The organism is Streptomyces sp. NBC_01017 (assembly GCF_045162795.1).
Classification (GTDB): Bacteria; Actinomycetota; Actinomycetes; order Streptomycetales; family Streptomycetaceae; genus Streptomyces; species Streptomyces machairae.
Genome location: NZ_CP108683.1, coordinates 2,413,791 through 2,471,461, shown reverse-complemented (window position 1 = coordinate 2,471,461; position 57,671 = coordinate 2,413,791). Strand labels below are relative to the sequence as shown.

The 57,671-nt window shown below is 70.8% G+C and carries 44 protein-coding genes and 1 pseudogene (2 of these 45 cut by a window edge); 19 read left to right on the top strand and 26 right to left on the bottom strand.

The genetic code is table 11. The features are described from left to right. A protein-coding gene (locus OG331_RS11470) for a shikimate dehydrogenase (RefSeq protein WP_406194697.1) crosses the window boundary here: on the top strand, window positions 1-773 show its 3' portion. 115 nt of this gene lie to the left of the window's left edge; the window shows 773 of its 888 coding nt (coding positions 116-888); its start codon lies off the left edge, out of view; it ends in the stop codon at window positions 771-773. Window positions 774-814: 41 nt separating this feature from the next. Then, the gene (locus tag OG331_RS11465) at window positions 815-2,653 is read left to right on the top strand and encodes a bifunctional sugar phosphate isomerase/epimerase/4-hydroxyphenylpyruvate dioxygenase family protein (protein WP_406194695.1); all 1,839 of its coding nucleotides are present in this window, start codon (window positions 815-817) and stop codon (window positions 2,651-2,653) included. A 37-nt stretch (window positions 2,654-2,690) separates the two neighbouring features. Here OG331_RS11465 and OG331_RS11460 read toward each other — a convergent pair whose 3' ends face one another. The 9 genes from OG331_RS11460 to tkt all read right to left on the bottom strand — a co-directional run bounded on the left by OG331_RS11460 (window position 2,691) and on the right by tkt (window position 16,098). Continuing rightward, on the bottom strand, window positions 2,691-4,157 hold the full coding sequence (locus tag OG331_RS11460) for a membrane-associated oxidoreductase (RefSeq protein WP_406194693.1): 1,467 nt from the start codon (window positions 4,155-4,157) through the stop codon (window positions 2,691-2,693). A gap of 85 nt (window positions 4,158-4,242) precedes the next feature. Beyond that, window positions 4,243-7,101, bottom strand: a complete 2,859-nt coding sequence (locus OG331_RS11455; RefSeq protein WP_406194690.1) for a peroxidase family protein — start codon at window positions 7,099-7,101, stop codon at window positions 4,243-4,245. A 122-nt stretch (window positions 7,102-7,223) separates the two neighbouring features. Continuing rightward, on the bottom strand, window positions 7,224-7,811 hold the full coding sequence (locus tag OG331_RS11450) for a histidine phosphatase family protein (RefSeq protein WP_406194687.1): 588 nt from the start codon (window positions 7,809-7,811) through the stop codon (window positions 7,224-7,226). A gap of 6 nt (window positions 7,812-7,817) precedes the next feature. Beyond that, window positions 7,818-8,696: a phosphogluconate dehydrogenase (NAD(+)-dependent, decarboxylating) gene (gene gnd / locus OG331_RS11445; RefSeq protein WP_406194684.1), complete on the bottom strand. Its 879-nt coding sequence runs from the start codon at window positions 8,694-8,696 to the stop codon at window positions 7,818-7,820. A gap of 1 nt (window position 8,697) precedes the next feature. Continuing rightward, window positions 8,698-10,380 (bottom strand): glucose-6-phosphate isomerase, encoded by a 1,683-nt coding sequence (pgi, locus tag OG331_RS11440; protein ID WP_406209948.1) that lies wholly within the window; start codon window positions 10,378-10,380, stop codon window positions 8,698-8,700. Between the two features lie 4 nt (window positions 10,381-10,384). Further along, window positions 10,385-11,320, bottom strand: a complete 936-nt coding sequence (gene opcA, locus OG331_RS11435; RefSeq protein WP_406194682.1) for a glucose-6-phosphate dehydrogenase assembly protein OpcA — start codon at window positions 11,318-11,320, stop codon at window positions 10,385-10,387. Beyond that, window positions 11,317-12,858: a glucose-6-phosphate dehydrogenase gene (zwf, locus tag OG331_RS11430; protein ID WP_406194680.1), complete on the bottom strand. Its 1,542-nt coding sequence runs from the start codon at window positions 12,856-12,858 to the stop codon at window positions 11,317-11,319. The genes opcA and zwf overlap by 4 nt, the downstream gene beginning before the upstream one ends. Continuing rightward, window positions 12,855-14,003: a transaldolase gene (tal, locus tag OG331_RS11425; RefSeq protein ID WP_406194678.1), complete on the bottom strand. Its 1,149-nt coding sequence runs from the start codon at window positions 14,001-14,003 to the stop codon at window positions 12,855-12,857. The genes zwf and tal overlap by 4 nt, the downstream gene beginning before the upstream one ends. Before the next feature lie 19 nt (window positions 14,004-14,022). Then, window positions 14,023-16,098: a transketolase gene (tkt, locus tag OG331_RS11420; protein ID WP_406194676.1), complete on the bottom strand. Its 2,076-nt coding sequence runs from the start codon at window positions 16,096-16,098 to the stop codon at window positions 14,023-14,025. 186 nt (window positions 16,099-16,284) lie between these two features. On the opposite strand from tkt, the gene OG331_RS11415 reads away from it, so the two are divergent. After that, window positions 16,285-17,172 (top strand): AraC family transcriptional regulator, encoded by an 888-nt coding sequence (locus tag OG331_RS11415; protein WP_406209945.1) that lies wholly within the window; start codon window positions 16,285-16,287, stop codon window positions 17,170-17,172. A gap of 227 nt (window positions 17,173-17,399) precedes the next feature. After that, the gene (locus OG331_RS11410; protein ID WP_406194673.1) at window positions 17,400-17,687 is read left to right on the top strand and encodes a DUF1905 domain-containing protein; all 288 of its coding nucleotides are present in this window, start codon (window positions 17,400-17,402) and stop codon (window positions 17,685-17,687) included. Window positions 17,688-17,707: 20 nt separating this feature from the next. On the opposite strand, the pseudogene OG331_RS11405 reads toward OG331_RS11410, so the two are convergent. The 4 genes and pseudogenes from OG331_RS11405 to OG331_RS11390 all read right to left on the bottom strand — a co-directional run. Then, window positions 17,708-18,088 (bottom strand): annotated as a pseudogene (locus OG331_RS11405) (MMPL family transporter); the annotation flags it as partial. Further along, window positions 18,028-18,303, bottom strand: coding sequence for a hypothetical protein (locus tag OG331_RS11400; RefSeq protein WP_406194671.1), 276 nt, complete (start codon window positions 18,301-18,303; stop codon window positions 18,028-18,030). The gene OG331_RS11400 and the pseudogene OG331_RS11405, both read right to left, overlap by 61 nt. Window positions 18,304-18,432: 129 nt before the next feature. Continuing rightward, window positions 18,433-19,272: an IclR family transcriptional regulator gene (locus OG331_RS11395; protein ID WP_406194669.1), complete on the bottom strand. Its 840-nt coding sequence runs from the start codon at window positions 19,270-19,272 to the stop codon at window positions 18,433-18,435. A 37-nt stretch (window positions 19,273-19,309) separates the two neighbouring features. Further along, window positions 19,310-19,735 carry a MarR family winged helix-turn-helix transcriptional regulator gene (locus OG331_RS11390; protein ID WP_406209942.1) on the bottom strand — a complete coding sequence of 142 codons (426 nt, stop codon included), beginning with the start codon at window positions 19,733-19,735 and terminating at the stop codon, window positions 19,310-19,312. A gap of 245 nt (window positions 19,736-19,980) precedes the next feature. Between OG331_RS11390 and OG331_RS11385 the strand changes: the two genes are divergently transcribed. The 8 genes from OG331_RS11385 to fxsT all read left to right on the top strand — a co-directional run bounded on the left by OG331_RS11385 (window position 19,981) and on the right by fxsT (window position 32,503). Beyond that, a complete protein-coding gene (locus OG331_RS11385) occupies window positions 19,981-20,898 on the top strand; it encodes an SDR family oxidoreductase (protein ID WP_406194666.1) in 918 nt (305 codons plus the stop codon). An 11-nt stretch (window positions 20,899-20,909) separates the two neighbouring features. Beyond that, complete coding sequence (locus OG331_RS11380; protein WP_363033039.1) at window positions 20,910-21,785, top strand: amidohydrolase family protein; 876 nt, start codon at window positions 20,910-20,912, stop codon at window positions 21,783-21,785. A gap of 10 nt (window positions 21,786-21,795) precedes the next feature. Beyond that, a complete protein-coding gene (locus tag OG331_RS11375) occupies window positions 21,796-23,310 on the top strand; it encodes an acyl-CoA synthetase (RefSeq protein ID WP_406194663.1) in 1,515 nt (504 codons plus the stop codon). Continuing rightward, window positions 23,307-23,762 (top strand): MaoC family dehydratase, encoded by a 456-nt coding sequence (locus tag OG331_RS11370; RefSeq protein WP_406194660.1) that lies wholly within the window; start codon window positions 23,307-23,309, stop codon window positions 23,760-23,762. Before OG331_RS11375 ends, OG331_RS11370 begins: the two co-directional genes overlap by 4 nt. A gap of 350 nt (window positions 23,763-24,112) precedes the next feature. Then, the gene (locus OG331_RS11365; protein WP_406194657.1) at window positions 24,113-26,245 is read left to right on the top strand and encodes an FxsB family cyclophane-forming radical SAM/SPASM peptide maturase; all 2,133 of its coding nucleotides are present in this window, start codon (window positions 24,113-24,115) and stop codon (window positions 26,243-26,245) included. Beyond that, complete coding sequence (locus OG331_RS11360; RefSeq protein ID WP_406194655.1) at window positions 26,236-27,084, top strand: aminoglycoside N(3)-acetyltransferase; 849 nt, start codon at window positions 26,236-26,238, stop codon at window positions 27,082-27,084. The genes OG331_RS11365 and OG331_RS11360 overlap by 10 nt, the downstream gene beginning before the upstream one ends. Further along, the gene (locus OG331_RS11355) at window positions 27,085-28,437 is read left to right on the top strand and encodes a TIR-like protein FxsC (protein WP_406194653.1); all 1,353 of its coding nucleotides are present in this window, start codon (window positions 27,085-27,087) and stop codon (window positions 28,435-28,437) included. Next, complete coding sequence (gene fxsT, locus OG331_RS11350) at window positions 28,424-32,503, top strand: FxSxx-COOH system tetratricopeptide repeat protein (RefSeq protein WP_406194651.1); 4,080 nt, start codon at window positions 28,424-28,426, stop codon at window positions 32,501-32,503. The genes OG331_RS11355 and fxsT overlap by 14 nt, the downstream gene beginning before the upstream one ends. A gap of 12 nt (window positions 32,504-32,515) precedes the next feature. Here the strand turns inward: fxsT and OG331_RS11345 are convergent, their stop codons facing one another. From OG331_RS11345 to OG331_RS11305, 9 genes are all read right to left on the bottom strand, one after another. Further along, on the bottom strand, window positions 32,516-33,409 hold the full coding sequence (locus tag OG331_RS11345; RefSeq protein ID WP_406194649.1) for an alpha/beta fold hydrolase: 894 nt from the start codon (window positions 33,407-33,409) through the stop codon (window positions 32,516-32,518). A 149-nt stretch (window positions 33,410-33,558) separates the two neighbouring features. Then, complete coding sequence (locus OG331_RS11340) at window positions 33,559-34,404, bottom strand: hypothetical protein (RefSeq protein ID WP_406194646.1); 846 nt, start codon at window positions 34,402-34,404, stop codon at window positions 33,559-33,561. Between the two features lie 7 nt (window positions 34,405-34,411). Further along, a complete protein-coding gene (locus OG331_RS11335) occupies window positions 34,412-36,079 on the bottom strand; it encodes a PHP domain-containing protein (protein ID WP_406194644.1) in 1,668 nt (555 codons plus the stop codon). Between the two features lie 19 nt (window positions 36,080-36,098). Beyond that, a complete protein-coding gene (locus tag OG331_RS11330; protein ID WP_406194642.1) occupies window positions 36,099-37,928 on the bottom strand; it encodes a LamG-like jellyroll fold domain-containing protein in 1,830 nt (609 codons plus the stop codon). 72 nt (window positions 37,929-38,000) lie between these two features. Beyond that, window positions 38,001-40,916, bottom strand: coding sequence for a glycoside hydrolase family 2 TIM barrel-domain containing protein (locus tag OG331_RS11325; RefSeq protein ID WP_406194640.1), 2,916 nt, complete (start codon window positions 40,914-40,916; stop codon window positions 38,001-38,003). Beyond that, window positions 40,916-41,779 (bottom strand): carbohydrate ABC transporter permease, encoded by an 864-nt coding sequence (locus tag OG331_RS11320; RefSeq protein WP_406194637.1) that lies wholly within the window; start codon window positions 41,777-41,779, stop codon window positions 40,916-40,918. The genes OG331_RS11325 and OG331_RS11320 overlap by 1 nt, the downstream gene beginning before the upstream one ends. 15 nt (window positions 41,780-41,794) lie before the next feature. Next, window positions 41,795-42,751 carry a carbohydrate ABC transporter permease gene (locus OG331_RS11315; protein WP_406194635.1) on the bottom strand — a complete coding sequence of 319 codons (957 nt, stop codon included), beginning with the start codon at window positions 42,749-42,751 and terminating at the stop codon, window positions 41,795-41,797. Further along, the gene (locus tag OG331_RS11310) at window positions 42,751-44,037 is read right to left on the bottom strand and encodes an ABC transporter substrate-binding protein (protein WP_406194633.1); all 1,287 of its coding nucleotides are present in this window, start codon (window positions 44,035-44,037) and stop codon (window positions 42,751-42,753) included. The genes OG331_RS11315 and OG331_RS11310 overlap by 1 nt, the downstream gene beginning before the upstream one ends. 90 nt (window positions 44,038-44,127) lie before the next feature. Next, complete coding sequence (locus OG331_RS11305) at window positions 44,128-45,147, bottom strand: carbohydrate kinase family protein (protein WP_406194631.1); 1,020 nt, start codon at window positions 45,145-45,147, stop codon at window positions 44,128-44,130. 167 nt (window positions 45,148-45,314) lie between these two features. Between OG331_RS11305 and OG331_RS11300 the strand changes: the two genes are divergently transcribed. The 4 genes from OG331_RS11300 to OG331_RS11285 all read left to right on the top strand — a co-directional run bounded on the left by OG331_RS11300 (window position 45,315) and on the right by OG331_RS11285 (window position 51,822). Then, on the top strand, window positions 45,315-46,079 hold the full coding sequence (locus tag OG331_RS11300) for a DeoR/GlpR family DNA-binding transcription regulator (RefSeq protein ID WP_406209939.1): 765 nt from the start codon (window positions 45,315-45,317) through the stop codon (window positions 46,077-46,079). After that, window positions 46,076-47,416, top strand: coding sequence for a 6-phospho-beta-glucosidase (locus tag OG331_RS11295; protein ID WP_391396035.1), 1,341 nt, complete (start codon window positions 46,076-46,078; stop codon window positions 47,414-47,416). The genes OG331_RS11300 and OG331_RS11295 overlap by 4 nt, the downstream gene beginning before the upstream one ends. Window positions 47,417-47,512: 96 nt before the next feature. After that, window positions 47,513-50,566 carry an alpha-mannosidase gene (locus OG331_RS11290; protein ID WP_406194629.1) on the top strand — a complete coding sequence of 1,018 codons (3,054 nt, stop codon included), beginning with the start codon at window positions 47,513-47,515 and terminating at the stop codon, window positions 50,564-50,566. A 5-nt stretch (window positions 50,567-50,571) separates the two neighbouring features. After that, the gene (locus OG331_RS11285) at window positions 50,572-51,822 is read left to right on the top strand and encodes an alpha-L-fucosidase (protein ID WP_363032930.1); all 1,251 of its coding nucleotides are present in this window, start codon (window positions 50,572-50,574) and stop codon (window positions 51,820-51,822) included. Between the two features lie 220 nt (window positions 51,823-52,042). On the opposite strand, the gene OG331_RS11280 is transcribed toward OG331_RS11285, so the two are convergent. Then, window positions 52,043-53,179 carry an ATP-grasp domain-containing protein gene (locus OG331_RS11280; protein ID WP_406194627.1) on the bottom strand — a complete coding sequence of 379 codons (1,137 nt, stop codon included), beginning with the start codon at window positions 53,177-53,179 and terminating at the stop codon, window positions 52,043-52,045. Window positions 53,180-53,491: 312 nt separating this feature from the next. Here OG331_RS11280 and OG331_RS11275 point away from each other — a divergent pair, with 312 nt between their 5' ends. Next, window positions 53,492-54,352: a metallophosphoesterase family protein gene (locus OG331_RS11275; protein WP_406194625.1), complete on the top strand. Its 861-nt coding sequence runs from the start codon at window positions 53,492-53,494 to the stop codon at window positions 54,350-54,352. Then, window positions 54,349-55,029, top strand: a complete 681-nt coding sequence (locus tag OG331_RS11270) for a 4'-phosphopantetheinyl transferase (protein ID WP_406194622.1) — start codon at window positions 54,349-54,351, stop codon at window positions 55,027-55,029. Before OG331_RS11275 ends, OG331_RS11270 begins: the two co-directional genes overlap by 4 nt. Window positions 55,030-55,056: 27 nt before the next feature. Here the strand turns inward: OG331_RS11270 and OG331_RS11265 are convergent, their stop codons facing one another. Beyond that, window positions 55,057-55,287 (bottom strand): hypothetical protein, encoded by a 231-nt coding sequence (locus tag OG331_RS11265; protein ID WP_328421058.1) that lies wholly within the window; start codon window positions 55,285-55,287, stop codon window positions 55,057-55,059. A gap of 232 nt (window positions 55,288-55,519) precedes the next feature. Here OG331_RS11265 and OG331_RS11260 point away from each other — a divergent pair, with 232 nt between their 5' ends. Continuing rightward, on the top strand, window positions 55,520-56,563 hold the full coding sequence (locus OG331_RS11260; protein ID WP_406194618.1) for an alpha/beta fold hydrolase: 1,044 nt from the start codon (window positions 55,520-55,522) through the stop codon (window positions 56,561-56,563). Window positions 56,564-56,603: 40 nt separating this feature from the next. On the opposite strand, the gene OG331_RS11255 is transcribed toward OG331_RS11260, so the two are convergent. Both OG331_RS11255 and OG331_RS11250 read right to left on the bottom strand, forming a co-directional pair. Further along, on the bottom strand, window positions 56,604-57,128 hold the full coding sequence (locus OG331_RS11255) for a toxin-antitoxin system, toxin component (protein ID WP_406209936.1): 525 nt from the start codon (window positions 57,126-57,128) through the stop codon (window positions 56,604-56,606). A gap of 53 nt (window positions 57,129-57,181) precedes the next feature. Continuing rightward, window positions 57,182-57,671, bottom strand: partial view of a helix-turn-helix transcriptional regulator gene (locus OG331_RS11250; RefSeq protein ID WP_363032937.1) — the 3' portion only. It continues 161 nt past the right edge of the window; only the last 490 of its 651 coding nucleotides appear in the window; the start codon falls outside the window, past its right edge; it ends in the stop codon at window positions 57,182-57,184.

The window sequence follows — 57,671 nt, the reverse complement described above, 5'->3', positions numbered from 1 at the left end:
TGTACCGGCTCATCGACATCGAAGGGCTCGGCGTCCCGCCGGAGGCGGTGGGCGACCTGCTGCGGGCGGTACGCGACCTGGGCTTCGACGGGCTCAACATCACGCACCCGTGCAAGCAGCTCGTCATCGAGCACCTGGACGCGCTCGCCCCGCAGGCCGAGGCTCTCGGCGCGGTCAACACCGTCGTCTTCGAGGACGGCCGGTCCGTCGGCCACAACACGGACGTCACCGGCTTCGCCGCCTCCTTCGCGCGGGGCCTGCCCGACGTGCCCCTGGAGCGGGTCGTGCAGCTCGGCGCCGGGGGCGCGGGAGCGGCCGTCGCGCACGCCATGCTGACCCTCGGCGCCGAGCGCGTCACCGTGGTCGACGCGCTGGCCGACCGTGCCGCCGATCTCGCCGCCGCCCTGAACCGGCACTTCGGCGCGGACCGCGCGGCCGGCGCCGCCCTCGACGCGCTGCCCGCGCTGCTGGCCCATGCCGGCGGCCTGGTGCACGCCACCCCCACCGGCATGGCCGCCCACCCCGGGCTGCCCCTGCCGGCGGAGCTGCTGCACCCGGAGCTGTGGGTCGCCGAGGTCGTCTACCGCCCGCTGGAGACGGAACTGCTGCGCACGGCACGCTCGCTCGGGTGCGCCACCCTCGACGGCGGCGGCATGGCCGTCTTCCAGGCCGCCGACGCCTTCCGCCTGTTCACCGGACGCGAGCCCGACAGCGCGCGCATGCTCGCGGACATCGCCGAGCTGGCGGACGCCGTGGGAACCCCGAGCCAGTAAGAGCCAGGAGAACAGGAAGAGCCAGGAGAAGAGGTACCGGCATGCGGACGTCCATCGCCACCGTCTCCCTCAGCGGATCCCTCACCGAGAAACTCACGGCCGCCTCCCGGGCCGGCTTCGACGGTGTGGAGATCTTCGAGAACGACCTGCTGGCCAGCCCCCTCACCCCCGAGGAGATCCGCGCCCGCTGCGCCGACCTCGGTCTGACCATCGACCTCTACCAGCCGATGCGGGACATCGAGGCCGTGCCCGTCGACGAGTTCGCCCGCAACCTGCGTCGCGCCCGGCACAAGTTCGAGCTGATGCGGCGGCTGGGCGCCGACACCGTCCTCGTCTGCTCCAGCGTGCACCCGCGCGCGGTGGACGACGACGCGCTCGCCTCCGAACAGTTGGGCCAACTCGCGGCCCTCGCCCAGGACTTCGGCATCCGTGTCGCCTACGAGGCGCTCGCCTGGGGACGGCACGTCAACACGTACGACCACGCCTGGCGCATCGTCGAGGCCGCCGACCACCCCGCGCTCGGCACCTGCCTGGACAGCTTCCACATCCTCTCGCGCACCGCCGACCCCAAGGACCTCGAAGGGATCGCGGACATCCCCGGCGAGAAGATCTTCTTCCTCCAGCTCGCCGACGCCCCGCTGCTCGCCATGGACGTCCTGCAGTGGAGCCGCCACTACCGCTGCTTCCCCGGCCAGGGCGGCTTCGACGTCGCCGGGCTGGTACGCCATGTCCTGCACACGGGATACGACGGCCCGCTGTCCCTGGAGGTCTTCAACGACGTCTTCCGCCAGGCCGAGGCCGGCCCGACCGCCGTGGACGCCCTGCGTTCCCTGCTGGTCCTCCAGGAGGAGGTCGGCCGGACCACGCCGCCCGCGCCCGTCGTCCCCACCGGCGTCGCCTTCGCCGAACTCGTCACGCCGGACGCCGGACCGGTCTCGGCCGTCCTGGGCGCCCTCGGCTTCACCCGCACCGCACGGCACCGCAGCAAACCGGTCGACCTCTGGCAGCAGGGCGAGGCCCGGATCCTGGTCAACACCCAGGGCTCGGCACGCCGGGACGGCACCGGCCTCGCCGCGATCGGCCTGGAGTCCCCGGATCCGACCGGCGCCGCCCACCGCGCCGAGGCCCTCCTGGCCCCGGTCCTGCCCCGCCGCCGCGCTCCGGAAGACGCCACGCTGGACGCGGTCGCGGCCCCCGACGGCACGGAACTCTTCTTCTGCGCGACGGACCGGCCCGAACTGCCCAACTGGCGCGCCGACTTCACCGACACGAGGAAGGCCGAGCAGGGCACGGGGCACGCCGAGCAGGGCACGGCAGTCGCCGAGCAGGGCACGCGGGCCCGGGGAGTGACCCGCATCGACCACCTCGCCCTCGTCCAGCCCTGGCACCACTTCGACGAGGCGACCCTCTTCCACCACAGCGTCCTCGGCCTGCACCCCCAGGAGAGCGTCGACGTCGCCGACCCCTACGGACTGATGCGCAGCCGCGCCGTCACGAACGCCGACGGCAGCGTCCGTATCGCCCTGAGCGTCGGCGCGGCTCCCACGGACGACACCGTCCACGCCCAGCACATCGCGCTCGCCACGGACGACGTGGTCGCCGCGGCCCGCCGTTTCCGGGAGTCCGGCGGCCGACTGCTGCCGATCCCCGCCAACTACTACGACGACCTGGCCGCACGGTACGAGTTCGCGGACGGCGAGCTGGAGACGTATCGCGAGCTGGGCATCCTCTACGACCGCGACGCGCAGGGGGAGTTCCGGCACTGCTACACCGTGACGGTCGGCCGCGTCTTCTTCGAGTTGGTGCAGCGGGACGGCTACCGGGGTTATGGCGCCCGGAACGCGCCTGTGCGGCTGGCCGCGCAGCACATCGCGCAGTGACCGCAGTGACCCGCAGTGACGGCGTGGCCGTGGTGGCCTACTGGCGACTGACGGTCCGTGTCACGCCGGTGATGACCGTCGTGGCGAGGATCCAGCCGGTGAGGACGAGGACGTACGCCAGGGCCTGCTGCCCGCCCTCCGGCGCGAAGGCGGGTTCCTGCCCGAAGGAGATCACCGGCAGCAGCAGGTCGAGCGTGTAGAAGACCGGGTTGAACTGCGGTGCCTCGTCCGCCTTCAGGGGCGGCGGCGTGTGCAGCGCGAACGCGACGGAGCCGACCGCGAGCAGGGACAGCAGCCAGCCCAGCGCGCGCATCGGCCGGAAGCCGTAGCCGACGGTGGCGTCCTGGACATGGCCCCACAGGCGGCCGTACCAGGGGAGCGTGGTGCGGTGGCGGCGCTGTTTGGCCAGCTGGACGAGGCGGGCGCCGTCGTCGTCGCCGGTACGGCGGTACGCGGCGGTCAACTGCTCGTATCCGTGCGGGTCGAACGTGTCCTCGTCCCGCTCCAGCATGGGCAGCCGAAGCTCGGGCGACACGTGCGGTGTCAGGGACGTGTAGGTGAGGTCGAGGAGGCGGACCTGGTCCGGGAGCATCTCCGGATCCAGGTTGAGGTGCTCCACCTGCGAGCGGCGCAGGTTGAGCCTGCCTTCCATCGGAGTGCCCCCGCGCAGCCACACCTCGCCGATGACACAGCTGCTCGCCCGCATCGCGGTGCCGCCGGGATTGGACAGCCTGCTGTACAGCAGGTCGAGTCGACCGGGAATGCGGGCGCCCCGCAGGTCTATGCGGCCTCGCGTGCTCAGGCGCCTGCCCAGGACGTTGGCGCCCACTTCGAGGGCCTCGGCGCTCAGGACGAAGCCCTCGGGGTGACGGAGCTCGGCGTTCTCCAGCCGGAGCGAGCCGCTGATCCTGGCGCCGTTCAGCCGGATCTCACCGCGCGTGCGCAGCCGTGTCGCGCACAGGTCCTCCCCGACGGTCACCTGGTGGAGCTGGAGCACCGGATCCTCGGTCCCCTCCGGCGCGGTGACCTCGGTCCCCTCCAGATACAGCGCCCCGGCGACCTGGGCACCGCCGAGCCGTACCGGCCCCCCGAACCGGCAGCCCATCAGCCGCAGCCCACCGTCGACCCGAACCCGCGCGGACGCCAGACCGGGCAGCTGGGACCCGGTCAGATTGAGGTACTTCAGCTCGGCGCCGGACAGATCGGGCACGTCCTCGAAGTGGCAGTGACTGAGACGCACAATGCTGTCCACCGTCGCGTACCGCAGATCCAGCACACCGGTGATCCGCGCGCCCGCCACCTTGAGGGCGGCCACCTCACCGCTCTCCGTCGGGCCGTCGAGCAGCAGAGCCCGCAACACCGTGGCGCGCACGGTCCGTTGGGGTCCCCAGTCGGCGCCCTCGGCAGCGCTCTCGCCCTGCGCACCACGGAAGTCCACCGCAGCGCCTTTGGGAAAGGCCTCCCATACCGCGCGCTCGGCCGGCGTCAGATCGTTGAGCTCCATCAGCCGGGACTCTGACGCCGGCCGCCGAACCTGTCAACTCACCGCCGTTTCAGCCTGGCTCGTTCAGCATGAGCCACTGCCTCGTTCAAGAGCCACTCGTCGGCCGTACCGCCCGCCAGGGCGCGAACGCGCTCGCCCCGCGCGGCAGCAGCGCCGCAAGCTCCGGGCAGTGCCGCAGGATCACGGAGTTCAGGCCGCCCCGCTCGACCCAGTCGATGCCCAGCGGCGTGTAGACCTCGGGCCGGTAGTCGACGGTGAGGAAGCGGTCGGACTGCAGACGCCGGCTCGCCATCAGGATGAACACCCGGAACGCGGTGTCGCTGAAGCCGAACCCCGTCGGCGGGTTCTCCCCGAACAGCCCTACGACGGTGTCGATCTCGTCGACCGAGCGGTACACGTCCTTCAGCCGCGCCAGCGTCTCGGCGTTCTCCGTCAGCTCCTCGAAGGACCGCAGGCGCGGCTTGTGCAGCCCTTCCCGGAAGTCGTTGTAGCGCGGGACCCCGCGCCGCCGGGTCCGGACCAGGTCCACCACCGACAGGTCGATGATCTCGCCCTCACGCTCGAACTGCTGCAAGGAGCGCGGGAAGTTGTGCAGCGTGATCGCGCCGGGATGGGCGACACCGAACGAGTACAAGGTGTTCGCGAGCCCCGTCTTGCGGATCCGCGCCTCGGCCGCGCCGCCCTGGATGTCCAGGAAGCCCACCGTCTCCAGACGCTGCCCGAGTTGGTGCTCGCGCAGCTCGAAGTCGTCCGGGATCAGTGGGTGCATGCGGTAGACGGTGACGAAGTCCTCGGTGAGGGAGTACGGCGCGGTGTGGTGGTCCGGCAGGGTCTTCGGGATGCCGGTCAGCGAGTGCGACTCGAACAGCCACAGTCCGAGCTGGTTCAGCCAATTCCCGGGCGGGCCATGCCAGTTGGTGTGCAGGGCGATGTCGATCGCCTCGGTGGCGAGGATCGCCGGTGTCCACTCCACGGTGTGGATCTTCGCGATCAGCGCCGAGACCACCAGGCGGGCCCTTTGGTAGATCCGCTCCTCGCTCATCCTCGGATACTCGGCGCGCAGCGCGGCGCACACCGCGTTGTGCTCCCGCGCGAACAGCGTGTGCATGGCGCTGAGTCCCATCCACCAGCTGTCGTTGAAGCCCGTCAGCGGAATCCCGCCGTTGCCACCGTTCGGCAAGTGGCCGTCCTCCAGGCGGAGTTCGGCGCGACCCTCGGCCTCGCGCAGGAAGCGCGCGGTCTGCTCGTCGGCGCCGTACACCTCGGAGCCGTCCCACCAGTGCGAGGCGGTGTTGGCGAACAGGACCGGCGGGCCGCCCGGCGCCTCGATGCCCTGGTTCTCCGCGAACCGCATCACGTCCTCGCCGGGCCCGCCGGGCGTGTTGTGCCACGGTCCGCTGCCGGGCGGCAACGGCACCTCGACACTGCGCTCACCCGGCCGGTGGCGACGGTGGTTGACCCAGTCGTGCACCTGGAACTGGATCCAGGCCGCGGCAAGCACGTTCAGCGAGGTGGCGGGCAGGAAGCTCTCGCGGTACAGGAGTTGGCTGCTGACCGTGACCGGGTTCGGGGTGTCGAAGAGGTCGGGACGGAAGACCGGCTCCAGATTGCGGCCGAAGGCCGCGCCGACGGCGCCCATGCCCGGGTCCGACAGATCGTTGTACGTCCCGTCGTACGACCGCTCGTCGCGCAGCCGTTCCGGGACCGGCTCGGGCACCGGCTGTGCGCGGGGCGGCGCCTCGCGCGGCTCGGTGTCGATCAGGTTCAGCCGGCGCAGCACCTTGCGCAGGAACACGAGGTTCAGCAGGCTCAGTTGCGTCGGCAGCCGGTGCCAGGGCACGTACTGGTTGAGCAGCGCGAAAGCCCCTTCGACGGGACGGCCGAGGACCTTGTTGCGGACCGGCTCCCCGGTGACGAACCGCAGGCCGAGCCGGTGCGCGCTGGATGCCTGGTACGCCGCCTTGCGGGCCCGGTTGATGTTGCCGAGCGGCCTGAACTCCTCGGTCGTGTACCAGGGGTTGAAGCTCAGGTCCTCGATGCGGCGGGCGATCGCACGCGCCTCGGCGGTGTCCAGGTCCTGGCCGGGGATGGTGAGCCGGGCGACCGGAAGCGCGGGCGCCACCCCGTCCTGCCATTCCACCGAGGCGTCCTCGACCGGGGTGTGCCGCTCGTCCACGAACCGCTGCACGCACAGGCCGTACTCGACGTCGCCCCGCGCCAGCCGGCGGGCGAACTCACGGTGCAGGAAGTCCGGGTCCTGACGGTCCGGCGCGGGCCCCGGCGGCGTGCCCGGCGCGGGACGGAACAGGAACCGCACCGGCCCCGCGTCGCCCCACAGCATCGCCCCCCGGCTCCAGTACGTCTCGTGGGCCAGCGAGTCGACGGTGTGCCGGGCAGCGGCCTGCACATTGCGCCGCATCCGGTTGGCGGTGCCGAGCCCCACGGCGAGCGGCAGCTTCACGAACAGTCCGAACGCCTTCCGCACCGGACTGCGGGCGCCCGCCATCGCCTTGGCGAAGGCCACGAACTCCCGGGCGTTGCGGGCGTGCGAGACCGGATGGCTGGTCGCCAGCAGATCGTGGCTCTCCTCCTGCGACACCCGCACGCGCACGGCCGCCCCGCGCAGATCCGGCGTGCCGTCGCCCTGCCGGATGCCGCTCGCGTTGGACAGCCGTACGGTCGCCGGGTACTCGGCGCCCGGCTGGGCGAACCCCACCCGCAGGGCTGCCGGGAGGTCGTCGTGGAAGCGCAGCCGCGCGTTCTCCACGGCCAGCGGCGCCTTGGCGTGGAAGGTGCGGGTGACCTCCCCGCCCCCGGCCCGGCGGTTCCTGACCTGCACGTCCATCAGCTCACGCGCCAGCCGCTCGAACACCTGGCGTTCCGCCTCGGGACTGCCGCCCTCGTACCGTTCGTAGCGCTGCTCGTGCTGCCCGGACTCGGCCATCGGAGGTCTTCCTTCGTACGACTGCGTACGGGGACCCCAGGATCCCAGGAAGCCCACCGGGCCGCATCCGCAGTGAACGCGAGGTTGACGCCCGCTGCGGATGCGGCCCGGCCATGCTCGGCCTAAGGCCTGGTGTTCCAGCCCGCGATCACGGGCCGCCCGTGCTCCGTCGACAGGCGGCTCACCGTGCCCGTCGCCAGCTGGAACAGCCGCCCGTCCGCCGGTGCGAGGCCCAGCCGCCTGGCCGTGACGACACGCAGGAAGTGGCCGTGCGCCACGAGGATGACATCGCCGTCCAGCAGCGCCACGTCCACCCGGGCCAGCACCCGGTCGGCCCGTGCCCCCACCTCGGCCGGTGACTCACCGGCGTGGTCGTCCGGTCCGGGCGGGACGCCGTCCGTCCACAGGGACCAGTCGGGGCGGGAGCGGTGGATGTCGACCGTGGTGACGCCCTCGTAGCCGCCGTAGTCCCACTCGTGCAGATCAGGGTCCGGTACGGCCCCCGACACGCCCGCCAGTTCGGCCGTGCGCACGGCGCGGCGCAGCGGGCTGGTCAGCGCCAGTGAGAAGGTCCGGCCGGACAGCAGCGGCGCCAGGGACTTGGCCTGTTCCTCGCCGTCCTGGGTGAGGGGCAGATCGGTCCAGCTGGTGTGCTGTCCCGACCTGCTCCACCGCGTCTCACCGTGGCGGACCAGAAAGAGATCCCCCACGGCGGGCTACTCCTTCGACTCGACGGCGTGCCCGCCGAACTGGTTGCGCAGCGCCGCGATCATCTTCATCTGCGGGGAGTCGTCCTGGCGGGACGCGAACCGCGCGAACAGCGAGGTGGTGATCGCCGGCAGCGGCACCGCGTGGTCGATGGCCGCCTCGACGGTCCAGCGGCCCTCGCCGGAGTCCTGCGCGAAGCCCTTCAGCTTCTCCAGGTGCTCGTCCTCGTCGAGGGCGTTCACCGCGAGGTCCAGCAGCCACGAGCGGATGACCGTGCCGTCCTGCCAGGAGCGGAAGACCTCCCGGACGTTGTCCACCGACTCGACCTTCTCCAGCAGCTCCCAGCCCTCGGCGTAGGACTGCATCATGGCGTACTCGATGCCGTTGTGAACCATCTTCGCGAAGTGCCCGGCGCCCACCTTGCCCGCGTGGACGTAGCCGTACGGCCCCTCCGGCTTGAGCGCCTCGAAGATCGGCTTGAGCCGGTCGACGTACTCCTTCTCGCCGCCGACCATCAGCGCGTAGCCGTTCTTCAGACCCCACACGCCGCCGGACACGCCGGCGTCGACGAAACCGATGCCGTGCGCGGCCAGCTCCTTGGCGTGCTTCTCGTCGTCCGTCCAGCGGGAGTTGCCCCCGTCGACCACCGTGTCGTACGGCTTGAGGAGGCTCCCCAGCTGGTCGATCACGAGCTGGGTGGGGCGGCCCGCCGGGACCATGACCCAGACCGTGCGCGGCGCGTCGAGCTGGTCGACGAGGTCGGCCAGGCTCGCGACGTCGGACAGTTCGGGGTTGGTGTCGTAGCCGACGACGGTGTGGCCGGCGTTGCGCAGACGCTCGCGCATGTTGCCGCCCATCTTGCCGAGACCAACAAGACCGATCTGCATGTCAGTTCACTTCCTCCTGGACGCCCTGCGCGTCCGATGCGTTCTTGAGCGAGCGGTACGCGGCCACGAGGGCGGCCGTGGACGGATCGAGACCGGGGACCTCGGCCCCTTCGGTGAGGGCGGGCTCGACACGCTTGGCGAGGACCTTGCCCAGCTCGACACCCCACTGGTCGAAGGAGTCGATGTTCCAGACGGCGCCCTGGACGAACACCTTGTGCTCGTAGAGGGCGACCAGCTGGCCGAGGACCGACGGGGTCAGCTCGGGGGCGAGGATCGTGGTGGTGGGGTGGTTGCCGAGGAAGGTGCGGTGCGGGACCTGCTCCTCGGGCACACCCTCGGCGCGCACCTCGTCCGCGGTCTTGCCGAAGGCGAGCGCCTGGCCCTGGGCGAACAGGTTCGCCATCAACAGGTCGTGCTGCGCCTTGAGCTCGTCGCTCAGCTCGGCGACCGGCCGGGCGAACCCGATCAGGTCGGCCGGGATCAGCCGGGTGCCCTGGTGGATCAGCTGGTAGTAGGCGTGCTGTCCGTTGGTGCCGGGCGTGCCCCACACCACCGGACCGGTCGCCCAGCCCACGGTGTGGCCGTCGCGGTCCACCGACTTGCCGTTGGACTCCATGTCGAGCTGCTGGAGATACGCCGTGAACTTCGACAGGTAGTGCGAGTACGGCAGCACCGCATGGGACTCGGCGCCGAAGAAGTTGCCGTACCAGATGCCCAACAGGCCCATGATCAGTGGGGCGTTGGCCTCGGCGGGCGCGCTCTTGAAGTGCTCGTCGACGGTGTGGAAGCCGTCGAGCATCTCCCGGAAGCGGTCCGGGCCGATGGCGATCATCAGGGACAGGCCGATCGCCGAGTCGTAGGAGTAGCGGCCGCCGACCCAGTCCCAGAACTCGAACATGTTGTCCGGGTCGATGCCGAAGTCCGTGACCTTCTCGGCGTTGGTCGACAGCGCGACGAAGTGCTTGGCGACCGCCTTGTCCTCGCCGTCGAGCCCGGCCAGCAGCCAGGAACGGGCCGACGTGGCGTTGGTGATCGTCTCGATCGTGGTGAACGTCTTGGACGCGACGATGAACAGCGTCTCCGCCGGGTCCAGGTCCCGCACCGCCTCATGGAGGTCGGCGCCGTCGATGTTCGACACGAACCGGAACGTCAACTCCCGTGCGGTGAACGGGCGAAGAGCGTCGTACGCCATCGCCGGACCGAGGTCGGAGCCGCCGATGCCGATGTTGACGACGTTGCGGATCCGGCGGCCGGTGTGGCCGGTCCACGCGCCGGAGCGGACGCGCTCGGCGAAGTCGCCCATCCTGTCGAGCACCGCGTGCACCTTGGGCACGACGTTCTCGCCGTCCACCTCGATCACCGCGTCCCGCGGCGCCCGCAGCGCGGTGTGCAGCACCGCCCGGTCCTCGGTGACGTTGATCCTCTCGCCGCGGAACATCGCGTCGCGCAGCCCGAACACGTCGGTGGCGGCGGCCAGTTCCTGGAGCAGGGCGAGCGTCTCGTCGTTGATCAGGTGCTTGGAGTAGTCGATGCGCAGATCACCGACGCGTACGACGTACCGCTCGGCGCGGGAGGGATCGGCCGCGAACAGCTCACGCAGCCGCGGGCGCTGCAGCGCGTCCTCGCGGTGGTCCTCCAGGGCCGCCCATTCGGGGCGCTGGGTGAGACGGGGTGTGTCGGACAGCGGGTCAGACATGGTCAGGGGTCTCCTTGGTGGCCTCGCCCCGCAGGGCGACGGCGTACATCTCGTCCGCGTCGAGGCGCCTGAGCTCCTCGGCGATGAGTTCGGAGGTGGTGCGGACCTTCAGCGCGAGGGTGCGCGGCGGCTGGTCCGGCAGGGTCAGCGTGGCCAGCGGGCCCTCGGGGCGGTCGATGACGATCTCGCCGCTCTCGGTGCCGAGGCGCACGCCGGTGACGACCGGACCGGCGGTGACGACCCGCTCCGCGGTGACGTGGAGGCGGGCCTCCAGCCAGCGGGCCAGCAGTTCGGCGGCCGGGTTGTCGGCCTCTGCCTCCACGGCTGCCGAGATGATCGGTACCCGGGCCTGGTCCAGGGCCGCGGCGAGCATGGAGCGCCACGGGGTGAGCCGGGTCCAGGCGAGGTCGGTGTCGCCGGGCGCGTAGGAGCGAGCGCGGACCTCCAGGTCCGACAGCGGGGTCTCGGATGTGTAAAGGTCGGTGATCCGGCGCTGCGCCAGCGCCCCCAGCGGGTCCTTCGAGGGGTTCTCCGGCGCCTCCACCGGCCACCACACCACGACCGGCGCGTCCGGCAGCAGCAGCGGCAGCACCACCGAGTCGGCGTGGTCGGACACCTCGCCGTACGTGCGCAGCACGACCGTCTCACCGGTGCCGGCGTCGGCGCCCACCCGGACCTCGGCATCCAGGTGCGAGCGGGTGCGGTCGCGCGGGGTGCGGGCGTGCCGCTTGATGACCACCAGGGTGCGTGCCGGGTGCTCGTGGGACGCCTCCTCGGCCGCCTTGATCGAGTCGTAGGCGTTCTCCTCATCCGTGACGATGACCATCGTCAGGACCATGCCCACGGCCGGCGTGCCGATCGCGCGGCGCCCCTTCACCAGCGCCTTGTTGATCTTGCTTGCCGTGGTGTCGCTCAGGTCGATCTTCATGGCCTGCGCCAGCTCCGTCCGTCTCGTGCGAGCATCTCGTCGGCTTCCTCGGGTCCCCAGCTCCCGGACGCGTACTGCGCCGGCTTGCCGTGTGTGTCCCAGTACTCCTCGATCGGGTCGAGGATCTTCCAGGACTCTTCCACTTCCTGGTGACGGGGGAACAAATTGGCGTCACCAAGGAGGACATCCAGGATGAGCCGCTCGTAGGCCTCCGGGCTGGACTCCGTGAACGACTCGCCGTACGCGAAGTCCATCGTCACGTCCCGGATCTCCATCGACGTGCCCGGCACCTTGGAGCCGAACCGCACCGTCACGCCCTCGTCCGGCTGGACGCGGATCACGATCGCGTTCTGGCCGAGTTCCTCGGTGGCGGTCGAGTCGAACGGCGAGTGCGGCGCCCGCTGGAAGACGACCGCGATCTCGGTGACCCGCCGCCCGAGCCGCTTGCCGGTGCGCAGGTAGAACGGCACACCCGCCCAGCGCCGGTTGTCGACGTTCAGCCTGACGGCGGCGTACGTGTCGGTCTTCGACCGCGCGTCGATGCCGTCCTCCTGGAGGTACCCGGCGACCTGCTGGCCGCCCTGCCAGCTCGCCGCGTACTGCCCGCGCACGGTGTGCCTGCCCAGGTCCGCCGGCAGTTTGACGGCCTTGAGCACCTTCAGCTTCTCGGTGAGCAGCGACCCGGCGTCGAAGGCGGCCGGCTCCTCCATCGCGGTCAGCGCCATCAGCTGGAGCAGGTGGTTCTGGATGACGTCACGCGCCGAGCCGATGCCGTCGTAGTAGCCCGCCCGGCCGCCGATGCCGATGTCCTCGGCCATCGTGATCTGCACATGGTCGACATACGACCGGTTCCAGATCGGCTCGAACATCTGGTTGGCGAACCGCAGCGCCAGGATGTTCTGGACGGTCTCCTTGCCCAGGTAGTGGTCGATCCGGAAGACCTGCTCCGGGTCGAACACGTCGTGCACGATCGCGTTCAGCTCGCGGGCGCTCGCGAGGTCGTGGCCGAACGGCTTCTCGATGACCGCCCGCCGCCAGGACCCCTCCGGGGCGTTTGCCAGGCCGTGCTTCTTCAGCTGCTGCACGACCTTCGGGAAGAACTTCGGCGGTACGGAGAGGTAGAAGGCGTAGTTGCCGCTCGTACCGCGGGCCGTGTCCAGCTCGTCGACGGTCTGACGCAGCTGCTTGAAGGCCTCGTCGTCGTCGAAGTCACCCGGGATGAACCGCATGCCCTCGGCGAGCTGCTGCCAGACCTCCTCGCGGAACTCCGTACGGGCGTGCTCGCGCACCGAGTCGTGCACGACCTGCGCGAAGTCCTGGTCCTCCCAGTCCCGGCGGGCGAACCCGACGAGTGAGAAGCCCGGCGGCAGCATGCCGCGGTTGGCGAGGTCGTACACGGCCGGCATCAGCTTCTTGCGGGACAGATCGCCGGTCACACCGAAGATGACGAGCCCGGACGGGCCCGCGATCCGGGGCAGACGGCGGTCGCGCGGGTCGCGCAGGGGGTTGTCCCAGTCCCGGTCCCGGTCGGTGGTCATGCTGCGTCAGCTCCCTTGCTGCCGAGCGACTTCTGCACGGCGTCCAACAGGTCCTGCCACGCCACCTCGAACTTGGCGACGCCCTCGTCCTCCAACCGGGCGACCACCTCGTCGTAGGAGATGCCGAGCGCCTCCACGGCGGCCAGGTCGGCACGGGCCTGTGCGTAGCCGCCGCTCACCGTGTCGCCGGTGATCCCGCCGTGGTCGGCGGTGGCGTTCAGGGTGGCCTCGGGCATGGTGTTGACGGTGCCGGGCGCGACCAGTTCGTCCACGTACAGGGTGTCCTTGTACGCCGGGTCCTTCACGCCGGTCGAGGCCCACAGGGGACGCTGCTTGTTGGCCCGGGCACCGCCGAGGGCGGTCCAGCGGTCACCGGAGAAGACGTGCTCGTAGGCCTCGTAGGCGAGCCGTGCGTTGGCGAGCGCCGCCCGGCCCTTGAGCGCGAGGGCCGGGTCCGTGCCGATCGCCGCCAGCCGCTTGTCGATCTCGGAGTCGACGCGGGAGACGAAGAAGGACGCCACGGAGTGGATGGCGGAAAGGTCGAGGCCCTTCGCGGCGGCCTTCTCCAGACCGGCGATGTAGGCGTCCATGACCTCCCGGTAGCGCTCCAGGGAGAAGATCAGCGTGACGTTGACGCTGATGCCCTGGGCGATGACCTCGGTGATGGCGGGCAGCCCGGCCTCGGTCGCCGGGATCTTGATCATCACGTTGGGGCGGTCGACCAGCCAGGCGAGCTGCCGTGCCTCGGCGATGGTGGCCGTCGTGTCGTGGGCGAGACGCGGGTCGACCTCGATGGAGACCCGGCCGTCCCGGCCCTCCGTCGCGTCGTACACGGGACGCAGGATGTCTGCGGCGGCACGGACGTCGGCGGTCGTCATCATGCGCACGGCCTCGTCGACCGTGACACCCCGCACCGCGAGGTCGGCGAGCTGCTCCTCGTAGCCCTCACCGGAGCCGATGGCGGCCTGGAAGATGGACGGGTTGGTGGTGACGCCCACGACGTTCTTGTTCGCGATCAGCTCGGCGAGGTTGCCCGACTCGATCCGCTTGCGCGACAGGTCGTCCAGCCAGATCGAGACGCCTTCGTCGGAGAGGCGCTTGAGGGCTCCCGCGGTAGCGGTGGCTTCGGTGCTCACAGTGTTCATCTTCTTTCTGGCGGTCGGATCAACCACGCGCGGCGGCCAGCGATTCCCTGGCTGCGGCGGCGACGTTCTCGGGGGTGAAGCCGTACTCGGCGAACAGGGTCTTCGCGTCGGCGGAGGCACCGAAGTGCTCCAGGGAGACGATGCGTCCCGCGTCGCCGACGAACCGGTACCAGGTGAGCCCGATCCCGGCCTCGACGGCGACCCGCGCCTTCACGGCCGGCGGCAGGACACTCTCGCGGTACTCACGGGGCTGCTCCTCGAACCACTCGACGGACGGCATCGAGACGACACGGGTACCGATCCCGTCGGCCTCCAACCGCTCCCGCGCGGCGACGGCGAGCTGGACCTCGGAACCGGTGGCGACGAGGATCACCTCGGGCGTCTCGGCGGAGGACTCCTGAAGGACGTAACCGCCCTTCGCCGCATCGGAGTTGGGTGCGTACGTCGGCACACCCTGGCGGGTGAGCGCCAGCCCGTGCGGGGCCGGGGCGGTGGAGTGCCGCCTGAGGATCTCGGCCCAGGCGATGGCGGTCTCGTTGGCGTCGGCGGGGCGGACGATGTTCAGTCCCGGGATGGCGCGCAGCGACGCCAGGTGCTCGACCGGCTGGTGCGTGGGGCCGTCCTCGCCGAGGCCGATGGAGTCGTGCGTCCAGACGTACGTCACCGGCAGCTGCATCAGGGCCGACATGCGGACGGCGTTGCGCATGTAGTCGGAGAACACCAGGAAGGTGCCGCCGTAGATACGGGTGTTGCCGTGCAGCGCGATGCCGTTCATCTCCGCGGCCATCGAGAACTCGCGGATGCCGAAGTGGACCGTACGGCCGTAGGGGTCGGCCTCGGGCAGGGGGTTGCCCTTCGGCAGGAACGAACTCGTCCTGTCGATGGTCGTGTTGTTGGAGCCGGCCAGGTCGGCCGAGCCGCCCCACAGCTCGGGGACGACGGCGCCGAGGGCCTGGAGCACCTTGCCGGAGGCGGCGCGGGTGGCGACCGGCTTGCCCTCCTCGAAGACCGGGATCGAGGACTCCCAGCCCTCGGGCAGCTGACCGGCGACGATCCGGTCGAACAGCTGGGCGCGCTCGGGGTTGGCGGAGCGCCACGTGCCGAGCTGCTTGTCCCAGGCCGCGTGCGCCTCGGCGCCCCGGTCGAGGGCGCGCCGGGCGTGGGCGAGGACTTCGGCCGCGACCTCGAAGGACTGCTCGGGGTCGAAGCCGAGGATGTGCTTGGTGGCGGCGATCTCGTCCGCGCCCAGCGCCGAGCCGTGGGAGGCCTCGGTGTTCTGCGCGTTCGGGGCGGGCCAGGCGATGACCGTGCGCATCGCGATGATCGAGGGACGCTCGGTCTCGGACTGCGCCGCCCTGAGCGCCGCGTACAGCGCGTGGACGTCGATGTCGCCGCCCAGCTCCGGCTCGATCCGCTGCACGTGCCAGCCGTACGCCTCGTACCGCTTCAGCACGTCCTCGGAGAAGGCGGTCGCCGTGTCGCCCTCGATGGAGATGTGGTTGTCGTCGTAGAGGAAGACCAGGTTGCCGAGCTTCTGGTGGCCGGCGAGGGAGGAGGCCTCGGCGGAGACGCCCTCCTCCAGGTCACCGTCGGAGACGATCGCCCAGATGGTGTGGTCGAAAGGGGACTCGCCCTGTGGCGCCTCCGGGTCGAACAGGCCGCGCTCGTAGCGGGCGGCCATCGCCATGCCGACCGCGTTGGCGACACCCTGACCCAGCGGGCCGGTCGTCGTCTCGACGCCGGCCGTGTGCCCGTACTCGGGGTGACCCGGCGTCTTCGAACCCTGGGTCCGGAAGGCCTTGAGGTCGTCGAGCTCCAGCTCGTACCCGGCGAGGAAGAGCTGGGTGTAGAGGGTCAGCGAGGTGTGGCCGGGGGAGAGGACGAAACGGTCCCGGCCGGTCCACTCGGGGTCGGCGGGGTCGTGACGCATCACCTTCTGAAAGATCGTGTACGCGGCCGGGGCGAGACTCATGGCCGTGCCCGGGTGGCCGTTACCGACTCGCTGCACGGCATCCGCCGCCAAAAGACGCGCGGTGTCGACGGCACGCCGGTCGAGTTCGGTCCATTCGAAGCTGTCCGGTGTCTGCGTGCTCATCTTCAAAAAGTCCTCGATCGGAGCGAAGTGGCTGGTCCAACGCGTTCAAAACTAAAAGTCTGACTTTTACGAGGGAAGGTCGGGGTGTGTCAGGCTGTGGTGAAAGTGGGACACCGCGACGGGCGCCGCGCACGGCTGAGCGAGGGGCCCGCACGGCTGAGACAGCACGAGACGGACATGGCGGGCATGGTGGACACAGGGGTTCAAGGCGGCGACGCGATACGGACGTTTCCGTTCCCCGTCGATCTGAGCGTCCTGGGCGTCGGCATGCAGGTCGGCCCGATGGGCACCGGCCGCACCTGGCATGCCGCCGACGCACCGCTGGAGCGGGTGCACCGCATCGACTTCCACGTCGTGATGCTGTTCGACGAGGGCCCCGTACGTCACATGATCGACTTCGCCGAGTACGAGGCGCAGGCCGGCGATCTGCTGTGGATCCGCCCCGGCCAGGTCCACCGCTTCTCGACGGCCGGCGGCTACCGCGGCACCGTCCTGACCATGCAGCCGGGCTTCCTGCCCCGCGCCACGGTCGAGGCCACCGGCCTGTACCGCTACGACCTCCCGCCCCTGCTCCACCCCGACGAGGCCCAGCTCACCGGCCTCCGCTCGGCCCTCGCCCAACTCCAGCGCGAGTACGAGGACACGACGACCCTCCCCCTGAGCCTGCACACGTCGGTCCTGCGGCACTCCCTCACGGCGTTCCTCCTGCGCCTGGCACACCTCGCCGCGAGCTCGGCGGAGGCCGCGCGCCGACAGGCCGACACGACGTTCACGCTCTTCCGGGACGCGGTGGAGCGGGGCTTCGCCACCAACCACAGCGTCAGCGCCTACGCCGACCAGCTCGGTTACTCCCGCCGCACCCTCGTCCGCGCGGTCCGCGCCGCCACCGGGGAGACGCCCAAGGGCTTCATCGACAAGCGCGTGGTCCTGGAGGCGAAGCGGCTCCTGGCCCACACGGACATGCCGATCGGGCGGATCGGGGCGGCCGTCGGTTTTCCGGACGCCGCGAACTTCTCCAAGTTCTTCCATCAGCACACGGAGATGACGCCGGCGGCGTTTCGGGCAGAGCTGTGACGCTCCGCCGGGTTTCTGCCGGGGGGAGTGCCGCGCTGGGTTGGTGGGCGTCCGCGGGTGCGTTGTGGCTGGTCGCGCGGTTTCCCGCGCCCCTGGGTGGGGAGTGGTGACGGCCCCATGTCGGCCCGTCGCGTGAAGTGGAGAAAACCCTTCCCTCACAGCCGAGTTCACCCTTTGAATACGGGAATGGCCGTCCTCGGCCGCGCAAGAGGAGAGGGACTGACTCCGTGGAACTCGTCTTCACCGGCCGGGTGATCGAATGGCGCGGCCCGGCGCCGTACTACTTCCTGAGGGTGCCGGACGAGGAATCCGCCGACATCCGCGAGGTGGCCGCGATGGCCACGTACGGCTGGGGCGTCATCCCGGTCGAGGCGCGGATCGGCGAGGTCGCCTTCGGGACGTCCCTCTTCCCCAAGGACGGCGGCTATCTGCTGCCGCTCAAGAACGCGGTACGCAAGCCGCAGGGGATCGGGGCCGGTGACGAGGTGAGCGTGGAGATGACCGTCCGCCTGTAGGTCCGGTGCCGCCCCGGGACTCAGGCGTTCGTCGGCACGGACGGCTTGGGTGCCGGCGGCTGCTCCTGCGGGCCGAGCCGTTCGTGCGCCCGTCGCAGCGGCTTCGGCGCCCACCACGCCCGGCGGCCCAGCAGCGCCATGGTGGCCGGGACCAGCAGCATCCGTACGACGGTCGCGTCGATCAGTACCGCGAGGGTGAGCCCGAGTCCGATCTGCAGGATCGGCGCGAAGCCGCCCGTCATGAAGGCGCCGAAGACCACCGCGAGGAGCAGGGCCGCGCAGGTGACCACGCGGCCGGAGCGGCGCAGTCCGGTGCCCACGGCTTCCTGGTCGTCGCCGGTCAGCTGCCGCGCCTCACGCATCCGGGCCAGGATGAACAGCCCGTAGTCCATGGCGAGTCCACCCTGGTGAACTCGCCGACCTTGCCGACCGGGCCCGGCAGGTCGGCCACGCCCGGCTGCGGCAGCCGCCCGGGACCGCCGTTGCCCTGCGGGTCGTTGAGCACGCCGAGGATTCTGTGCAGCTGTGCCATCGCGTCCCGTCCGGCGCCTGCGACGGCGTCGAACGCGGCCTCCGCGCGCGCCGGATCACGAGAGATCCAGGAACAAGCGGACACGGGCGGCTCTTCGGGGCGAGGGCCCTTCCAGTTTCGCGAGCGACCTCACGCCTCGTCCTCACCGGCGAGAGGGATGTCCGCCGCGTCGCCCCGCGACCCCTACGCCCCGCCTCGCCTCGCCCCGCGACCCTACGCCCCCGTCTCGGGCCGCCACCCCAACGCCCGCGAGATCCCCCGCGCCGCCAGCCGTACCGCCGGCACCAGTACCGGAACCTGTGCGTCGGCCTGGGGTACGACCACGGACACGGCTGCGGCGATCGGGCCGCCCGGGCTGCGGATCGGTGCGGCGACCGACAGGGCGTCGTCGGTGACCTGGCGGCTGCTCACGGCCACCCCGGTGCGGCGCACGTCGGCCAGCATGCGGCGCAGACGGGCGGGGTCGGTGATGGTGTACGGCGTGAAGGAGGTCAGCGGCCCGGCCAGGTACTGGTCCTGGAACTCCGGGTCGCTGTGCGCGAGCAGCGCGAGGCCGACCCCCGTTGCGTGCAGCGGCCAGCGGGCCCCGACGCGAATGTGGACGCCGACCGCGGAGCGTCCCGACAGCCACTCGATGTAGACGACCTCGGGCCCGTCCTGGACCGCCAACTGCACGTTCTCGTGCGTGGCTTCGTACAGGTCCTCCAGGTACGGCAGCGCGATCTGCCGCAGCGCCGGGCCGCGCGGCGCGAGTGCCGCGAGCTCCCACAGCCGCAGGCCGACGTGGTAGAGGCCGGACTCGTCCCGCTCCAGGGCGCCCCACTCGCTGAGCGCGGTCACGAGCCGGTGCGCGGTGGTCAGGCTCAGCCCGGCCCGTCGGCTGATGTCCGTCAGACACAGCGCCGGATGTTCGAGGTCGAAGGCCCCGAGCACGGACAGCAGGCGGTCGGGCGCGGAACGCGTCCCTCTGGCCGGCGCGGTCGGCGCGGTCGGCTCGGCCGGTACGGACGGCCCGACCGGTACGGACGGCTCGGCGTCGGCGGTCATCGGCACCCCCTCACCCCATCACCTCATCACCTCGTCGAACCGGTCACCCCAGGCCGGACTCGGTGACCCTCTGCAGCAATGCGTGCAGCTGCTCACGCTCGGCTGGGTCGAGGGGCTGGAGCAGCTCGTTGGTGACGCGCTGCCCGGCCTCGTCGGTGTCGCGCAGGAACGCCCGGCCGCCTTCGCTCAGCACGATGATCCGGCTGCGGCGGTCGGCGGGGGAAGGGCGCCGCTCGGCGAAGCCCAGCTTCTCCAGGTCGTCGACCAGGCCGACGATCGCGCTCGGGTCGTAGCCGAGCGACGCGCTCAGCTCGCGCTGGAGCGCCCCCGGCGTGGTGGCGAGGAACCGCAGGACCGCGTAGTGGCGCAGGCGCAGGCCCGACTCCTGGAGGAAGGAGTTGAAGAGCTGACCGGAGCGCAGGCCGAGGCGGTACAGCAGATAGCCCGTGTCGGCGTGCAGTCCGCGCATCCACGGCTCGTCGGCGTCGATCGGTGCGGGGTTCGTGGTCGGCCGGCTGGCGATGGCGGGCTCCCTGGTCGAGGCCCCGGGTGAGGGGCGGGCGTACGTACTGCCACCAGCATGACGCAAGGACGGGTCGCCAACAACTATTGACGTCGACAACTATTGTTCTTACCTTCGATCTCGCACCGCCTTCGACATGCCTTCGACATCGAAGTCCGCACCCCACTCGAACCCCCCGAAGGGACCCGCCCGTGCCCAGCATCGATCTCACCGGCAAGGCCGCCGTCGTCACCGGCAGCGGCCGGGGCCTCGGCCTCGCCTACGCCCACGCCCTGGCCGCCCACGGCGCCTCCGTGGTCGTCAACGACGTCGACGAGGACGTGGCCGAGGCGGCCGTGAAGTCCATCACCGAGGCCGGCGGCACCGCCGTCGCCGAGGTCGTCCCGGTCGGCACGACCGAGGCAGCCCAGCGGCTGGTGAACCGTGCCGTCGAGGAGTTCGGGCGGCTCGACGTCCTGGTGACCAACGCGGGCATCCTGCGCGACAAGGTCCTGTGGAAGATGACCGACGACGACTTCGACGCGGTGGTCACCACCCACCTCAAGGGCACCTTCACCTGCGCCCGCGCAGCCGCCGTCCGCATGCGCGAGCAGGGCGAGGGCGGCACCCTGATCCTGGTCGGCTCACCGGCCGGGCAGCGCGGCAACTTCGGGCAGACGAACTACGCCGCCGCCAAGGCCGGCATCGCCGCCATGGCCCGCACCTGGTCGATGGAGCTGGGCCGCGCGAACATCACCGTCAACGCGATCGTGCCGGTCGCCGCGACCGCCATGACCGAGACCATCCCCGCCTTCACCCCGTACATCGAGGCGATGAGGAACGGCGAGCCGTTCCCCGACTTCCTGCGCAAGGGCGAGGGTTTCGGCACCCCCGAGGACTGCGCCGCCCTCGTCCCGTTCCTCGCCTCCGAGGCCGCTCGCGGCATCACGGGCCAGGCCATCGGCATCGGCGGTGACAAGGTGGCACTCTGGTCGCATCCGCAGGAGATCGCCGCGGCGTACGCGGACGGCGGCTGGACCCCCGACACCCTGGCCGACGCCTGGCCCGGCTCGGTCGGCGCCGAACTCCAGTCGGTCGGTATTCCGGCGCCCAAGTTCCCGGAGGCGTGATGGCCCCCTCCATGAATCCCGACGAGCTGGTCGCGATCGACGTCCACACCCACGCGGAGGTCTCCTCCAAGGGCCACTCCTCCCTGGACGACGACCTGCACGACGCCTCCTCGGCCTACTTCAAGGTCGAGGGCAAGCGGAAGCCGACCCTGGAGGAGACGGCCGCCTACTACCGCGAGCGGAAGATGGCCGCCGTGATCTTCACGGTCGACGCCGAGTCCGCGACGGGCACGCCGCCCGTCCCGAACGAGGAGGTCGCCGAGGCGGCCGCCGCCAACGCCGACGTCCTCATCCCCTTCGCGTCCATCGACCCCTTCCGTGGCAAGGCGGGCGTCAAGCAGGCCCGCCGCCTGGTCGAGGAGTACGGGGTGAAGGGCTTCAAGTTCCACCCGAGCATCCAGGGCTTCTTCCCCAACGACCGCTCGGTGGCGTACGACCTCTACGAGGTGATCGAGGAGACCGGCACGATCGCCCTCTTCCACACCGGCCAGACGGGCATCGGCGCCGGAGTCCCCGGCGGGGGCGGCATCCGCCTCAAGTACTCCAACCCCCTCCACGTGGACGACGTGGCGGCCGACTTCCCCCACCTGAAGATCATCCTCGCCCACCCGTCCTTCCCCTGGCAGGACGAGGCCCTCGCGGTGGCCACCCACAAGCCGGGCGTGCACATCGACCTGTCCGGCTGGTCGCCGAAGTACTTCCCGCCGCAGCTGGTGCAGTACGCCAACACGCTGCTGAAGGACAAGGTCCTCTTCGGCTCCGACTTCCCCGTCCTCACCCCCGACCGCTGGCTCGCCGACTTCGAGAAGCTGTCGATCAAGGACGAGGTCAAGCCGAGGATCCTCAAGGAGAACGCCGCCCGGCTGCTCGGGCTGACGAAACCGTAAGGGGCGTGACATGCGCAACGAGGGACTGGGGTCATGGCCCGCACGCCGGGCCCGCAAGACCCCGCACCGCACCGCCCTGATCCACGGCGGGACGTCCATGGACTACCGCACCCTGCACACGCGCACGACCCGCCTCGCCCACGCGCTGCGCGACCGTGGCATCCGCCGCGGCGACCGCATCGCCTACCTCGGCCCGAACCACCCCTCCTATCTGGAGACCCTGTTCGCGGCGGGCACGCTGGGCGCGGTCTTCGTCCCCCTCAACACCCGCCTGGCAGGCCCCGAGATCGCCTACCAGCTCGCCGATTCCGGCGCCAAGGCCCTTGTCCACGGCCCGTCACACACCGGTCTGGTCGCAGGACTCCCGGGCAGCACCGACGTCCGCACCTACGTCGAACTGGGCCCCGAATACGAGGAGGCACTCGCGTCGGCGTCCGAGGAACCGATCGACGCCCCCGTCACCTCCGACGACACCTGCATCATCATGTACACCTCGGGGACCACCGGCCGCCCCAAGGGCGCGATGCTCACCCACGGCAACATCACCTGGAACGCGCTCAACGTCCTCGTCGACACCGATCTGATCGCCGACGAACGCGCCCTGGTCTGTGCCCCGTTGTTCCACACGGCGGGTCTGAACATGCTGACCCTGCCCGTGCTCCTCAAGGGCGGCGCCTGCGTCCTGGTCGAGGCCTTCGACCCGGACGTCACCTTCGACCTGATCGAACGGCACCGGATCACCTTCATGTTCGGCGTGCCGACCATGTTCGACCAGGTGGCCAGGCACCCGCGCTGGCCCGACGCGGACCTGTCGTCCCTGCGCATCCTGACCTGCGGCGGCTCCCCCGTGCCGACCCCGCTCATCGCCGCGTACCAGGAACGCGGCCTGACCTTCCTCCAGGGCTACGGCATGACGGAGGCCGCGCCCGGAACCCTGTTCCTGGACGCCGAACACGCCGTCACGAAGGCCGGTTCGGCGGGCGTGCCGCACTTCTTCAGCGACGTACGCGTCGTAGGGCCGGACCTCGCCCCCGTCGACGTGGGCGAGACCGGCGAGGTCGTGGTCCGCGGGCCCCATGTCATGCCCGGCTACTGGGGGTTGCCCGAGGAGACGGCCGCCTCCTTCGCGGACGGCTGGTTCCGCAGCGGGGACGCGGCCCGCATCGACGAGGACGGCTACGTCTTCATCGTCGACCGCATCAAGGACATGATCATCTCCGGCGGTGAGAACATCTACCCCGCCGAGATCGAGGACCTGCTCCTCGCCCACCCCGACATCGTCGAGTGCGCGGTGATCGGGGTGCCGGACGACAAGTGGGGCGAGGTACCGCGCGCGGTCGTCGTGCCCCGCGAGGGCGCCACCGTCGACCCCGACGCGGTACTGGCCTCCCTGTCCGGCCGGCTCGCCAAGTACAAGATCCCGAAGTCGGTGGTCCTCGCGGCCGAACTCCCGCGCACCGCCTCCGGAAAGCTCCTCAAGTCCCGCGTCCGTACCAGGTACGGCAAGAGTGAAGGAACCGCATGACCCTCACCGTGAACGGCCTCGACGAACTGAAGAAGCTGGCCGGCAGCGACCTCGGCACCAGCGAGTGGATCGAGATCACCCAGGACCGCATCAACACCTTCGCCGACGCCACGGGCGACCACCAGTGGATTCACGTCGACCCGGAGAGGGCGGCGGAGGGGCCCTTCGGCGCGCCCATCGCGCACGGCTATCTGACGCTGTCCCTCTTCATCCCCTTGTTCACCGGGCTGTTGGACGTCCAGGGGGTGACGACGAAGGTCAACTACGGGCTGGACAAGGTGCGTTTCCCGTCTCCGGTGAAAGCCGGGTCGCGGATCCGACTCGTCGGTAAACTGGCGGAGGTGCAGGAGGTACCGGGCGGTGTACAGATCGCCGTGGACGGCACGATAGAGATCGAGGGCGGGACCAAGCCGGCGGCGGTACTGACGAGTCTGTCCCGGTTCTACAGCTGAGGTGTTTCGTTACCCCGAAGCGGTACCGATATCCCCCAGTCGGGTGCATAGTTTGGTCATCAGCGGGGTACTGGCGACCCCGCGGCTGTAACGTGCTGCCAGAGTGTCCACTCACTCACCCACCTTCCCCTCCTGATCAGGGAATACCGTGACCGTTCCAACCAGAGCCACTGTCGGCACCAAGGCTCGTCCGTCGGCTGCCCAAGCTCACACCACCGCGCCGGGTCTCGACGCTCCGCACGACCCGAAGAGCGTCCGAGGCGTACGTCGCGCTCGCTCGTCGGAGCAGACGCGCAGGGGGGGAACGGTTACCTTCCAGTCGTCCATCTGAGGACACCGCATACTCCGTCATGACCGGTCCGACCGTCCCGCTGCGGCAGCTCGTGCTGAAAGTGCACAGCAGATGCGACCTCGCCTGCCGGCACTGCTACATCTACGAGCACGCCGACCAGAGCTGGAGTTCGCGACCCAGGGTGATCTCACAGGAAACGATCTCCTGGACCGCCCTTCGGCTGGCGGAGCATGCCAAGAAGCACCGGCTCGCCTCCGTACAGGTCATCCTGCACGGAGGCGAGCCGCTGCTTGCAGGGCCTGCACGCTTACGCGCCGTCTGTGAGGCGCTGACCACCGCACTGCACGGCATCTGCGCCCTCGATCTGCGCATCCACACCAACGCCGTTCAGCTGGGCAAGCGCCACCTCGACCTCTTCGCCGAGTACGGCGTCCGGGTCGGTGTCTCCCTCGACGGCGACCGAGCCGCAAACGACCGCCACCGGCTCTTCGCCAACGGCCGCAGCAGCCACGACAAGGTCCTCCGCGCACTCGCCCTGCTCGACCAGGACCGCTATCGCCACCTCTACGCGGGCATCCTGTGCACCATCGACGTGCGCAACGACCCCGTCGCCGTCTACGACGCCCTGGCCGCACTGCGTCCCCCGCGCATCGACTTCCTCCTGCCGCACGCCACCTGGGACGAACCTCCCCTGCGACCCGCCGGCGCCGACACCCCGTACGCCGACTGGCTCCTCACCATCCACGACCGCTGGAGCGAGCAGGGACGTCCGATGCCGGTGCGGCTGTTCGACTCGGTCGTCAGCACCCTCGGCGGCGGCCCCGGCCTGACCGAGGCGATGGGCCTGGAGGCCGCCGACGTCGTCGTGGTCGAGACCGACGGCACCTACGAGCAGGCGGACTCGCTGAAGACCGCGTACGACGGGGCACCGGTGACCGGCAAGGACGTCCACCGGCACACCCTCGACGAGGTGGCCGGCCATCCCGGCATCGCTGCCCGGCAGCACGGCCTCGACGACCTGAGCGACCAGTGCCGCGCCTGCCCCGTGGTGCGCTCCTGCGGCGGCGGGCTGTTCGCCCATCGCTACCGGTCCGACGGCACCGGATTCGGCAACCCGTCCGTCTTCTGCGCGGACCTGAAAGAGCTGATCCTCTCCATCGACGCCCGGACCGGCGCGAGCGCGACCCGCCCGATCGAAAGCCTCGACGCCTTGGCCGACGGCAGCGACGAGGGCGCCGGCGTACGGGAGTTGGCTCGGGTACGGCAGGACGTCACCCGGGGGCTGCTGACCGCCGTGCATGAGGAGGTCGGGCCGCGGGCGGGCGAGCTGTGGGCCCGGTCCTGGCAGCTCGCCCTCGATCTGGGGCGGCGCGACGGCGCTCTGCTCGAGCCGCTCCTGTCCCACCCGTACACCCGCACCTGGGCCGTACGCTGCCTCGACGATGCCGCCTCGCCCGACGAGCTGGCCTCGCTCGTGGCCGCCGTGGCGCTGCCCGCCCGGGCCGTCGAGCAGGTGAAGGTGCCGGTGCATGACGGCTTCGCCCATCTTCCCGGGCTGGGCAGCGTGCGCACCCGACTCGGCGCACAGCGGATCGAGTTGACGAGGCAGCGCCTCGCCGGTCCGGACTGGGAGCCGCTGCCCCGGGTCCGGGCCGACGGGCTCGACGTAGCCCTGGACGACGTCGATCCCCATCGCGATTGCTACGCCACTCTGGTCGGTGGACGGCTGACGGACGCGGAGACCGAGCTCTGGCGTCATGTGCTGCCGCAGGCCTGGGCGTTGATCCGCAAAGCCGTGCCGGCCGTCGCCGCCGGCATGGCCGAGGGCCTCCGCGTGATCACTCCGCTCGCCGCCCCGCCGGATCCCGAACACTTCGTGCCCGGCGGAGGGTTCAGCGCGCTGGCCGTCCATCTCGACCCGGACCCGGAGCGTGTCGCCGTGGACCTGGTACGTGGATTCCGGCTCGGTCTGCTCGACGCGCTGCTCGACGCGTGCGACCTGTACGACGAGTCCGACGCCCGCACCGGCGTGCTGCTCGCCGACACCTACGCGCGCGCCGCGACCGACGCCCTGCGCCAGGACGCCGAGGAGGCCCGCCGTACGCACGCCCAGTGGGCGGAGCTCACGGCCGCCCCGTCGCTGACCGGGCTCGGCCGGCGGTTCGTCGACGGCATCGGGCGGTGCCTGTGAACGCCGGCGCCGGCGGGCAGATCGCTGAGGACCTCGCGGTACTGGGCGTGGAGCCCGGGGCCGCCCTGCTGGTCCACGCCTCCCTGCGCCGGGTCGAGGCCGGACCCGGTGCCGTCCTGGCCGCACTGCGTACCGTCCTCGGCCCCGAGGGCACGCTCGTCGTGCCGACCTTCACCGCAGGCAACTCCGACACCTCACCGGCGTACCGCGACCGCACCCGGAACATGACGACCGATCAAATCCGGGCACTGAGAAGGAAGATGCCACCCTTCGATCCCGAAGGTACGCCCTCCGAGGGCATGGGGCGGCTGGCCGAGGCCGTGCGGTGCGCCGAGGGACGGGTGCGCAGCGCGCATCCGCAGACCTCCTTCGCCGCCGTGGGCGCCCGGGCCGGGGAACTGCTGGCCGTGCACGACGAGAACTGCCACCTGGGCGAACGCTCGCCGCTGGGCCGGCTGTACGCCGCCGGTGCCCAAGTGCTGCTGCTGGGCGTCGGGTTCGAGGTGTGCAGCGCCTTCCACCTCGGCGAGTACCGGGTCCCCGAGCCGCCCCGGCGGACCTACCGCTGCGTGGTCCGGCGCGACGGAGGACACCGATGGACCGAGTACGAGGACATCGACCTGGACGACAGCGACTTCGGTGCGCTGGGTGCCGACTTCGAGAAGGCGGACGCGGCACGGCCCGACCCGGTCGTGCGCGGCGGTCGCGTCGGGGCCACCCAGGCCCGGCTGTTCCCGCTCGGCGCGGCGGTGGACTTCGCCACGGCCTGGCTGGCCGGAAAACGATCCCGCCACGTTTTCACAGACCCGTCACAAATCGCTGCGAGGTTCCTACACTGAGTGTCCACCCCCGCCGGGCGGGGGGAACGGGGGACGGGATCGGGGGATCGCGTGGAGCCGACGGAACCACTGGGGGATGCCACCGCCCCCTATTTCTTTCTCAGTTACGCCCGCATGCCACAGGACGGCTCCGGTTCGGTCAACCCGGATCTGTGGGTCCACCGTCTCTTCCAGGAACTGTGCGAGCACATCAAGCACATGACGGCACATCCGGGCGCGCCGGGATTCATGGACGGGTCGATTCGGACCGGGCAGATCTGGAGCAGTCAACTCGGCGACTCGCTGGCCCGCTGCCGGGTGTTCGTACCGCTCTACTCGCCGCGCTACTTCATCAGTTCGTGGTGCGGCAGGGAGTGGGGGGCCTTCAGCAGCCGCCCGGCGCGCCACGTCGACGCCGAGCAACCCGGTGATCCCAGCGGGGTGGTGCCCGCTCTGTGGTCGCCCGTGCCCGACCGCCGGCTCCCCGAATCCGTCAGGGAAGTGCAGTACATCCACCCCGAACTCGGCCAGCGTTACCGCACGTTGGGGCTGTACGGGCTCGCCAAACTGAGAGCCTTCCGCAGCGACTACGAGAAGGCGGTCCTGCATCTGGCCCGGCGCATCGTCGACGTGGGCGACAGCGTCGTCGTCGAGCACGGCGACCGCGCCGGGCTGAGCACGGCACCCGACGTCTTCGCGGCCACCCCCACGACGACCTCGACCACCGGGCGCACCCTGCGTATCAGCGTGGCGGCGGCCTCCTTGAACCGGCTCCCCGAGGGCCGCACGCCCGACTACTACGGCCCCTCGGCCGTCGACTGGAACCCCTACCACCCGGCGTCCGGCCGGCCCCTCGCCCGGATCGCCGCCGACATCGCCGAGAGCCTCGAATTCCGCCCCGACGTCCGCGAGTTCGACCACACCGCGGGTCCCGCCGAAGGGCCCGAGGTCGTGCTCCTCGACCGCTGGGTGCTGCGCGATCCCGAACACCGCTCCGCCCTGGGCGAGTTCGACAGCAGTGATCTGCCGCCGACCGGCCTGGTGGTGCCGTGGAACGAGAACGACCCCGACAGCGACGAGGCCGAGTACGAACTCGCCGCCCAGGCCGAGGCCACCCTGCCGCGCCGCATCCGGCTGGGCCGGCAGGCGTGCAGACCCGCGGTCCGGGGCGTGCCGGACCACAAGACCTTCGACCAGGTCCTCCCCGACGTCGTGCAGTGGGCGGAGGGCGAGTACCGCAAGCGGGCCCAGCCCCGGCCACCGGCCGGACAGGGCACCGAGCGATTCCGGCTGTGCGGGAAGGACAGCCAGGACAGCCGACCCCAGGGACACCGCCGGAACGCCGAGGAGGAAGACCGCGATGAGCAGCCTTGACGAACAGGACGGCCGGGCCGGCCGCATCGTCACGTTCTATTCGTACAAGGGCGGCACCGGCCGGACCATGGCCCTCGCCAACACGGCATGGATCCTGGCCGCCAACGGCAAACGCGTCCTCGCCGTCGACTGGGACCTGGAGGCACCTGGCCTGCACCGCTTCTTCCACCCGTTCCTCGACCCGGCCACCGTCGGCGCCACCACCGGCGTCATCGACATGCTCAAGGAGTACGCCTGGGCGGCCACCGGCGACGGCGACGACGGCACCGACGAGCGGCCGCCGGACTGGCATCTGGACTACGCCCGCATCCAGCGCCACGCCGTCTCCCTGGACTGGCCCTTCCCCGAGCCCGGCACCCTGGACCTGGTGTCCGCGGGGCGGCAGGACCGCGACTACTCGGCGCTCGTGAGCACCTTCGACTGGGACCACTTCTACGACGACCTCGGCGGCGGACTCTTCTTCGACGCGCTGCGCGAGGACATGCGCCACAACTACGACTACGTCCTCGTCGACAGCCGCACCGGACTGTCCGACATCGCCGACGTCTGCACCGCCCACCTGCCCGACACCCTGGTCGACTGTTTCACCCTCAGCGACCAGAGCATCGACGGCGCCGCGGCGGTCGCCCACGACATCCGCGACCGGTACCGCCGTCGCCGTATCCGCATCCTGCCCGTGCCCATGCGCATAGACGAGGGCGAGAAGGAGAAAGCGGACGCCGGGCGCGCCTTTGCCCGCGCCAAGTTCGACGGGTTCCCCACCGGCATGGCCGAGGAGGAACTCACCGGCTACTGGGGGTCGGTGGAGGTTCCCTACCGCCCCTACTACGCCTACGAGGAGACGCTGGCCACGTTCGGCGACGAGGCCGGCAACGCCACGTCCCTGCTGGCCGCCTTCGAGCGGCTCACCGGCGTGATCAGCGATCAGGCCGTCATGGCTCTGCCGCGGATGGCTGAGGAGGTGCGCGAGGCCGTCGCGTCGAAGTTCACCCGCCCCCGGCTCGCGCTCCCGGCCGACCTGCACCTCAGCTATGTGTCCGAGGACCGCATGTGGGCCGACTGGATCGCCTCCCAGCTGTCCAGGGCCGGGTTCAAGGTGTCGCGCAGATATGTCGGCTGCGAGGGGGACGGCGCGGAGAAGCCCGCCGACCGCACCGTCTTCGTCCTGTCCCCGGCGTTCCAGCGCTCCGCGCGGGCCCGTCAGGTGTGGGACGCGGCCGCCGGAGGTGATCTCTCGGGTCGCCGGCAGGTGGTCGCCGTCCGGGTCGGCGACCTGCGCCCTGCGCCCACGTTCAGCGAACGGCCCTCGGTCGACCTGGTGCGCACCAGCGAGCGGAACGCGGCCTCCGGGCTGCTGCGGGCCCTCGGCAAGCCGCCGCTGCCCGCCGAGCTGACCGACGAGTCGGCGTTCCGGGACGCCCGATTCCCGGACACGGTGCCCAAGTTCTGGAACGTCTCGCCGCGCAACTCCTCCTTCACCGGCCGCAGCGCACTGCTGGAGAGGCTCCGCGACGGGCTCGGCAGCAGCAATTCGGGCGCCTCCCCGGCGCCGTACGCCCTCTACGGGCTGGGCGGCGTCGGCAAGACGCAGATCGCGCTGGAGTACGTGCACCGCTTCGCCGCCGACTACGACCTGGTGTGGTGGATCCCCTCCGAGCAGAACGAGCTCGTGGTGTCCTCCCTCACCGAGCTCGCGCGCCGGCTGGGGCTGCGGATCGGCGACGACGCCGCGCAGGCCGCCCAGGAGGTCTGTGACCATCTGCGCCAGTCGTCCGCGACGCTGCGCTGGCTGCTGGTGTTCGACAACGCCGACGAGCCGCAGGAGGTGAGCAAACACTTCCCCGGCGGTGCCGGCCATGTGCTGGTCACCTCCCGCAACCAGACCTGGCTGCAGTTCGGCGAGGCCCTGGAGATCGACCCGTTCCTGCGCGAGGAGAGCATCGAGCATCTGCTGCGCCGAGCCGCCGACCTCAGCACGGAGGACGCCGACCGGGTCGCCGCCGCCGTGGGCGACCTGCCCCTCGCCCTCGACCAGGCCGGCGCCTGGCTGGCCGAGACCGGCACGCCCGTCGACACCTACCTCACCGAACTGGAGCACCAGGCGGAGCGGGTGCTGTCGCTCAGCCAGCCCGCGAACTACCCCGAACCGGTCGGCGCCACCTGGAACGTCTCCATCGACCGCCTGAAGGAACGTTCCCCGGCGGCGGTGCGCCTGCTCCAGCTGTGCGCCTTCTTCGCCGCCGAACCCATCTCGATGGAGCTGCTCTACGGCGACGAGATGACGAGCGTCCTGGCCGAGCTGGACCCGTCGCTCCAGGAGAGGATGGTCCTCGGCCGGGTGATCCGGGAGATAGGCCGGTTCGCCCTCGCCAAGGTGGACCGGGCCACCGAGTCGATCCAGGTGCACCGGCTGGTGCAGGCGGTGATCCGCTCCCAGCTCACGCCCCGGGAGCAGGAGGACGCCCAGCACGTCGTGCACCGCATCCTGGCCGGTGCCCGCCCGTCGGGCGAGGAGCCGATCGACGACCCGAAGAACCAGCCCATCTTCGCCGCGATCTGGCCGCACCTGGAGGCCTCCGAGGCCAGCATCTGCGACGAGCCGAAGACCCGGCAACTGCTCATCGACCGCGTCCGCTACCTGTGGAAGCGCGGCGACCTGAACGCCGCGCTGTCCTTCGCCCACGGCCTGCGGCAGCTGTGGGAAAGCCAGTTGACGGTCAGCCGCGGCAGGATCGCCGACCTCGAGAAGCGGGAGCCGGCCGGGCAGGCACCGGCGCCGCAGCCGGCCGGCTTACGGGACCCGCGGGACCCGCGGGCCCCGCGCACCCTCGCCGAGGAGCGGCGTTACGCGACGGAACTCCGGACCCAGCTGCTGCACCTGCGGTTCCACATCGCCAACGTGCTGCGCTCGCTCGGCAAGTACGTGGAGGCGGAGGAGCTGGGCTCCGACACCCTCACCCAGCAGCGCGCCCTGCTGACGCCCGGCCATCCGCACATCCTGATGACGGCCAGCGGCCTCGCCACCGACCTGGGCAGCATCGGCCGGTTCGAGGACGCCCTGGAGCTGGCGAAGGAGGCCTACAACGGCTTCAAGGAGAACTTCGGCGAGGATCACCCGCGTACCCTCAGCGCCAACAACAACCGTGCCGTGTGCCTGAGACTGCTCGGCCACTACACCAAGGCCCGCGACGTCGACCAGGAGATCTACGACCTGCGCCGCAACGACCTCGGTGCCGCGCATCCGCACACCCTGATCAGCATCACCAACCTGGGCCGCGACCTGCGCGAGACCGGCGAGTACGAGCCGTCCATCTCCCTGCTGAGCAGCAGCTACGAGTCGTACAAGCGGCTGTTCGGCGAGACCTACCCGGAGACTCTGCGCAATGCGAAGAGCCTCGCGGTGTCGCTGCGCAAGGCCGGCCGGGTGGACGAGGCGCGGGTGCTCACCCAGCAGACCCGCGAGCATTACCGGCTGCGGGACACACCCGCGTCCACCCCCGATGTGCTGGACTGCACCCTGAACTACGCGACCGACCTGTACGCCACCGGGGCGCGCGAGGAGGCCCTGGCACTGGCGCAGGACATCGTGCGGCAGTACCGCACGGCGCCCGGCGAGCGGCATCCGGCGACGCTCGCCGCCGTCAACAACCTCGGGATCTTCCTGCGCGGTTCCGGCGAGGCGAACAGGGCGCGGACGCTGCTGGAGAAGAACCTCGACACCCTGAAGGAGGCGCTCGGCGACCGTCACCCCTACACGCTCGCCTGTGCCGTCAACCTCGCCAATGTGCTGGCGGAACTGAACGAGCTGCGCCAGGCGGAGGACCTGGAGCGGACGGCGGTCGCCGGTTTCCAGCCCACCCTCGGCCACGAGCACCCGGACACCATCGTCTCGCGCGCCAACCTGGGCGTGACCCTGCGCGCGCTGGGCCGCATCCCCGAGTCCGACCAGCTCCAGGAGAGCACCCACGCCGAGTTCGTACGGCTGCTCGGCGAGAACCATCCGCACACGGTGAGCGTCCGCGAGGGCAAGCGCATCCACCGGGACCTGGAGCCGCCGGCCGTGTGATCGGTACGGGACTCAGGCGGGCTCGGCCGTCAGCCGCGAGCGTCCGCCCAGCAGCCAGGTGAAGACGTCGGGCAGCACCCGCAGCGACGCGAAGTGCGCCTCGTCGGGCTGCAGGACGGCCCGGCCGCCCGGAATGCGCGCGGCCAGCCAGCGGGTGTGGCTGGCCGGCGAGAACCCGTCCCGTTCGCCGTGCCACAGCAGGACGGGTACGGAGATGTCCGCGAGGGAGAAGCCCCACGGGCTGCAGAACGACAGGGCGTCGTCCACCCAGCCGTCGGCGGACACGCTGAGCGCCTCCCGGTAGTTGCGCAGCAGCATCGCGCGGATCCCCGCGTCCGAGACGACCCGCAGATCGGACTCGGTCAGCTCCCAGCGCAGTTGCGCCAGCAGCTTGCGAGGGTCCGACCGGATGTCGACGGACCGCTTTCGCAGGCTGTCCTCCAGCTGGTCGGGCCCGTCCAGCGCCTTGGTGTACTCGTTGACGTTGGATGCCGTCATGCCCGCGAACCAGTCCAGCCCGTCGGCGTCCCGCGGGGCGAGACTGACCAGCACGGCGGCCCGGGTCACCCGGTCCGGCAGCAGTGCGGCGCAGGCGAGGGCGTGCGGGCCGCCGCCGGAGCGGCCGACGACGGCGAAGCGCTCGATGCCGAGGGCGTCCGCGATGGCGGCGACGTCGGCGGAGACATGGGCGACCCGGCGCCCGGAGAGCCGGTCGGAGGGACCGTAGCCGGGGCGGTCGTACGTGATGAGCCGGACTCGCTGGTGGTAGATCAGCATCGGCCGGGGCGCGGGGCCGAGCCGGCTGCCGGGCGTGCCGTGCAGCAGGAACACCGGAGAGCCGCCGGGATCTCCGCTGATCTCGACGGCTAATCGGCGTCCGTCCCCCGTGAACACGTCTTTGAGCATGCGCGGCCCCCTCTCGAAGCCCCCGCCCGCTGCGGCATGCTGTGTGGCCGTGCAACGGCCATTCCCCATCGTGCCCCAGATCATCCCGGTGTGCGGGTGTTTCCGGCTGCCGGCAGGTCAATGGCCGAGAGGTGTCCAGGACTTGGCGTTCAGGTCCCCTGCTTGTACGCGTACACGGCCGTGGCCACCGCACACACCCCCGGCGGAATCATCTGAGCCCGCAACGTGCCGCTGTTCACGTCGTAGTCGACGCCCTCCGTCTCGAACGTGCCCGTGCACACACTGCGCTGCGGCAGTGCGAACAGGCTCTTCACCGCGCCCGTCATCGGCTGGCCGTCCACCTTGCGCGGCAGGTCGACCTGGAGGAGGGGGCGGATCTCCGGGAAGAGGGTGCCCGAGGCGTCGTTCGAGGCGCAGATGAGGCGGGTGTCGGTGACGAAGTCGCAGCCCTGGATGTCGCGTACGGGCTTGTCCAGGCCGATCTGCCAGGCCTCCTTCAGGTCTCCGCCGGTCGGTGGTGTGGCGGGGTTGAGCAGGGGAGCGGGGAAGACCTGGAGTCTTCGCTGGTCGCCCCACTCGCCCGACACCAGCCACTGCCCGTCGGGGGAGACGGCGGCGAAGGAGTTGTTCAGCTTCTCGCCCGGGTTGAGCTGGTGGACGTACTCGTAGCGCTTCCCGGCCGGGGTCGTCACCGCGAACATCTTGGACGTGGCCGTGTCCGGGCCCTGGTAGGCGTCGAAGACGTGGCCCTGGGCGATGTCCGGGTCGCCCACGTGGTTCCAGCCCTTGATCCTCAGGTCCAGCGGGATGTCGGTCATGCCCCGGTAGAGGAGCGAGCCGTCCGCCCGGGCGGCGAGACCCTGCCCGCCGCCCAGCGTGTCGGTGTACGCCGTGCCTGACTCGGCCCACTGCGGGTCACCGGCCGCGGAGGCGGTACCCGCGCCGAGCCCGAGAGCGGCCAATAAGCAGACGGGGGCGAGAAGTTGACGCTTCATCAGATCCTCAGGCTCCTGCCACGTCGACGAATACGGGATTCGAATAGAACCACGTATCCGCCCACGGGTCACCGTCTCCGGGCGCGTGCGGGATCGGGCCGTGCGGGTCGACCGACGCGCCGAGGCAGCCCGTGCCGTTGCGGTTGCCGTCGCTGCCGCGCAGACGGACGTAGAAGGACTCCCTGCCCGCGGTCAGCGGGATGCGCAGGGTGTACGTCCCCTTGCGACCGCTCACGTCCTTCGTCGCCACGACCTTGGTGTCCGGTGCCTTCCAGGCGTCCCGGTCGGCCACCGGGCCGCGCACCGCACCCCGGACGACGTCGACGTGCGCCAACTCCGGCAGGATGCCCTGCGGGTTGGGCCGGGAGGCCGTCGTGACCGTGATGTTCAGCGTGAGCTTCTCGCCCTCGCGCACGCGTAGCCGGCCGCCCAGGGTGACGCCGCGGCCGTGGTCGCAGTCCCGCTTGAGGCGGACATCGAGGCCGTCGAGCAGATGCCCGTGGTCGAGCCAGACACGGCCCGCGCGCAGGCCCGCCATCACCGCGCGGTAGCCGTAGCGGGTCACACCGACGTGGGTGCGGCTGAACTGGCCCGGCCAGAAGTCGCTGCCCGGCTGCGGGGTGTCGGTGTTCACCGGGTCCGGGAGCTTGCCGGTGTTGTCGAAGTTCCGGCCCGCCGGCCAGTCGCCGTTGCGCCAGGTGTCGAAGACGATGCGGTGGGCGTCGGAGTTCGTGGTGATCGAGAACAGCCGGCCCTCCGCCAGCATCGAGTCCCACAGCCCGCCGACCGTCGCGGTCGCCCAGTCGAAGCCGCCGTAGGTCAGATACGCCTCCGCCGGGTAGCCCGGCCAGGACTGTGCCGAGGGCTTGTTCTCGTACTCGCCGCGCATGGACGTGCTTCCGCGCCGGCCGGGGATGGCCGCGCCCTGCGCGCCCGGCGCACCCTCCATGCCGATCATGATCTCGGGGGCCGCGTCCCGCCAGCCCCGCATCTCGTGCGGGGAGTCGATGCCCAGGCGCAGCGGGTGGTTGGCGAGGACGAGGACGTCGTCGACGTAACCCTTGCGGCGCTGCTCCGCCAGCCACTTGATGGCCTTGACGGCGTGGGCCTCGTTGCGGGCGGTGTCCGCGTCGGCGGGGCCGCCCTTGTCGTAGCCGAGCAGCTTGCCGTCGTAGGCGCTCTCGAACTGTGTGAGCAGGTCGACCTCGTGCCGGCCGGGCGCCGCGAAGACCGTGCAGTGCTCGGCGGCCGGGATGTACCACTCCAGGCCCTGGAAGATGAGCTGGCGCGGGTTCTCGGCGCGCGCCTTGAGGATCTCCTCGTGCTCCAGCGCGGCACCGTACTTGGCGTGCCCGAAGTTGGAGTGCTCGGTGAACACCATCCAGTCCAGCCCGTACTTGGCGCCCGCGGCGGCCAGTTGGGAGAACGTGTACTTGGCGTCGTGGCTGTAGACCGTGTGGATGTGGTGGTCGCCGACGAGGTACGCGAGGCGCGGGTCGTCGCCGCCCCACCCCCGCGGGGACGCCGCAGCGGGCACGGCCGCGGATCCGAGCGCGAACGCGGCGCCGAACAGGCCCGCGCGGCGCAGGAGTCCCCGTCGGGAGACGCCCTGCGGGTCGAGGTCGGCGGGGGCGACGGACGGGTCGGCCCAGACGGGCAGCTGTTGCTCAGTCATCTTCATCCTCGGCGGTGCGTCAGTGGTTCATGAAGGACGTGACGGGCAGCGCCCGCGCGACGATACGGACGTCGCCGAGGCGGCCGTACAGGATCTGGTCGATCTTGCCGCCGTACTCGTAGCCGCCCAGCAGCCACGGCAGCCCCACCGAGGTGAGGCCGATCGCGGTGGCGTGCGGGTTGCGGGCCACCGGGCAGCCCTGGACGTACAGCGTGGTGTGTCCGCCGTCGTTGACGACGGCGACGTGCCACCAGGTCTCGCGTGCGGTCTCGTCGCCCCAATTGGTGGCGATGTCCTGCTGGTTGAGCGGGCGGACCGCCCACTGCGGGCCGGGCCCGTCGGAGAGGGACAGCGTGGCCAGCGGCTCGTCGGGGTCGCCCTCCGTCTTGCCTGCCGCACCGCCCGTGCCGGTACGGCTGACCAGGCCCGCCCAGGCGTTGTGCGAGGCGTCCCAGTCGGCGGGGAGCCGGTAGAAGGCCTCGACGGTGTAACCGTTGCGATACGTGGCCGAGTTGATCGGGGCGCCCTCTACCGTGCGCAGATACGCCCCCTTCAGCGGGGACTTGAAGCCCTGGAACTCCAGGCTGCCGTGGCCGGGCTGGTCCGGGTGGTGGTCGGCCGACCAGCCGAGCTTGCCGCCGCCCACCGAGACCACGGTGAGGTCGTTGCCGCGGCCGGACAGGTCACGGACGGTGCCGGCGACGGGCGACTCGAAGCGCCAGTACGCGGCCGTGTCCCGGATCAGCATCTTCGACGCGGGACGCGCCGGGCGGGCGGGTACCGGGGCGAAGCCGGAGAAGCGGTCCTCGAAGTCGATGCCGACGGAGAAACGGTCGGCGTCGCCGCTGAGTTCGATCTCCTGCCGCTCCAGCTCGTTGAGTCCCTTCGCGGCCCGGCCCAGGATCCACGGGGAGACCGTCTCGACGTCGATGACGTTCCGGTCGAGGTCGAAGCGGTAGAGGCGGATCATCGCCGCGCCGCCGAAGTAGCGGTTCTGGTAGTTCGTCAGGTGCAGGTGGACGTCGTTGCCCGCCGCGTTCCGGCGCGTGACACGGCCCGCGGGCCAGTAGTGCCCGTTGAGGGTCAGGAAGATCTGGTCGTGGTCCTTGACCAGCCGGTCCCACAGCTGCTGACCGTACGACGACAACGCGTCGTCCTGGAGGACGAGTTCGTGGGTGGTGAGGATGACGGGTGTCTTCGGGTGCCGGGCCAGCACGTCCTTCGCCCAGGCGTAGCCCTTCTCCGACAGCCGCCAGTCCAGGGCGAGCACCATCCACTCGCGGCCGGCCGCGCGGAACAGGTGGTAGGTGTTGTAGCCGTCCGAAGACGCGCCCCTGAAGGTGCGCTTGCCCTCGAAGCGCCGCGGACCGAACGTGTCCAGGTACGGCGTCGAGCCGCGCTGGTCGTCCGTGGAGGACTTCACGTCGTGGTTGCCGGCGAGGACGCTGTAGCCGACGCCCCCGCGGTCGAGAAGCTCGAACGCCTTGCCGATCGCGGCGCATTCCTCCTTCGCGCCGTTCTCGGTGAGGTCGCCGAGGTGGGACAGGAAGACGATGTTCTCCTCCCGCCCGTGCTCCAGGAGGTGGCGCAGGGACGCCTCGACGGGCGCCGCGTTGATGCTCGGTCCGTCGAAGAGGTACTGGGTGTCGGGCATCACGGCCAGCGTGAAGCGGCGGCTGTCGGCGTCCGGACGCCGGCCGGCCGAGGCCGGGGACGCCTCGGCCACGGCCGGCAGTGAGACCCCCGCAGTGGCGGCGGCGCCGAGCAGCGCGGTCGCGCGCAGGAAACCGCGTCTTCCGGCACCGGCCTGCTCGGCCTCGCCCTGGGCATGGTCATGCGAAGTACACACGTGTGCTCCGTAAGAAGATCCGTGAGATCGGTGAGATCCGTGGGAGGTGACAGCGAAGGGCGTGGGGGGAGTTCAGAGAACGCGCAGGGTCCAGCTCCAGCGATGGATGCCCGGCGCGACGAGGTACGACGGTGAGGTGTCGGGCCCGCAGGAGGCTGTGCCCAGGCCCCGGTGCGCGGCGTCGATGTGCACCACGCAGCCGGGCCGCGGGACCAGCTCGTCGTGGTGGCGTGCGGAGGTGAGGTCCTCGGCGCGGTAGCGGGTCACGGAGACCTGGCGGGGTTCGTCAAGGCCGACCAAGAGTCCGGTGGCGTCCGGCGCCGACAGCGTGAACCGCCGTACACCGTGTCGGCCTCCGCTCTCCTGCGGACGCAGATACGGGGTGAACAACTCGTCGACGGGCACCGAGTGATGGCCCACGGGCGCGCCCGTACCGCGGTCGGGATACGACTCCCACGGGCCCTGCCCGAACCACTCCAGCAGATCGAGCCCCGCGCCCGTTTCAAAGACCGTGCCGACCCGTGCCACGTCGTCGAACGTCTCCGGCAGCTCGGCCTCCTCGTCGACGCGGACGCCGCCCTCGACGGGCGTGAGCACCTGCCGGTGCCGCACGACACCCGTGGTGCCCGCGTACTCGGCCTCCACCGTCACACGGCCGGCGTCCTGCCGGACGGACACGACCTTGCGCACCAGCGCGTCGAGCCCCCAGTTGCGCCAGCGCCCGGCCATGCCGCCCAGCTCATCGTTGTCGGTGGGCGCCCGCCACAGCGAGAGCGTGGGGGCCGCCGTCAGCAGCGGATGGACGAGGAGTCCCTCGCCGTCGACCTCGACCTGCCCGTCCACCGGAACGTCCGAGGCCACGGCGGGCCCGCGCAGCCGGATCTGCGGCACGCACACCTCGGTGCCGCGCGGCGCCCACGGCCGGCCCTCGGCCACCGTCACACGCAGCGTCAGCCAGGCCTCGCCGCCGTCCTGCGGCACCTCGAAGGGCAGCGGCACGGCGGCCGTCTCGCCGGGGCACAGGTTCGGCAGCTCGGCCGGTCCGGTGAGCGTCGTGCCGTCGGCGAGGTCCAGCCGCCACTCGCCGGCCAGCCAGTCCAGGTCCCGGAAGTGCTGGTGATTGCCGAGCACGATGCCCTCGTGCTTGTAGCACTCGATGCGCACCGGCGCCGCGATCTCCCGGTGCTCGTACATCGCCGGCTTGGGCGTGCGGTCGGGAAACACCATGCCGTCCGCGATGAACGCGCCGTCGTGGAGGGACTCGCCGAAGTCACCGCCGTACGCCCAGCGGTACCCGGGCGCGGTGACACCGTTGTCGTAGAGCCCGGCGCCCGCGCGCCCGGCAGGTCTGCCATCGCTCACGCGTTGCAGAATTCCGTGGTCCCAGAACTCCCAGATGAACCCGCCCTGAAGACCTGGGGTGGCCTCGATGGCAGCCCAGTGGTCGGCCAGCGTGCCGTTGCTGTTGCCCATCGCGTGCGAGTACTCGCACTGGATGAGCGGCCTGGTCTGGCGGCCCGACAGGGCGTGGGCGACACAGTCCTCGACCGGCGCGTACATGGGGCAGGCGATGTCGGAGGCGTCGTCCGTCGCCGCCCAGTCGAGCTTGGCCGCGCCCTCGTACTGGACCGGCCGCGACGGGTCGTGGCGGCGCACCCAGCCGGCCGCCGCGTCGTGGTTCGCGCCGTAGTCGGACTCGTTGCCCAGCGACCAGATGATGATCGACGGATGGTTCTTGTCGCGCAGCACCATGCGCGAGACCCGGTCCACGAAGGCGTTCAGATAGCGCGGGTCGTCGGCGATCTCGTGGGCGTGGTCGTGGGACTCGATGTCCGCCTCGTCGACGACGTAGAAGCCGAGCTCGTCCGCGAGGTCGTACAGCGCCGGGTCGTTCGGGTAGTGGGCGGTGCGGATCGCGTTGAACCCGAACCGCTTCAGCAGGACGAGGTCGGCGCGCATGTCGTCGTACGACACCGTCCGCCCCGTCAGCGGATGGAAGTCGTGCCGGTTCACGCCCCGGATGAAGACCCGCTCGCCGTTGACCAGCAGGTCCCGGCCGACGATCTCGACGTCGCGGAAGCCGACGCGGTGGTGGGAGGTGTCGGCGACCGTGGCGTCGGCGCGGTGCAGCCGGACGGTCAGGCCGTACAGCTCGGGCGTCTCCGCGTTCCAGGTGCGCACGTCCTCGACGGTCGTCCGCATCCGGGCCTCGCCGAAGAAGTCGGAGACGCGCTCGTCCTCGGCATTGAAACGGTCGAACTCCCGGTCCTGCACGAGGAGTTGACCGTCCAGTTCCCCGCTGACGTACCACCCGGAGGGGAGCGCACCGCGAGCGTCCCGCACTCGGCAGTCCACACGCAGCTCCCCGCTGAAGGCAGCCCGCACGGTCACGTCCGCGAGATACAGCGGGTCCGTCGCGTACAGCAGCACCGAGCGGGTGATCCCGCCGTGCCACCACTGGTCCTGGTCCTCGATGTGCGAGGCGTCCGACCACTTCACGACCGTCAGGCGTACGGTCGCCCGCTCCCCGGCGCGCACCACTCCCGTCAGATCGAACTCGGCCGCCAGGTGCGAGTCCTTGGAGATGCCGACGGGCCGCCCGTCCACATGCACCAGCAGCACGCTCTCGGCGGCCCCGACCCGGAGCACGATCCGGCGTCCGGCCCACTCGGCGGGGACGTCCACGTCACGCTCGTACACACCCGTCGGGTTGGCGGCCGGGGAGTGGGGCGGGAACTCGGCAAACGGCATCCGGACGTTGGTGTACTGCGGCAGGTCGTCGGTGCCCTGCACGGTCCAGGCACCGGGGACGTACGCCGTGGACCAGGGACCGCCGACCTGCGCGTCCGGAGTCGGCAGCAACGCGAAGCGCCAGTCGCCGTCCAAGGGGAGTCCTCCGGAGCGCCGGTCGACGGCGTTCATGGGCAGTCGCCCCCAGGAGGTCACCTCGGGTGCCTCCCAGGGGCGGAGCCCCAGCAGCGGGTCCATCAGCGGATGGCCCCCTTGCCGAGGTCGCCGATGATCTGCTTGGCGCCGATCGCGAAGACGATGAGCAGGGGGATGAGGGCGAGCAGCGCGCCGGTCATCACCATGCCGTAGTCCGTGGTGCCGTGGACGCCGTTGAGCTGGGACAGCGCGACCTGGAGGGTGACGTTGTCCGGGTTGGTGAGGGCGATCAGGGGCCAGGCGTAGTCGTTCCACTGGGCCATGAACGTGAAGATGCCGAGGAAGGCCAGGCCCGGCCGGACGACCGGGAGGGCCACGTGCCAGTACTGGCGCAGGAAGTGCGCTCCGTCGATCTTCGAGGCGTCCAGCAGCTCGTCGTGGATCGCGCTCTTCATGTACTGGCGCATCCAGAAGATGCCGAAGGCGTTGGCCGCCGCCGGCACGATGAGCGCCGTCATCGAGCCGATCCAGCCGATGTTCGCCATCATCACGAACTGCGGGATGATCGCCAGCTGCGTCGGCACCATGAAGATGATCATCAGCAGCGTGAAGAGCAGCCTGCGGCCGGGGAAGTCGAACTTGGCGAAGACGAACGCGGCCAGCGAGTCGAAGAGCAGGACGAGGAAGGTCACCGCCACTGCCACCAGCAGCGAGTTGAGCATCGAGCCGAAGAAGTCGATGTTGTCGAAGAGGCTGCGGGCGTTCTCAAGGAAGTGCGAGCCGGGCAGCAGCTTCGGCGGGTAGGAGAAGATCTCGGTCGACGTGTGGGTCGACATGATGACGGCCCAGTAGAACGGGAAGGCCGACAGCAGCAGGCCGATGACGAGTACGGCGTGCAGCGCGATGCCCCGGCTGCGGGTTCCCCGAATGGCCTTCGGCCGCCGTGTTCCTTGAATGGATGCCATGGTGGTCAGGCCTCCCTAGTCTTCGCCCCGGCGCTGCACCAGCCGCCAGTTGATGATCGAGAAGATGACGACGACGAGGAAGATCCCCCACGCCACGGCGGCGCCGTAGCCGAAGTCGTTGTTGTCGAAGGTCTGCTGGAAGAAGTACAGGACCATCGTCCGGCCCGCGTGGTCCGGGCCGCCGGAGAACGTCGAGTCGTTCGAGGTGTTCTGCAGCAGCACCTGCGCCTCGGTGAAGCTCTGCAGTCCGGTGACCGTCGAGACCACCAGCACGAAGAGCAGCGTCGGCCGCAGCATCGGCAGTGTGATCCGGAAGAAGGTCTGCACGGGACCGGCGCCGTCCACCCGCGCCGCTTCGTACAGCTCGCTCGGGACGGTTTGCAGGCCCGCGAGGAAGATGATCGCGTTGTAGCCGGTCCACTGCCAGGTCATCAGCGTCGCGATGGCGACCTTGATGCCCCACGGGGTGTTCAGCCACGCCACCTGGTCCAGCCCCACGGCCTGCAACAGGGCGTTCATCAGGCCGAAGTTGGTGGAGAAGACCGAGCCGAAGACGATGGCGATGGCGACGACCGAGGTGACGTTCGGCAGGAAGTACGCGAAGCGGTAGACGTTCTTGAAGCGCACCGCGGAGTTGAGCATCACGGCCGTGATCATCGCCAGGAAGATCATGGGGAAGGTGGCCAGCGCCCAGATGATCAGCGTGGTCCCGATCGAGCTCCAGAAGTCGCTGTCGCTCAGCAGGTACTGGTACTGCGAGAGCCCTGCCCACTCCATCGAGCCGAGGCCGTCCCAGCGGTGGAAGGAGAGGTAGAGCGAGAAGCCGACGGGGATCAGGCCGAAGGCGAGGAAGAGGAGGTAGAAGGGGGAGATCGCGGCGTACAGGTGCCAGTACTTACGGAAACCCGAGCGGGGTCCGGCAGTCGGCGTCTGCTCCGCCATGACGGGCGGCTTGTCCAGCGCGGTGGCCATCAGTAGCTCACCCCCAGGTGCTTCGCGATCCGCCGGCACTTGCCCATGGCGTCACTCCAGGCCTTCTTCGGGTCCTTGCCGAGGACGCCGACGTTCTTGATCTCGTCCTTGATCGGCTGCCCGAGCGCCACGTCGAACGGGCTGTTGTAGGCGACCACGATCTTCTGCGCGGCGGGCCCGAAGACGTCCGTCGTCACCTGGCCCCCGAAGAAGGGGTCGGGGTCGCGAAGCCGCTTCAGGTCGTACGCGGCGGGCGTCGAGGGGAACAGGCCCGCGTCGACGTAACCGGAGGCCTGGTTGGACGCGTTGAGCATCCAGGCGATGATCTCGAAGGCCCGCTCGGGCTCCCGGCACGCCTTGGTGATCGACAGGAACGAACCGCCGTTGTTGGACGGCCGCACCGGCATGTCGGCGATCCGCCACCTGCCCTTGGTCTTCGGGTTGCCGTTCTTGATGTCGTACGTCGCCCAGGAGGCGCCGAGCTGGCTCGGGAGCTTGCCGGAGTCGACCGCGGAGATCTGGTCCGGGGTGCCGGTGACGAGGTTCGAGACGATCCCGCGCCGCTTGGCCTCCACCGCGAGCGCCCAGGCGTTGCGCACATGCTCCTGGTCGCCGATGAAGTGCCGGTCCTTGTCGACGTACCGCTTGCTGCCCTGCTGCACGACGTTCTCGAAGACGCTGTTGACGTCCGTGAGCAGCGAGGTCCCCGGGATCCGCTGCTTGAGCCGCTCACCGGCCGCGAAGAACTTCTCCCAGGTGTTCAGTTCCTTGGAGACGTCGGCGGGCTCGTACGCCAGTCCCGCCTTGCGGAACACCTCGTACTGGTAGAAGTGCGCGACCGGCCCGCAGTCGATCGGGAAGCCGATCATCGTGCCGTCGTCGGCGATGCCCTGGTCCCACTTCCAGTCCAGGTACTGGCTCTTGTACTTGTCCGCGCCCAGTGTCCTGAGGTCCACGAACTGGTCCGCGTTGGGCAGGTAGGACGCCATGTCCTCGCCCTTGAGGCCGGCGATGTCGGGGACGTGGGCGTTGCCGGCCATGGTGGTGATCAGCTTGGACCGGTAGTAGCCGCCGATCTTGATGGCCTGGAGGTCCACGCTGCTCGCGTAGCGGGCCTTGGCCTTGTCGACGGCGGTGTCACCGAGGCCGCCGTCCCAGTACCACAGGACCATGTTCCGGCCGGTCGAGCCGGTCGGAACGGCACAGCCGGACGCCAGGCCGCCCAGCGCCGTGGCGGCCGTGCCGGCCAGGCCCGCGCGGAGCAGGCCTCTTCGTGAGAGCCGCACAGCTCCCACCGCCTTTCGGATGTTTTCGGGACTTCGCATGAGAGGGGCACGTGGGGGAGAGAGCACGTGGGGGGAGCTCGCTCGGTGAAGTCAGTTCTGCCGTGCGGGAGGGGTCACGGGGGCGTACGCGACGGGCGGTCCCGGATCGTCCGGGAGCCGGTCCGCCAGGAAGCCGTACGCCCGCTTCAGTTCGGGATCGGTCAGGGAGCGCCACCAGCGGTCGACGCCGTACCAGCCGGGCGCGGCCAGGGCCCCGCCGGGCCGCCGGACCGAGAGACCGGCGGCGAGGACGGCGAACCTCAGCCGTTCCGCCAACGGCCAGCCGCCCAGCGAGGCCGCGACGAAGCTCGCCCCGAACACGTCGCCCGCGCCCGTCGCGTCGAGGACGTCGATGTCCAGGGCGGGCACGTCCGCGTACTCGCCGGTCGTCTGGTCGACGGCGACGGCGCCGTCCCCGCCGCGCGTCACCACAGCCACCGGCACCAGCTCGCTGAGGGTGCCGAGGGCCGCGACCGCGGTGTCGGTGCGGGTGTAGGCCATCGCCTCGGTCTCGTTGGGGAGGAAGGCGTGGCACAGGGAGAGCTGGTCGAGGAGGGCGGTGGACCACTGCTGGGTGGGGTCCCAGCCGACGTCGGCATAGATGTGGGTGCCGTTCGCGGCGGCCTTGGCCAGCCACTCGCGGGGCTCGGCCTCGATGTGCACGAGGGCGGTGCGCGCCTCGGGCGGGTCGCCCATCAGCGCGTCCTGCGAGTACGGCGGTTCCTGGCCGTGGGTGACCAGGGCCCGGTCGTGGCCGTAGGCGAGGGAGACGGTGACGGGGGTGGGCCAGCCGTCCGCCGTGCGGGAGAGCGAGAGGTCGATGTCCTCCTGGTCGCACAGGACGTCCCGGCAGTACTCGCCGTAGAGGTCGTCGCCGAACACCGTGGCCAGGGAGGTGCGCAGGCCGAAGCGGGCGGCGGCCACCGCCAGGTTGGCGATGCCGCCGGGGCCGCAGCCCATGCCGCCCGTCCAGATCTCCTCGCCCGGCGTCGGCGGCTTCCCGAGCCCCGTGAGGACGAGGTCGTAGAAGAGCAGCCCGGTCAGCAGCACATCGGGCCGGTCGTCGTCCACGGAAGGGTCCTCTCGCTCGGGCTCTCGTCCGGGGACCCCCGTTGGGGAGAGCTCGTCAAAACTCTTCATTTCGGTGACCGGAATCGTGCGCCGCTCCGCGGGATTGGTCAATACCCGAGCAGAAATGAGCATGGCGATGATTGAAGATGACGAGTAGTGTTCACACCGTGCTGGCAGAACGACGACACCAACTCATCCTGCGGGCCCTGCGCTCCGGTGGCCCCGCGGCCGTGACCGATCTCTCCGAGCGGCTGGGTGTGAGCCCCGCCACGATCCGGCGTGACCTGGTCAAACTCGAGGAGGACGGCCTGCTCACACGGGTGCACGGCGGCGCGGTCGTGGAGGAGGGCGACCAGCCCTTCGCCGAGGTCGCCGAGATGCGCGTGCCCGAGAAGGACGCCATAGCCGCGCATGCCGCCGCGATGATCGAAGATGGTCAGTCGGTGCTGCTCGACATCGGCACCACCGCCTTCCGGCTGGCCCGCCAGCTGCACGGCCGCCGCCTCACCGTGATCACCAGCAACCTGGTGGTCTACGAGGAGCTCGCCGACGACGAGGGCATCGAGCTGGTGCTGCTCGGCGGCATGGTCCGCCGCGAGTACCGCTCCCTGGTCGGATTCCTCACCGAGGACAACCTGCGCCAGCTGCACGCCGACTGGCTGTTCCTCGGCACCAGCGGGGTGCGGCCCGGCGGACAGGTCATGGACACCACCGTCGTCGAGGTGCCGGTCAAGCGGGCCATGATCAAGGCCGGCGACAAGGTCGTCCTGCTCGCCGACGCGGCGAAGTTCCCGGGAACGGGCATGGCGAAGGTATGCGGTCCCGAGGACCTGGACATGGTGGTGACGAACGCTCCCGTGAACACGGCGACCCGGTCCGCCCTGGAGGAGGCCGGCGTCAACGTGCTCGTGGCAGGAAAGGTGCAGGCGTGAAGCTGACGATTCTGGGCGGCGGCGGATTTCGCGTACCGCTCGTGTACGGGGCGCTCCTGACGGACCGCGCGGAGGGCCGGGTCACCCGGGTCGTGCTGCACGACCTGGACGCCGGCCGCCTGAACGCCGTGACCCGTGTGCTCGCCGAGCAGGCCGCCGCGGTGCCCGACGCGCCCGAGGTGACCGCCACCACCGACCTCGACGAGGCCCTGCGCGGCGCCGACTTCGTCTTCTCGGCGATCCGCGTCGGCGGCCTCGAAGGCCGGGCGGACGACGAGCGGGTCGCCCTCGCCGAGGGCGTCCTCGGCCAGGAGACGGTCGGTGCGGGCGGCATCGCCTACGGCCTGCGGACCGTCCCGGTCGCCGTGGACATCGCCCAGCGGGTGGCCCGCCTGGCGCCGGACGCCTGGGTCATCAACTTCACCAACCCCGCAGGACTGGTCACCGAGGCCATGTCCCGCCACCTCGGCGACCGCGTCATCGGCATCTGCGACTCGCCGGTCGGCCTCGGCCGCCGTATCGCCCGCGTGCTCGGCGTCAAGAACCCCGGCGAGGCATGGATCGACTACGTCGGTCTCAACCACCTCGGCTGGGTGCGCGGCCTGCGCGTCGCCGGCCGCGACGAACTGCCGCGCCTGCTCGCCGACCCCGACCTGCTCGGCTCCTTCGAGGAGGGCAAGCTCTTCGGCGTCGACTGGCTCCGCTCGCTCGGCGCCATCCCGAACGAATACCTGCACTACTACTACTTCAACCGCGAGGCCGTCCGCGCCTACCAGCAGGCCGACAAGACCCGCGGCGCCTTCCTGCGCGACCAGCAGGCCGGCTTCTACGAGCAGATGCGCAACCCGGACGTCTCCGCGCTTCAGGCCTGGGACCGCACCCGCGCCGAGCGCGAGGCCACCTACATGTCCGAGAACCGGGAGACGGCCGGCGCCGGTGAGCGCGACGCCGACGACCTCTCCGGCGGGTACGAGAAGGTGGCGCTCGCGCTGATGCGGGCCATCGCCCGCGACGAACGCACGACCCTGATCCTCAACGTCCGCAACCAGAACACCCTCTCGGTGCTCGACTCCGACGCCGTCATCGAGGTGCCCTGCCTCGTCGACGCCAACGGCGCCCACCCGGTCGCCGTCGCCCCGCTGCCCGACCACGCCACCGGCCTCGTCTGCTCGGTCAAGGCGGTCGAGCGGGAGGTGCTCGCCGCCGCCGAGTCCGGCTCCCGGACGACGGCGGTGAAGGCCTTCGCGCTGCACCCGCTGGTCGACTCGGTGGGCGTCGCCCGCAGACTGGTCGAGGGCTACGCCGGGGTGCATCCCGGCCTCGCGTACCTTAAGTAGCGCCCACCCCAGAAAGCGCTTCCTCCCCTCGCCCTACTGGCCTCCACCCGGCCCCCTCGCTTCCCACCTCCGTTCTCTCCCTCCCTGGAGACCCTGATGCACGACGAACGCCGCCGGATCGAGGAACGCGTCGAGCGCGTCCACAACCAGCGCATCAAGCCCGCGATCTACTCGGCCACCGTCCCCTTCGAGGTCGAGGCCTGGCATGCGCCGGGGGAGCCGGTCTCCTTCGAGGAGGCCGCGGCCGCCCGGTACACGCCCTTCGCGATGGACACCCCGTGGGGCCCGCCCTGGGGCACGACCTGGTTCCGGATGCGCGGCCGGGTACCCGCCGAGTGGGCCGGACGGCGCGTCGAGGCGGTCATCGACCTCGGCTTCGTGGGCGACTGGCCCGGCAACCAGGCCGAGGCCCTGGTCCACCTGCCCGACGGCAGGCCCCTGAAGGCGGTCAACCCGCTCAACCAGTACGTGCCGATCGGCAACCCGGTTTCGGGCGGCGAGGAGATCGACTACCTGGTCGAGGCCGCCTCCAACCCGGACATCCTCGCCAACGACTTCGCCGCGCCCACCCCGCTCGGTGACGTCCTCACGGCGGGCGACAAGCCGCTCTACACCTTCCAGCGCGCCGACATCGCCGTCCTGGACGAGGAGGTCTGGCACCTCGATCTCGACCTCCAGGTGCTGCGCGAACTCATGGTGCACCTCGGTGAGCACGAGCCGCGTCGCCACGAGATCATGCACGCCCTCGACCGGGCGATGGACGTCCTGGACCTGGACGACATCTCCGGGAGCGCGGCGGCGGTCCGCGAGTCGCTCGCGCCCGTCCTGGCCCGCCCCGCCCACGCCAGCGCACACACCGTCTCCGGCGTCGGCCACGCGCACATCGACTCCGCGTGGCTGTGGCCCATCCGCGAGACCAAGCGCAAGACGTCCCGCACCTTCTCCAACGTCACGTCCCTCGCGGACGAGTACGACGACTTCATCTTCGCCTGCTCGCAGGCCCAGCAGTACGAGTGGGTGCGCGACAACTACCCGCACGTGTGGGCCCGCATCCAGGAGTCCGTGAAGAAGGGCCAGTGGGCGCCGGTCGGCGGCATGTGGGTCGAGGCCGACGGCAACCTGCCCGGCGGCGAGGCCATCGCCCGCCAGCTGATCCACGGCAAGCGGTTCTTCATCGAGCACTTCGGCGTCGAGACCAAGGGCGTCTGGCTGCCGGACTCCTTCGGGTACACCGCCGCCTACCCGCAGCTGGCCAAGCTCGCCGGAAACGACTGGTTCCTGACCCAGAAGATCTCCTGGAACCAGACCAACAAGTTCCCCCACCACACCTTCTGGTGGGAGGGCATCGACGGCACCCGCATCTTCACCCACTTCCCGCCGGTCGACACCTACAACGCCCGTTTCAGCGGTGAGGAGATGGACCGCGCGGTCCGCAACTACTCGGAGAAGGGCGGCGGTTCGCGCTCCCTCGCGCCCTTCGGATGGGGCGACGGCGGTGGCGGCCCCACCCGCGAGATCATGGAGCGGGCGCGCCGGCTGGCGGACCTGGAGGGCTCCCCGAAGGTCGTCGTGGAGCACCCCGACGAGTTCTTCGCCAAGGCCCGCGAGGAGTACCCGGACGCCCCGGTGTGGGTCGGCGAGCTCTACCTGGAACTGCACCGGGCGACGTACACCTCCCAGGCCCGCACCAAGCAGGGCAACCGTCGCAGTGAACACCGGCTCCGTGAGGCCGAGTTGTGGGCGACGACGGCCGCGCTGCACGCGCCGGGATACTCCTACCCGTACGAGAAGCTGGACCGGCTGTGGAAGACGGTGCTGCTGCACCAGTTCCACGACATCCTGCCGGGGTCGTCGATCGCGTGGGTGCACCGCGAGGCGGAGGCCGAATACGCCCGTGTGGCCGAGGAGTTGGAGGCGCTGACCGCCGAGGCGGTGGCCGCGCTGGGCGCCGACGGCACGCGGGTGTTCAACACCAGCCCCTTCGACCGGGCCGAGGTCGTCCGCACACCCGAGGGCGCACCGGCATACGTCGAGGTGCCCGCGAGCGGCAGCGCGCCGCTGACCGACGCCGAGCCCGCACAGCCGGTGAAGGTCGAGGGCCTGGTCCTCGACAACGGCCTGGTCCGTGTCGAGGTGGCGCAGGACGGCACGCTCGCCTCCGTACGGGATCTGCGGGCCGGCCGCGAAGTCCTCGCCGACCAGGGCAACCTGCTGCGTCTGCACACCGACCTCCCGAACTACTGGGACGCCTGGGACATCGACAAGCACTACAGGAACCGCTACACGGATCTGCTGGACGCGGACGCGGTCACCGTCGTCGAGGAAGACGCCCTCCTCGGGGCGATCCGGGTCACGCGGTCGTTCGGCAAGGGATCGAAGGTCACCCAGACGATCACCCTGCGCGCCGGCAGCCCCCGCATCGACTTCGAGACCGAGATCGACTGGCACGAGGCCGAGAAGATCCTCAAGGCGGGCTTCCCGGTGGACATCCGCGCCCCGCACTCCTCCGCCGAGATCCAGTTCGGCCACATCCAGCGGCCCACCCACACCAACACCAGCTGGGAGGCGGCCCGCTTCGAGGTCTCCGGCCACCGCTGGGTGCACATCGCCGAGCCCGGCTACGGCGTCGCGGTCATCAACGACTCGACGTACGGCCACGACGTCTCCCGCACGGTCCGCGAGGACGGCGGTACGACGACCAGGGTCAGCCTCAGCCTGGTCCGCGCCCCGCGCGTGCCGGACCCCGAGGCCGACCAGGGCAAGCACCGCTTCACCTACTCCCTGCTCCCCGGCGCGACCATCGAGGACGCCGTCGCCGCGGGCTACGCCCTCAACCTCCCCCTGCGCGTGGCGGACGCGGCAGGCGCGCCCGAGCCTGTCGTCTCCGTGGCCGGCGACGGCGTGACGGTGGAGGCGGTCAAGCTGGCCGACGACCGGTCCGGCGATGTCGTCGTACGCCTCTACGAGTCCCGCGGCGGCCGCGCGAGCGGCGTCCTGCGCACCGGCTTCCCGCTCGCGGGCGCCCGGGTGACCGACCTGCTGGAGCGCCCGCTTCAGGACGCGGACGTCACCGGCGACGGCGGGGTCGCAGTCGCCCTGCGCCCCTTCCAGGTCCTCACGCTCCGCCTGCGGCGCGCGGAAGGGAGCTGAACGGGGTGCCCATGCAACCCTGGTTCACCGACGCCAAGTTGGGGATCTTCATCCACTGGGGCATCTACGCCGTCGACGGCGTCCAGGAGTCCTGGTCGTTCTACGACGACATCGTCCCCTACGACCGGTACATGTCCCAGTTCGACCGCTTCACCGCCTCCCGCTACGAACCGCGCGACTGGGCGAAGCTCTTCGCGCGGGCCGGCGCCAAGTACGCCGTCCTGACCAGCCGCCACCACGACGGCGTGGCCCTCTGGGACACGGCCCACGGCGACCTGAACGTGGGCCGCGACCTGATCGGCGGCTACGCGGACGCCCTGCGCGAGCAGGGCCTGAAGGTCGGGCTCTACTACTCGCACTCGGACTGGAGCCACCCCGACTACGCCTCCACGCGCAAGCCCGGCCGCCCGCCGGAGCTGGAGGACAACCGGTACTCCGAAGTCGCCGCGGAATTCGAGGACCTGGACGCCTGGGAACGCTTCCTCGCCTACCGGGACGGCCAGATCCGCGAACTGTCCTCCCGCTACAGGCCGGACCTGATGTGGTTCGACGGCGAGTGGGACCGCAGCGAGGAGCAGTGGCGCATCCCCGAGCTCGCCGCGCTGATCCGCTCCGAGGTGCCGGACGTCGTCTTCAACGCCCGCATGCTCAGCGAGGGCGACTACGCGACCCCGGAACAGGGCGCCCCGGTGATACCGCCTCAGGGCCCGTGGGAGCTGTGCCTGACGATCAACGACTCCTGGGGCCACCAGCACCACGACCACAACCACAAGTCGGTCGACCAGCTGATCCGCTACTTCGCCGAGACGATCGGCGGAGGCGGCAATCTGCTCCTGAGCGTCGGACCCCGCGAGGACGGCACGATCCCGGCGGAGCAGGCCGAGCGGCTGGAGGGTCTCGGCGACTGGATCGCGCGGCATGCCGAGGCGGTGTACGGCACCGGCCGCGGCCTCCCGGCCGGCCACCACTACGGCCCGAGTACCTTGTCCAAGGACCGCCGCACCCTGTACCTGATCCTCTTCGACGCCCCGCGCGCCGAGATCAACGTACGCGGGCTGCTCGGTTCGGTACGCCGGGTCACGGTCGTCGGTACCGGCACGGAACTGGCCCACCGCATCACCGGCGGTCTCCACGAGACGCCGGGTGTGCTGTGGATCCAACCGCCCGCGGCGGCCGACCTCGACCCGCATGCCACGGTGCTCGCCGTGGAGCTGGACGGGGAGTTGGAGCTGTACCGGGGCTCGGGCCGCTTCTGACCCGGGAAACGCCTTCGGGCCGGCCGGCGCTGCCCCCGTGACAGCGCCGGCCGGCCCGAAGCCCCCGTACTTCCCCCGTGGTGGTGCTTCCCCCGTGGATCCCCCGTGTTACCCGGTTCCCCCGTTGCCTTTCACTCTTATGAGCGCGCGGCCGGCGCCGTGATACACCCCTGCCGGGAAAAACTTTCGAACTCTGCTCTCGTGCGCGCCCGGTGGGCAGCTAGAGCGGCAGAACCTGAGCCGCCGCCCCACTCCCGACGGAGTCGACCCGCGCCGGGGCGGGCACCGCCGGCAGCAGCGGCTCCTCGACGTCCGACCGCTGGTGCGGAATGGACACCGGCCGCAGTGGCCGCGGCCCGGACACCACCGTGTAGTCCTGTCCGAGGAACGGCGGAACCACCTTGCCGGGATCCTCGCCGAGCGCCAGCTGAACGGCCAGCCACGGCACGTTGACCCCGCAGAGCGACAGCTGGTGCAGTCCGCCGGCCGGCCGCGTGTTGACGTCCATCAGCACCGGCGTGTCCCCGAACATCCGGAACTGGATGTTGGACAGATAGTGCAGCCCGAACCCCTCCGCGATCAGCCGCGCCGGCTCCAGCCACGGCTCCTGGACGGTGAACCCACGTCGGCGGCCGTTCTTGATCCGGCCGATCGCCAGCCGCACCCGGTTGTCCGGACCGGTCAGGCAGTCCACCGACACCTCCGGCTGCTCCAGGCGCGGCATCACCAGCCAGTCCACCGGCTCTTCGGTCCGCTGCAACGCGTCAAGCACCAGATCCAGTTGCACATACGGCGTCGGGAACCCGTCGAGGTGCATGAGCGAGAAGGGGGCGCGTGTGATGACGCGGAAGCCCACTCCGCCCGCACCGGACGCCGGCTTGAAGCAGGCCTTGTGACCGGCCTCCTCCAACTCCTCGACGGCGGCGAGCAGTTCGTCGGCGTTGCGCACCCGCCACCACGGCGGCACCGGCACCCCGACCGCCTGCACGGCCTCGTACGCGATCACCTTGTCGTGGAAGACCGCGACGGCCTCCGGCGGCGGCGCGAGCAGCGCCGTACCGACCGCCTCGAAGTCCGCCCGGTGGGCCACGATCGCCGACTGGTGCAGCCGGGGCACGAACACGTCGATGCCGCGGCGCCGGCACTGGGCGAGGGCGTACTCGACGTACCCGGCCGGGGACAGGCCCTCGGGCTCCAGTTCGGCGGTGTCGGCGGCGGCCAGCACGGGGGAGTCGGCGTCCCCGTGCGTCGCATGGATCTCGACGGCCCGATCGCTGGGATTTCGTCGCAGCTGATCCATGAAGAACACGTTCTCCGCGTACGTGCGGTTGAGCCAGACGCGTACGCGAGAGACCATGCAGGGCCGTCCTTTCGGGTTCGCGGGCAGGGCGAAGCAGGCCCGTGCCCGGGCAGGGTGGTTGGAGGTACACCAAACCGCCCCGTGCGAAGGGACGTTCATGGCGGTGGTGTTGCGGCGATCATACGGCTTTCAAGGGGTGCCCCGTGCAACGTACGTGTTACGGAATTGAGGATGGTTGCTGACCGTCCCGGTCACCCGCCCCCGGCCGGCGGACAGGGCCCTCGGAACGCGACGACGTGACCCGGCCTTGTGCCCCGAACGCGGCTTGTGTTCTCGTAAGGTCATTCGTGTGATCGAAAGGGGCGAGGGGTGACGTCGACGGCCGGCGGTGCCGGACAGTTGCTGGCCATCAGTGACCTGCACATCGGATACGAGGAGAACCGAGCGCTCGTCGAGCGGATGCGCCCGGATTCCGACGACGACTGGCTGCTCGTCGCCGGTGACGTGGCGGAGACCGTGGCCGACATCGGCTGGGCGCTCAAGACCCTCGCCGGCCGCTTCCGCAAGGTCGTCTGGGCCCCCGGCAACCACGAGCTGTGGACCCACCCGAAGGACTCCGTCACCCTGCGCGGCGTCGCCCGCTACGAGCATTTGGTCGACCTGTGCCGTGAGATCGGCGTGACGACCCCCGAGGACCCGTATCCCGTCTGGGACGGCCCCGGCGGCCCGGTGGCGGTGGCGCCGCTGTTCCTGCTGTACGACTACTCCTTCCTGCCCTCCGGCTGCACGACGAAGGAGGAGGGGCTGGCGTACGCGCACGGCACCGGGATCGTGTGCAACGACGAGTACCTGCTGCACCCCGACCCCTACCCGTCGCGCGAGGCCTGGTGCGAGGCCAGGGTCGCCGAGACCGAGCGCAGACTCGCCGCACTGCCCGAGGACCTGCCCACCGTCCTCGTCAACCACTACCCGCTGGACCGGCATCCCACGGACGTGCTGTGGTACCCCGAGTTCGCCATGTGGTGCGGCACCCGGCGGACCGCGGACTGGCACCGCAGGTTCCGGGTCGAGACGATGGTCTACGGCCACCTCCACATCCCGCGGACCACCTGGCACGAGGGCGTCCGCTTCGAGGAGGTCTCTGTGGGATACCCCCGCGAGTGGCGCAAGCGACCGGACCCGCCGGGACGGCTGCGCACGATTCTGCCCAGGGAGGACCGGGCCCGTTGATCGAAGAACTGCTGCCGCCCTCGGTGGCCACCGTCGAGGCGTACGGCGACGAGGAGCCCGCGCACCCGGCCCTGTACCCCGAGGAGGAGGCGGTCGTGGCGAAGGCGGTCTTCAAGCGCCGCCGGGAGTTCGCCGTCGTACGCTCCTGCGCGCGCAGCGCCATGGAGAAGCTCGGCGTGCCCGCCCAGCCGATCCTGCCCGGCGAGCGCGGCGCCCCGGGCTGGCCGGCCGGCCTGGTCGGCAGCATGACCCACTGCGACGGCTACGGCGCCGCCGCGCTGGCCCGCGTGGCCGACCTGGCCTCCCTCGGCATCGACGCCGAACCCCATCAGACGCTCCCGGAGGGCGTCCTGCCCGCCGTCGCCCTGCCCGCAGAGGTGGACCGGCTGGGCCGGCTGGCCGGCGACCATCCCGGCATCCACTGGGACCGGCTGCTCTTCAGCGCCAAGGAGTCCGTCTACAAGGCGTGGTTCCCCCTCACCGCGAAGTGGCTGGACTTCACCGAGGCCGACATCGACGTCTTCGCCGACCCCGGTGAGCAGCACAGCGGAGGCTTCCGCGCCCGGCTCCTCGTGCCGGGTCCGCTGGTGGGCGACCGGCGTGTCGACCGGTTCGAGGGCCGTTGGACGGTCCGGCGGGGGCTGGTGGCGACAGCGGTGAGCGTGCCGCACAACTGAGCCCCCGCGGCCCCGCTGCGGGATCAGCTACGGCTCCGCCGGGCACCAGCTCTGCAGCAGCCGGAAGAACTCCTCCTCGTTGCCCGTCAGGCCGGCGTCCGCCAGCGCCTGTTCCGCCTCGGCGAGGACGGCGGGCGGGACGACGGGTGGTCGGCGGGAGCCGGGAGGACCGTCGAACGCGGCTCGTACGGTGTGCAACAGCCGCAGGTAGGCCTGTACGGCGGTGCGCTCGCGGTCGGTCAGTACGGCGGTGGGCATCGGTCGGCTCTCCCCGGTTCGGCGTCATCGCGTCACGCCCGCAGATGAGGGCGCACCACCAGCTTGCCGTCCACCACTGACAATGGGCTTCCGCTACGCACCCGTTCGTCCGCTTAGCGGAGGCGAAACCTCCCCGAAATCCCTTGTGGGAAAGCCGTCCTACGCTGGAAGCAAGGCTGCCGGCCGCGCTCTCGCTCGACCGGCGAACGCGTACAGGAACGGAGGCGAGTGCGTGGTCGACGTCCCGGGACGGCGCCCTGCGCGCGCCGTACGGCTGCGCCCGGTGGGCGATGGGGAGCTTGGGCTGCAGTACCGCGTCGTGCACGGCTATCGGCGCGCCTTCCGGATGGCGGGCGAGGGGCCGGCGCTGGTGCTGATCCACGGCATAGGGGACACCTCCGAGACTTGGGCCGAACTCATCCCCGACCTCGCTCGCACGCACACCGTGATCGCCCCCGACCTGCTCGGCCACGGCGCCTCGGACAAGCCGCGCGCGGACTACTCGGTGGCCGCGTACGCGAACGGCGTGCGCGATCTGCTCACCACACTGGGCATCGAGTCGGCGACGCTGCTCGGGCACTCGCTGGGCGGGGGAGTGGCGATGCAGTTCGCCTACCAGTTCCCTGAGCGCACGGAACGGCTGATCCTGGTCAGCGCCGGTGGGGTGGGCCGCGAGGTCAATCCCGTACTGCGGCTGGTCTCGCTGCCGGGCGCCCATCTGATGCTGTCGACGCTGCGGCTGCCGGGTATGCGGCTTCAAGTCGAGCTGGCAGTGGGCCTGATGAGGCTCCTGGGCACCGATCTCGGCCAGGACGCGCGGGAACTGCTCACCCTCGTTGACGCCCTCCCCGATGCGACCTCGCGCAACGCCTTCATCCGTACCTTGCGGGCGGTCGTCGACTGGCGCGGGCAGGTGGTCACCATGCTGGACCGCTGCTATCTGACCGAGGGCATGCCGACCATGCTGCTGTGGGGCGACCGGGACAGCGTGGTGCCGGTGCGGCACGCGTACGGCGCGCACGAGACCATGCCCGGCAGCCGACTGGAGATCTTCGAAGGGGCGGGCCACTTCCCGTTCCACGCCGACGCCGCTCGCTTCGTCGCCCTGGTCGAGGAGTTCACCAGCACCACGGACCCCGCCGACTGGAGCCGCGAGAACTGGCGTGAGCTGCTGCGGGCAGGTCGGCCCGGTACGGCGGCCGGTCAGCCGGACACGGCCAGGACGCGCGCGGTGGAACGGGATCTGCGGGAGGCGAGCGAACGCAGCGCGACCTAGCTCGACCCGAGGAGGCGCCGAGGTGCTGACGTGCCCTGGGTCAGCCCTGCGGCCCGAGATAACCGAGTGACGCCTCGATCCGCCCCGCCAGATGGTCCCGCTGCCCGCGCACCGAGGAAACCGCCAGCCACGTACGGCACTTGCTGGCCAGCAGCAGCCCGAAGCTCTCGGCCTCCTGCTCCTCGGCCTGGTCGAAGTGGCTGCGGGCGGCGACCTTCAGGATCGTCGAGTGCAGATCGGCGTCGTCGTCGAGGAGACGGGCCGCCACGCTGGCGCCCTCGACGCTGTGGCTGCAGTGCCCGGCCTTCATGTGCCACAGCTCGTGGCCGAGGATGACCAGCTGGTGGTCGGGCGCGGTGCGTTCCTCGATCACGACGAGGTCCTGGTCGGCCATGTCCAGCCACAGTCCGCTGGCGGTGCCGGGCGGGAAGGCGGCCGTACGGAAGTGGACGGGCCGGCCGCGGCGTCTGCTCATCGCGCCGCACAGGGCGCCGTACAGCTTCGTGGGCGGCGAGGGTGCGGGGAGCGTCAGCTCCGCGACCAACTCGCCGCACAGGCGGCGCATTTCCCTACCGATGCCCACAGTTCTCCCGTTCTCCCCCCGGCTTTCCCCCCGGATCACGACTCGGGCCGCTTGACGCTTTCCAAGAGCATGTCCAGCCACTCCGCGACCTTGTCGCGATGCTGGTCGGTGGGCAGTTGGGCGGCCCGCCAGGCGATGCCGCGCACCCCGTGGTCCTGCAGCAGTCTCTCCAGCGGGTCCTCGGCCGCCTGGGCCGCCTCGCGCTCCGCGAGCTTCTGCAGCAGGTCCTGCTCGGTGCGCTGGAGTGCGCCCGCGAGCGCCTCGGGGTCCTCGGCCGTGAGGAATCCGGCGTGGACGCGGAAGAAGCGCTGGATGGCATCGCAGTGCTCCATGGTGGGGCGCCGGTCGCCGTTGATGAGGGCTCCCGCCTGCTGCCGTGACATGCCCGCGCCGTCGGCGATCTCCTGCTGGGTGTACCTGCGGCCGTTCGGCTTGACGCGGGTGCGGCGCAGGAGGTCGAGTCGTTGCAGGAACCGGGCCTGTACGTCGGGCTCTCCCGCGGGGCGGCCGCTGAGCAGCGCCTTG

Excerpts from the sequence above, each read along its gene's own strand:
- OG331_RS11460 (WP_406194693.1), bottom strand. The coding sequence starts at position 4,157 with ATGGAGCTCAACGATCTGACGCCGGCCGAGCGCGCGGTATGGGAGGCC.
- OG331_RS11415 (WP_406209945.1), top strand. The coding sequence starts at position 16,285 with ATGGTGGACACAGGGGTTCAAGGCGGCGACGCGATACGGACGTTTCCG.
- OG331_RS11365 (WP_406194657.1), top strand. The coding sequence starts at position 24,113 with ATGACCGGTCCGACCGTCCCGCTGCGGCAGCTCGTGCTGAAAGTGCAC.
- tkt (WP_406194676.1), bottom strand. The coding sequence starts at position 16,098 with ATGAGCACGCAGACACCGGACAGCTTCGAATGGACCGAACTCGACCGG.
- OG331_RS11390 (WP_406209942.1), bottom strand. The coding sequence starts at position 19,735 with ATGCGCGGACTGCACGCCGACACGGGCTATCTGCTGTACCGCCTCGGC.
- tal (WP_406194678.1), bottom strand. The coding sequence starts at position 14,003 with ATGAACACTGTGAGCACCGAAGCCACCGCTACCGCGGGAGCCCTCAAG.
- zwf (WP_406194680.1), bottom strand. The coding sequence starts at position 12,858 with ATGACCACCGACCGGGACCGGGACTGGGACAACCCCCTGCGCGACCCG.
- OG331_RS11370 (WP_406194660.1), top strand. The coding sequence starts at position 23,307 with ATGACCCTCACCGTGAACGGCCTCGACGAACTGAAGAAGCTGGCCGGC.
- OG331_RS11465 (WP_406194695.1), top strand. The coding sequence starts at position 815 with ATGCGGACGTCCATCGCCACCGTCTCCCTCAGCGGATCCCTCACCGAG.
- OG331_RS11315 (WP_406194635.1), bottom strand. The coding sequence starts at position 42,751 with ATGGCCACCGCGCTGGACAAGCCGCCCGTCATGGCGGAGCAGACGCCG.
- OG331_RS11375 (WP_406194663.1), top strand. The coding sequence starts at position 21,796 with ATGCGCAACGAGGGACTGGGGTCATGGCCCGCACGCCGGGCCCGCAAG.
- opcA (WP_406194682.1), bottom strand. The coding sequence starts at position 11,320 with ATGAAGATCGACCTGAGCGACACCACGGCAAGCAAGATCAACAAGGCG.
- gnd (WP_406194684.1), bottom strand. The coding sequence starts at position 8,696 with ATGCAGATCGGTCTTGTTGGTCTCGGCAAGATGGGCGGCAACATGCGC.
- OG331_RS11320 (WP_406194637.1), bottom strand. The coding sequence starts at position 41,779 with ATGGCATCCATTCAAGGAACACGGCGGCCGAAGGCCATTCGGGGAACC.
- OG331_RS11265 (WP_328421058.1), bottom strand. The coding sequence starts at position 55,287 with ATGCCCACCGCCGTACTGACCGACCGCGAGCGCACCGCCGTACAGGCC.
- OG331_RS11280 (WP_406194627.1), bottom strand. The coding sequence starts at position 53,179 with ATGGTCTCTCGCGTACGCGTCTGGCTCAACCGCACGTACGCGGAGAAC.
- OG331_RS11455 (WP_406194690.1), bottom strand. The coding sequence starts at position 7,101 with ATGGCCGAGTCCGGGCAGCACGAGCAGCGCTACGAACGGTACGAGGGC.
- OG331_RS11380 (WP_363033039.1), top strand. The coding sequence starts at position 20,910 with ATGAATCCCGACGAGCTGGTCGCGATCGACGTCCACACCCACGCGGAG.
- OG331_RS11290 (WP_406194629.1), top strand. The coding sequence starts at position 47,513 with ATGCACGACGAACGCCGCCGGATCGAGGAACGCGTCGAGCGCGTCCAC.
- OG331_RS11345 (WP_406194649.1), bottom strand. The coding sequence starts at position 33,409 with ATGCTCAAAGACGTGTTCACGGGGGACGGACGCCGATTAGCCGTCGAG.
- OG331_RS11325 (WP_406194640.1), bottom strand. The coding sequence starts at position 40,916 with ATGGACCCGCTGCTGGGGCTCCGCCCCTGGGAGGCACCCGAGGTGACC.
- OG331_RS11255 (WP_406209936.1), bottom strand. The coding sequence starts at position 57,128 with ATGCGCCGCCTGTGCGGCGAGTTGGTCGCGGAGCTGACGCTCCCCGCA.
- fxsT (WP_406194651.1), top strand. The coding sequence starts at position 28,424 with ATGAGCAGCCTTGACGAACAGGACGGCCGGGCCGGCCGCATCGTCACG.
- OG331_RS11335 (WP_406194644.1), bottom strand. The coding sequence starts at position 36,079 with ATGACTGAGCAACAGCTGCCCGTCTGGGCCGACCCGTCCGTCGCCCCC.
- OG331_RS11340 (WP_406194646.1), bottom strand. The coding sequence starts at position 34,404 with ATGAAGCGTCAACTTCTCGCCCCCGTCTGCTTATTGGCCGCTCTCGGG.